Below are 41,589 nucleotides of genomic sequence, written 5' to 3'. Positions count from 1 at the left end.
TGAGTCTCTGTAAGAGCTCCTTCAGCTGTCTGGATAAGTCCGATAGCGTCGTTTGCGTTTGCTTCTGCCTGATCAAGAGCGTTGATCTTGTTTCTCATTGACTCGGAGATGGCAAGTCCTGCAGCGTCGTCGCCGGCCTTGTTGATTTTGTATCCAGATGACAGCTTCTCTAAGTTCTTATTGAGAGCTGTGGTGTTCTTGGACATGTTTCTGTAAGAATCGATTGCTGAAATATTGTGCTGTATAACCATAAATTCCTCCTATTGTCGGCCCGTGTAAGAACTTCCTTGTCCAAACCGGTACTCAATCTCTTGAGCACCAAGCCTTTTATTATGATTTTTTACACTTTTATTATCGCACGGTTTCTCAAAAATATAAACGATTTTACAAAAAATTTATATTTTTCTGATTTCGAAGAATGGAAATCTGATCTCAATCATAACCAATTGGACTTTCGGATATTCCGTTTTCGGTTTCCGGCTCATTTTTCTTTGGTTTTACTCGCCTTCTTACCTCTCCGAATAATCTGAAGGGAGATTCCTTTGTTAATGTTTCCTTTATGATGTTTGTTATGGACACCCTGTAACCCGGATCGTTTATTGACGGGATCTCCGAAAGAAGACCGATCTGGGCTTCAGCATCAAGGCCTATATCGCTGTATTTAAGCACCACTTCCTTTACATACTTATAAGAAGCAGTAGCGGATCGTCTTTCATTTGCCACCAGAACCTGATTCATCTCGGATATATACCTTGCCCTGATGGTTGTTTCCGAAGCCTGCTTTTCATAAATCCTCATGCTTACCCTTGAGGCATCATGACCGGCCCTGCCATAACCCATATCTATCCATCCATATTCATCCACCAGTATCTTTGCTGCGGAATCAAAGCCATAATAGATGATCTGCTCCTCCCTTATCTCCGCAAGAAGTCCGGATGAGGCTTCCGGGATCAGATTCATGATGAGATTTGGGTCATTGAAGGGTACCCTTATAAGCTTCATCTTAGTTTCTGTATAATATATATTAAGAATGGATCTCAGGAATTCATGGATCCTCACATCATCATATCTGTATTTGGCCTCCGCTACCGCAAGCTCCAGTATGACCTTATTCTTTATCTCCTCAGACATGCTCCTTGATTTTGCTACCTCTTCGATACCGGAAGCATGTCTCATGAACTGGGCATTTAACATTTCCTCCCTTACATTCATGGTATGATCTGTAAGAAATGACACCTTCCTGATAACACTTGATTCCCTGTCATTTCTGATGGAGATTGCATGCATGGGCTTTTCGCCTGCAAGTCCTATGCCTATGATCACCGCCTCAGGTGATCTCTTTATGTTTTTAAGTATTACCTCATCATTCCAGAAAATCATGTGATCATAGTTTTCCTTTAAGTCATAGAACTTGATATTGGAATACTTCTGATATTCGCTTTTTAAAATGTTTGAAGCCTCAACATTATAGATATTATTACATGCAGTGTATATATCCACCCTTTTATTCTGGTGAAGATCACTGATGAAATCCGACAGAACCTCATGCCTCTGACGATAATTGATGGCTTCCTCCAAGCGGTCCAGGTCGATCTCTATTGACGGACGGTTTTGTATATAAGCCACCAGCTCATATTCATTTATAGGAACTGTCAGTCCCTCCACGCCGTTTCTTCTGGCTCTTGATATATTCTGCACCAATATTTTCAGCATCTGATCGATTTCATTAAGATCGTTTTGATCATCCGCTGCTTCACAGGTTGTTATGACTGATCTCACTCCCTGACCGTTGACAGCTTCAACAATTATCTGATTACTGCCTTCATTTTTCTTTATATTCACTTTGGATTCCGGAGTAAGCTCCACTATCTCCTCCCCGGAAATATTGTAAAGTGATAAAGGCTTATTGCTGTATTGATATTCAACAGGTTTCTCCTGACCTTTGTCATTACCATTAAGTAGTCTGGTGAATGCACTTAATGGATGGTCTTGATTGATCCTGTCAAAGAATTCGTTGATCTTACCCATGCAAGCATCCCCTTTTTGTCACATAACCTTTATCCTCATTTGCAAGGTCTCACCCACAAATACCTGTTTGCCGATTTTTGCCTGACCTACAGATGTACCCCCTGATAAGTCTATAAAGCCTTTAGTCGCTCAGAAGCCTTTTTATACCCTTGCTCCGAAGCCTGTTTGTAATAGTAAAGTGCCTTTTCCTTCTGCCCTGATACTTCATACCAGGTTCCCAGATTATATGCCGCCTTAAAGGAGCCTGTGCCTATAACCCCTTCCGGTCTCTCAACCTCCCCAAGGCTTAAACACTTAAGATAGCTTTTTTCTATATATGGGAGCAAATGCTGATATTTCTCAGTATTTTTAAGTACCAGTTTCATATAGAAAAGACCTGAGTAGAAATAAAAATCCGGGTTTCTTGTGAAATCGTACTGGACCTTTCCCATGATATCTCCGGCTTCTTCAAGGCTTTCCACGGTATCCATATCATAAAGAGTATAAAGATATCTCATGATCCCGTCGGTCCAGTACGGTGCCTGGCGTATCTCCTTTTTGCCGGAAAACCTGAAAAAGGTTCTGAAGTAGGGGAGGCTTTCCTCTTCTCTTCCTAAATTCCGGAGTGTTATAGCCATCTGATAATTGTAGTAAGGATAATTTGGTTCCTTCTTCAAGGCCTCGATAAGATACTCAAGGTTCCTCTGACCCTTACCCTCCTGAAGATAACCGTCATGCTCCGCATATAGGGGAGACACCTTATTAAGCACCTTGGCATTGATCTGCTCATGAATGCTTCCTTTATATCTCATCCCGGCAGGAATTATCCTGGGTATCTGGGTAATGCTTCTGTCTATCTCCGTACCGTTAGGATACGAATCCTCTCTTTTTATAAGACCCAGCCATCTCATGCCCTGACGATCATACATCATGTCGATAAAGTCTCTCAGCGCTTTCGGATTACTTACTTCATCATTTCTCAGATATTCATCTGCATCCAAAACCAGGTGAATCTCTCCGCCATGATCTCTTTCTGAATGACCAAGGGCAAAGTTTCTTGCTTCCGAGAAATCATTGACCCAGGGAAAATCGTAAACATGGGCACCGAATTTCTTTGCTATTTCGATGGTACCATCCGTAGAACCGCTGTCCGCTATGACTATATTGTCCACAAAGGGCGCAGCTGCACTTAAGCATTTTTCCAGACAACGTTCTTCATTTTTTACGATCATCACTAAGTTTACGATCATTGTTCCCCGCTCTCCTCAGCCTCATTTCTGCGTTGCGTTGCTCTCTAAGTACATTAAAGACATAACCGCGGATGGCCGTCTCGCCGCCCTCGTTAAGTTCAACAAATCTTAAGCCATAGCCGTTATTCCCCGAATCATCCAGCTGCCCCCAGACCACCATGCATCTAAAGGGTCTTTCAGTATTTTTAAAGGCATAATGAAAACCGATGACCTCACCGATAGTCAGGGACTGGGATGTAACGATATATATACCGCCGGCGCTTATATTTGTGATAACTCCGAAAAAGCTATTTCCATCGTTTTCCGAGGTAAACTGGACAGTTATATCCACTGAAGCTCTTATATCCTGCTGCCTCTGTATGATCTCTATAACCTCAAGGATCTCACATTCACCCATCCAGAACTCGCTCATCCTGGGATATACCGGATTTTTATGAACCACCACTTCACATTTTGCTTTGATGCAACCCTTTATATTATCATTGAAAATGACCTCTGTTTTGCCCATTCGCATATCCTGAAGATCAGGATCTCTAAAATACAAGGCAGGCTTATTGTCAATTCCGCTTACAACTCTGACCTTGTAATCCTTATCCTCATATCTAACGACACCGCTGTGACAATCCTTAAGTATCATCTGTTACCTCTTATTATTACGGTTACACTCATTCTATAGTATCAGTCATCATCAAAATCCAGATCGCCGATACTGTTCGTGGTATTCATAAGCATCTGAAGCCTGAGAATCTCGATGAAATTTGCAAACATATTTTTATCCACCTTGCCGGTCTCATCGATTTCCTGATTAAGAAGGCTTGTGAACATGGAGCTTATGCCCAGCATTCCGCTGTTTTGGGAAGAACCGAGCCCAAGAGTGGATATCAGGGATTTCAGCTCCGAAATGCTGCTGCCTTCACCTATGAAGCCTGACGCTGCCTCTCCGGCAGCTCCAAGTACAGAGTTAATGTCTATTGCGGAGTCGCTTTCCAGATCCGCCATTATCTTTTTGACATAATTCTGAGTCTCATTATAAGGAGGTATACCGTCATATTTTCTTACAGCTCCGGAACCTGCATTATAGGCCGCAAGGGCAAGCTTCAGATCACCGCCGAATTCCTTAAGGTTGGATGCCAGAAGCTTGGCTCCACCCATGATATTCTGTTCCGGATTAAAGGGATCGCTGACTCCCAGCTCCTTCGCAGTTGCCGGCATAAGCTGCATTATACCCATGGCACCTGCCTTGGAGACCGCAGTTACCTGAAAATCAGATTCGGTCTTCGCAACCGCTTTAAGTATCTTCTCCGGGATCCCGTAAGTACTGGCGGCTTTTTTGAAGATCGAATCAAGAGTGTTTGCTGTCCCGGAAACCGTTTTCTCGGCTGTTCCCGCTGCCTTCACGCCATCCAGAACATTCTTGAAGGTTTTTGCATTCTTCGAAAGAATGGTGGTTCCCTCAGGTCTTCCCTTTCCTGTATTATTGATCTCAGAGATCGACTCCATAAGTGGCATAAAACACATCCCCCTTTATACGGTAAAAATATATTTAAATCATTGCTGGGCCATCATCCGGCCGTAGTCATCAAGATAATAGACCTTACCCCCATCATATAGGTATCCTGTCTGCATCCGTCCACTGCTGTTGAAATAATACCAGAAGCCGTTTATAAACACCCATCCTGTGTGCATCCTTCCGTAGGTAGGATCCAGATAATAGGTGCTTCCGTCACCGTCCACCAGGAATCCTGTCATCATCTGACCCTTATTATCAAAGTAATACCAGCTGTCTCCTATAAGCTGCCAGCCGGTGGCTGCTCTTCCGTAGTCATCATAGTAAAACCACGCTCCTCCGGGATAGTACCAGCCGGTGGTACTTCCTTTGGCACTGTTATATACGGTAGCAGTTCCTTCACTAGTAGTGGTATTGTACCCTATAGGCGTAACACCCTTAGTACCTGTATGGGAATTGACCACATCCTCCTCCGAGGTAACCGCTTCACCATCCTTAAGGTATTTTTTTTCATCAGAAGTCATGGCTATGGCTTTTACTTCATAATAGTAAGTATCCTTAGTATATTCAGGTATCTTATCGGAAAGATCCAACGAGGTGCCCCTGACCTTCTTTGTCAGAATGGACTTGTCATTTTCATACAGGGTAACCTCGTACCCCGGTGCGTACTCAACCTCTTTCCACACTGCTTTTTTAAAATTATAGTCCCATCCTGCAGACGTCGTGGATTCCAGAACTGTACAGGGCATATAATACACCTTTAGTCTCAGAATATCTCCGTCATCCACTCTGCCGCAATGACTGAACTCGGCTCCATTTAAGGCTACCGCTGATCTGTTCCAGTTTTTTGCGAAATAGTAGCCCTCATCTGCGTGCAGATCTATAGTGATGAGGATCTTATTTCCCGGTCTCCACTTATCAGGCTTCTTTGAATAATCGATCTCTCCGACACTGACATTTCCTGTACTAACTGTGACTGTCGGTTCCAGGATCTCGCCGGGCTCCCCATAATTCTGTTCCACCTTTACATTGATCTTCTCCAGGATGCTTCCATCAGCCTTGGCAGTTTTTTTATGGGTAATGACAAAATATGCCACAAGAAGTAAAAAGAAAAATATCTTTGCTGCCTTATTGATTCTCCTGGCATCTCTTTCAAGCTTTTCCAGTCTTTCTTCTCTTTTCTCCCGTATACGGTCTCTAAATGAAGATCTGTTTCTGTTATATGGCTCAGGCATATTTCACCTCATCTTTGATGCATTTTTCGCTGTTTACTGCATGATCCCGTCATTGTTGACATAATACTCACCGATATAAGCATTGGCAGCCATCTGTCCGCTGCCCGGGTAGAAATAATAGTAGTTTCCGTTCACATTGTGCCAGCCTTCCACCATGGTACCGTCATAGTCACAATAGTAGGTCTTACCATTCCTGTGAATCCATCCCGTGAACATGACTCCCAGAAGCGAATTATCGATATCATTAAGGAAATAGTATTTTCCGTTCTCGTAAAGCCAGCCTGTATACATGGCACCGTTACTCTTAAAATAATAGTAATGGCCGTTAATCATGCGCCAGCCGTTATTGGCGGTCTGCCCGTAGACCTCACCGTTTCTCAGCTCATCTCTTGGGATCAGGTAATACCAGTCTGAACCATTCTTCATCCAACCGGTATACATGGCGCCGCTCTTTAAAAGGAAATAGGTCCTTCCGTCAACTATCTGCCAGCCGGTCTGCATCTGCCCGTACTGATTAAAGAGATACCAGTCATTATCTATGTATGCCCAGCCGGCTCCCTGAAGTGTGTTATCCGAAACATATCTGTAATACCAGAAGCCATTGTCTTTATACCATCCGAACTGATATAGAGCCTTTGCCTGACCGCCGCTTCCCCCCTGGCCTTTTCCGTCAGATACATCTCTGTCTGTGATCACCAGCTCTGTAGATTCCACCCATTCACTGTTACCGGTATATTTCTTCAACTTACTGTCTGTAACTATGGACCTTATCTCTACCGAATATTTTCCTGCCTGGGTCATGTAGGGATAAAAATTATAGAGAAGACTGGTACTTGTGACGGTGGTCACATTCTTTTTATCCCTCAGAAGCTTCAGTTCATATGTGCCCGAGGTATTGTCAGGTCTTGTCCACCTTATCTCACCAAGTTTATTATCATTCCAGAATACATCCGTAGGAGCTTCATAATTTCCCTTTATGGGATCGATCTTAAGGGTGATAATGAGATCGTCCTTACTTTTCGTGGCATTCACAAAGGTACCGCCGGTTATGGTTACGTTGGAGCTTCTGTAGCTGCTGAGAAAGTAGTTTTTTGCTATATCCTCAGGCTTTAGAGTAACTCTCATAGAGGGAGTCTCTCCACTCTTGGCTCTCGTATCTCCCCCGCTTGTCCACTCGGCTTTTGTAATTGAGTACTTATTACCGCCGGTAGACACGGCTATCTCATTGTCATCTACGGATGACTTTTCAACCTGGATATCCTCAGGGATCTTTCTGCCTGCCTCAAGCTTTGATTTAACCTTGATGGTCACATTGTTGATGGGCTGTGTAGCGGCAAGGGAAGATATTCCGGAAAGGCACAGAAGTATCAGTATCAACGGAAAAAGCTTCCGCCAAAAATTTTTGTATTCTTTTGCCTTTACTACGGCTTCCTTATTCATTTTTTCACGACTGAATGATATCTTCATCTCCTGTTACATCCTTAGGCGGTTCTGGCTCAGTTACCTTGTTTTTTTCTTTTTCTGCAAATCTCAGGAAATAAACATAGATTTCCACAACTGCACTGAAAAGCTCCGGGGGAATCTCGGCTCCAAGCTTTAATTGTGTAAGGAGTGACGCAAGAGAATCATCCTCATATACAGGCACTCCTGCCTTCATGGCCGTTTCCGTGATCTTTTCTGCTGTATATCCCATTCCCGAAGCAACTATCACCGGTGCTCCGTTTTTATCGGGATCATATTTTAAGGCTGCTGCCCTTTTCTTTCTGATAGGTTCAGACGGCGACATTTATTCCTTTCTCCTTTTCCTTTATCTCAGGAAATACTTCGTCAACTCTGTGGCTTCTTGTAAGAACCCCCAGCTCCACGGTGCTTACCCTGAGACCGTTTCTTGTGATGATGTCCTGGATACTTCTGGAAACGTTTTCCTGCGGTTCGGTAAATGTGGAAGGAACAAAAATCTGCATATTGACATTACCGTTATTCACCAGGGATATCAGCTCAAAATTGCCCACATTCTGAATGCTGAATTTTATAAACAGCTTCTGCTTTTTTGCGGCATCAGGCCTTTCTCTCTCCGCGTCAGGATCTATCCACATTTCCGACATGACATTCTTATCCTGGTATCTGAAAGGAACCAGCAAATGAAGAAGCGGCATATAGACACTCTCATTCATCAAAAGATGATTCAGCACCTTATAATATTTTTCTACACTTTCCGCTCCCGCGCTTCCTTCCGTCCCCTTCTGTATAAGCTTTGTAAGCATCTCCGGAAAATTTTTGGCCTTCTCTGACTGTGGTCTCAGATTCTCCATAGCCTTTTCAAGGGCCTCCTCAGGATCTCCTTTAAAGAACATACGGAAGTCACCGTTTCTGATCATCTTGTTAAACAGCTGCTGAAGCACGTTCTTGTCTCCTGCCTCATATTTTACGGCATAAAGGGAGAACAGGACACTGGCAGTTCTGACAGCACCATAGTTATGGGTCTTTGAGACATACTTTGAAAGAAACGGTATGATTTCCTTGTTGATGATCTCTGTATTTTTTTCTATATCTCCGGGAGCTGCGTTTTTATCCAACTGTTCCATCAGTTTAGAAAAACTCTCTCTTGAAGAAGGAAGGAGCAGGCTCTCAATGTCTTTACCGAGAGACTCCATTTGATTGAGCAGATGCTCACTAGACGCATAATTGTTATAAGTTTTGACAAAATCGAGAATCGTTTCTCTGAAGGAGGGTGAAATCTTCTCGTTCAGGATATCCCGTAATCCATCGAAAAGCTCTCCGGAAAATTTTACCTGCGCCTGCTGCTGGGATTCCATAAGAGTCATCAGCTCCTTCGGATCCGCAGTCTCCATCTCTGCGAAAAGCCGGGTAAGGACTTCCTGGATCTCGGTATCTCCCATTGTCTGCAATGCAGCTCCATCCGTAAAAAGAAGCTGTTCCATCTCCAGGGTGAGCTGCATGCCTTCATGCATTCTCTGAACAAAATTCGTATAATTCGATTCAAAGTTTACATTGCCTCCCCCTACTTCGGGACCTATCTGTTCCCCATTTTCCCCGGGAGGAGAAGAGATCACTCGATCGGGAGACTGTATCTGCGGACTTTGCGGCGTATGGGGATATATCCCGGGGGAGCCGATACCCTGACTGTTCAAGGTAGGATTCTGAACCTGTAATATATTGGCCATATTGTTTATCTCCTTAAAGCGACCGATATCGCGTGATAAGTATCTCAATAACATTATATCGACTTCTTGATAATGAACTATTAGAAAAAAATATAAAAATACACTTATATTTTTTAGAAAATTTGCCGTTTAACATATGCAATTTAAAATTTTTATAGCATTATCAATTTCTTGATGTTATATTGTCCGGGCAAGGGACGATAATATGATTAAATAAAAACAGGAAGCACAATTTTTTAATGAAAAGAATTTTAAATATGGGTTATTTTTTTGATACTACTGTCGATAATATAAGCAGAAGGAACTCATTGATTTAATTGTGCGTTTATGCAAGGAGGCAATTTATGGACGTCAATTTACGTACTGCTCTGTTTGGTAAGGTAGGATATACCAATACAGACAAGAATGTAAACAAAAAAACAAAATCCTCTTCCGCATCATCCGCATCTTATGTGAGCAGTTTTGATAAGGCATCTTTCTCAACTAACTCTGTCAGTGATGACAGCTTCGCATCGATGCTTGCTTCAAAAACCGCCGCTTCTATGAAATCAGGCGTGAGCGCCAGCAGAGTTGCGGAGCTCAAAGCACAGGTTCAGTCCGGCACATATAATGTGGATTCAACAAGGATTGCGGAACGTATGCTTGGATACAGAGGATGATATACCCTTTAAGGAGTAAGTATGACAGACTCTGCAGCATTTAACGATTTTACAAAGGCACTCACAGGACAGGTGTCCGTTGTAAAAAAACTCATCAGGCTGGAGCGGGAATTAACCGCGGCCGCCTCACATGATGACCCCAAAAAACTTGATGTCCTTGTCAAGGAGGCTCAACCGGATCTTTACAATTTTCGGAGTCTCGAAAAGAAACGTATCCAGCTTGCCGAAAGGCTCGGCTGGAAGGGTCTTCGGTTCAGCCAGATACTGGCCCTGGTGTCTGAAGAAGAAAAATCGGTATTAAGCCCCTTATTTGAAGATCTGAAGGAAGCTCTTGAAATCCTGAAGGAAAGTCAGGAGTCTGCCGAAAGGATCATGCATATCAGACTAAATGATGTTAATGCTGCGATATCCACCAATAAAATACCAAAAGCATTTCAGGATACTTTAGCTTGATTTTACCCTTTAAAATCATAATTGAGTTGCAGGGCAGCTGTATACTTTCGTGTGCGGCTGTCTTTTTATGCGCACATTTCCTTCTTTGCGTCTATTCAAACGACGAACCACTAAATCCATCCCCAGGGTCCACCGCCCGAATGGTATCTTTATATTAATTTTACCCCTTTTATCTAATGTTTTCAGAAAAACCGACGATATATATAGAAGAAATAAGATGATTATGCGTCAGCATGCTTATAGACAGGAGGTAAATTTATGGTTCGCCCAACATTCGGAGGTTTCCAGACTGCTCTCACATCTCTGCAGTCGAACTCAAAAAAGCTTGATGTAACCTCACAGAACCTTGCCAATATGAACGTAGAAGGCTATACCAGGCAGCAATTAAAGACCTCCAGCCTTAACTACAACAACCCCACATCCTTTTACATGAATGAAAATGATGTTAATGTTGGCTTCGGTGTTTCCATGGATGAGGTTGTCCAGCTTCGCGACCAGTTTCTGGATATACAGTACCGGGATCAGAACACAAAATATTCTTACAACAAAACAACAGAATATTCTCTAAACACTCTCGGAAGCTTTATGGATGAGTCCAATATGGATGGCATAAGAGCTTCTCTTGACGATGTCCAGACAGCCCTCACCACCATGCAGGATACCTCCAAGGTTCAGGATCCGGTATATGAAGGGCAGCTTCAGTCTACACTGAATGCAACCTCCGTGCTCCTGAATTCGGCAGCCAGCAAGATAAAAACCGCCGAAGATAATGAATTTGAAAAGCTCTATGGTGAGGGAACCTCTGAAGGTGGTGCCGTTGAGAAAATCAACTACCTTCTCCAGGAAATAGGTGAGCTCAATAAGCAAATCAAACATAACCAGATTATGGGAAACAAAGCTCTGGAGCTTCAGGACGAAAGAAACATGAAGATAGATGAGCTTTCTTCCTACATCCCCATAACTGTTGAGAGCTTCTCTGAAACCTATACGGTTGATGGCAAGGAAAGGATGAAAATCTATCGATACAACCAGACCGGCGAGATTGCCGGAAAATCTGACTGGCCATCGGATCTTCGTATATCCCTTGATTACACCACCACCGATGCTAACGGTGCTGTCAAAAAGGAAAGTATCATCCTTGTAAACGGTACTTATGATGATGGCTATGGTAAAAACTACGGACAGGTTAAGCTTACCACAAATGACGATGGTTCTCCCAAATATACCAAATGGAATTCTACCATAGAAGATGCACCCGGTCCTTTGGACGTACAGCTTGATTTTATTTCAACAGCAACCGACAAAAAAGGAGACCCTGCAACAGCCAAATCCATTACAACCGCCAACAGCACATCTAAAAAAGAAGTTGAAGAAGGCAGCACTACAACATTTGCTACTTTCTCAGGTGGTTCGGTTCAGGCAGGCCTCGATATGCTTGCAAAGTCAGATCCAAGCAAACAAGCAACTACGGGCTTAAAGCAAGGTACCTACTACGGTTATGACTACTACATGGATCAACTTGACAATTTGGCACAGACTCTTGCTCAAGAGTTTAATAAGTATAACTATAAAGGAAATACCGGCATTGATCCCACCTCTACTACCAATTTAGATCAATATGCTATGCTTGTTAACAGAGATTCTGGAACCACAGCAGGAATCACAGCAGAAAATGTTGCCCTCAATAAAAACTGGATAAACGGCGATGTACATATAGGTCTCATGGGATCAGATTCTAACGAAACCATCCTTAATATGCTGAGATCCATGACACAACCACATTCAGAGCTCGGAGACAAAACCTTTGCAAACTACATGAATACTCTTTCTACAAGACTTGCAAATGACCAGGCCAACAATAAGGATGCTCTCGACACCAACAAGATCGTTCTTGACAGCATTACAAGTTCCAAGGATCAGTTATCCGGTGTCAGCCTGGATGAAGAGGCAGCTAATATGATGATTTATGTTTCCTCATACAATGCTGCCGCAAAGGTCATGAGTGCCTTTGACGAAACCTTACAGACTCTTCTTGGAATCGTCTGATATCATAGAAAGGAGATAATCCTATGCGTGTCACAGCTTCAACCTTTTACAAGGACTACGCGAAATCTGTTCAGGATCTGAAATCCATATACAACAAAAGTATGCAGCAGGTTTCCAGTGGAAAAAAATATGAGAATGCCTACGAGAATCCTCTTGACTACTACGCCGGAAAAAAGATAGATAATCTCTATAACGATGTAGTCACAAAGGATACTATGATTAAGGACGTTATCAATCGTCTGGAACAGCAGGAAACCACATCCAGAACATTCCATTCTCAGATGAGTGACCTTAATATAAAATATGAGCAAATGGCTTCTGCATCCTACCAGGGCAGCGTAGAAACTGTAGATACCATGTACACTTATGTACTGAACAAACAGCAGACCCTGACTCAGGATCTTAATGCAACCTATGAAAATTACTATGTCATGGGAGGCAATGACCAGACAACTATTCCCTTCACAATGTCAGCAGATGGTATGGAACTGACTTATCATCATAAGTTTCCGGGAGATAGCTACGAAACCACCATGACCATGAAATATGATCCGGATAATAAAAGCTTTAATTATAGCGGAACATACTATGAAACAACGACTGATCCAACAACAGGCAGAGTTATCGCAACCCAAAAGTCATTTAATACAGAAGATGAAGTACTTGATAAAGTACTTCAAGCAATGAAAGAACAAGGCAGAATGTCCTTGGGCTATGGAGATATCAATACTTTAGAAACCCTTCCGGACACCTACTATGGCGGTCTCAACATGGTCACAGGACTTACCTCAGACAAGCTTCGTGCCATGGACCCCAAAAAAGCAAAAATCGCTATTCAGGACGCCATGAACACCTCTGCTTTTGGATTAAATGCACAGGTTATTGATTCTACAAAAAAATATAGGGATTCTTTTTATGAAACTATGACCACAGATACAACGACAACAACTAGTATCACATCTAATACTACATATGCCAGTTTAAATACAGTATGGAGTGAAACAGCCTTAGCATTGGGTAATTATGTTAGTCCTTATATCCAATTTAGTAATGGGTCTCAAATGTCAATACCATTTAGCGATACAATTGGAAATTTCATTAATGATTACAACAGTAATCATGACCCTGAAACTGATTTCCTTTCTTATGATGAAAATACTGGCATAATGACTCATTTTTATTATGGTGAATCGTCCACCTCTCCACCTATTATTACAAATAGCGTTCCAGTTATAACGACAACAACCCAAACGGTAGAACGCCCCATGACCGAAGAAGAAAAGGAAATATCCAAGGAGTCAGCCCTTCAAAAACTGAACGAGGATCTTAACTACGCTCTCGGCAAATGGGATAATGCCATGATCAGCGTCAGCAACACCTTCCGTCGTATCGGTGTTGCGACTGCCACTCTTGATGAAGTAGACAATCAGCTCCAGACTGCTCAAGACACCTACATCAAGGAATATAACGATCATATGGCTATAGATACCTACGATGCCATAGTCCAGATGTACCAGCATATGTACTCCTACAATGCGGCGATGCAGGTGGGTTCAAAGATAATGCAGAATTCTCTTTTTGATTTTGTACAGTAAGAACAATAATTCTATTAAAGACATAGAAAAATTTAATATTATAAGATATACTTAATGGAGGTTGTCATTCATGTTGACATTAGAAACCAAAGACTACGGAACGATCGAGTATGAGGAGTCTGATCTTATCCATTTCACAGACGGACTTTTTGGATTCAATGATTTAAAGGATTACATCCCTCTCGTGCTAGATGAAAATGAGGACAGTACCATACTCCTGCTGCAGTCCATAGAGAACACGGACATTGCTTTTGTGATTATCAATCCATTCACCCTGGATCCGGATTACAATCCGGTCTTAAGCCCGGAGGAATTGTCTTATCTCAATGTCAAATCAGAGAATGATCTTTCATATTATGTTATCTGTGTATTAAAGAACAATCATAAAGAAAATACTGTTAATATGAAAGCACCGATCGTTATAAATCCTGATAAACGCATAGGCATGCAGGTGATCTTAAGTCAGTCCGAATATGGCTTCAGGCATAAATTAAGCTCTTTTGCCACTGTTCAGGAAGGACTTGAGGTAAAGGCTTCTGAGGAATAACGATCGATCGTACCGGTAAATCAAGTACAGGACAGGTGATCAAATGCTGATATTAAGACGCAAAAAAAATGAAAGTATACTTATAGGGGACAATATCAGGATAACTGTGGTGGAAAGTGCTTCAGACGGCGTAAGACTTGCCATAGATGCTCCCAAACAGATTTCCATTCTCCGTGAGGAGCTTTCCATAGCAGAGCAGGAGAACAAAAGTGCTTCCTCACCTCATCTTGCTGCCATCACAGGGTTTCAGGATTCTCTTAAGCATATCACCTTCAAAAAAAATAAACCGGCTGAAGCCGAGGCTGCTAAGGAGCCAAAGGATACTGCTGAAACGGGTATCGAGGCAGGTATCGATAATGAAGCTAAGGTTGAAACCAAAGCAGAAGCAAAATCTGACACTGAGGCTGAAAATGATGCCAAAGACGAAGCTAAAACGGTCACTGAAGTTGAAAATGAAACCAAATCCGGGACTAAAGCTGAAAATGTCGTACCTTAAGTTTAAACCCCAAAAAATAAAATCAAAATATAATAAAACCTTCGCCCTGCTAAGGCGAAGGTTTTTTAGTGACAGTTTATATAAGGGCTATGAATTCTTTTCCTTCTCTTCCACTTCCTCCAACGTAGGAAAGTGCCACTTCTGAACACCTATGGAATTGTGATTCTCATCCTGAGCCACAACTATCTCCGGCTCCTGCGGTCTTTCAGTTTTTGATGATGCTCCCTCTTTTGTAAAACTGTACTCAAGCTTTCCTGAATCCGTATACTCCGGAACTATGGTCACCCTATCGGAGGTTCTGTTTTTTTCGTTGGATAAAATGTTGTTGAATAGTGACACATCCATGCCCAGAAGATCGTTTCCCTCGTATTCTTCAGGTTTTTCATTCCGGGATTTTTCTGTCACAGTATTCTGCTTCTGTATAGGCGCTGCATCCTCCTGAACATTCTTAAGTTTAGGGAACTCCCAGAGACCTATAGAGCTTTCTGCATTTTCGTCCATCCTGAAGTCATCTTCAGTAACATTATCACCTGCACTTTTTTTGATCTCTTCTTCAAGCCTTGACTTCTGCTCTCTGTCAGCCTGAACAGAATCATAAATCCTTCCTGACCTGCTGTTGTCTTCATAAGAGACCGCCATGCCACCCATATTCTCTTCCTTGAGAGCCTTGGTGGTTTTGGTTTCCCTCGGAAGATACGATATACCTCCCTTTGAAGCAGCTTTCCCGGAGGATGTTTTGGAAGCTTCCTTATTAAGCTCCTTAGAAGCGTCCCTTTTTCTGGATGATCCAAAGCCCATCATCTCTTTTATCATCCTGAAGCCTCTAATGATCCAGAAAACCGGAAGCAATACAGGCACCTTTTCGAGTGTTGGATACAGGGAACTCATATACTTATATTCAGGGAATATCCAAAGAATCTCCTGCTTTAATCTATGCCAGAATTCTCCCTTTTCCTGTTTGCGGAGTTCCTTTTCCTCCTGGCGCTTTTCTTTATCAAGCTCCCTTTGTATATCATTTCTCAAAGCGCTTGACTGATTAACCATGTCTGAACCGATGACACCGTTGCTCAGGATCCTGCTCTCTATATTGTCATAAATATCCGCATCCTCAATGGTAAGCTCCGGCATATCATCGGCTCTTGTGCCAAACCATATTGAGGAAATATGTATCATGCATTCGGCTATGACATCGATCTTAAACTCTTTAAATCTTGCCCAGATGAAATCCTGATTCATCTTGGACCTAAACTGATGATAAAAGAGAAAAACATCAAGAAGCTTACGAATGGTAAGTGCATCCTCACAATAATTGTAACAGACCTCAGCCATACGGAACACAAAGCTTGATTCCAGAGAAAAGGTATGCATGGACTCGAAGGTTTTGTCTATATAGGCTCTCTCCATAAGAGAGGTCATGCACTTCTGATAATTCTTTGTAATGAAAGGAAGCTTATAGTAAATTTCTACCGTAAATCCGTTGCCCGCTCTCATATGCTCCCCGAACTTCGGATAAAAGTGATCTGTGAGGTAACCGAGATCGATGAGAAAACCCTTGGCAAGGCTGTAATCCTTTTCACCCATAAGGAGTCTCAGGGGGCTGTTGCTGGCGCTCTCCGGAATCCTGTAAAGGCGTCTCGTAGCTGAGGACTCAAGAACAGTTGCGGATATTTTATGCATATTAAGCATTGTAAGGATCTCAAGCTCGGAATTCTCATAGCTTGTGGAATACATAAGACTTTCCTGATATCGTTCATAAAGCCTTGCTCCCCACTTCTCCGGGATCTGTCCTGAAGCCCCAAGCATACCGATATATACGATATTGGCGATCTTATGATAGTCGGCAAGATGGAATAACCTCTCCCAATCCATCCTCATGGATTTTTTTGTAAAATCCTTCTGTTTAATCAACGCCCCCACAAGATCTACAAGGTACCGTCCTTCAAATACTGTACGATTCATACTACTTTCCTTCCTGAAAATCCTTGAATAATTCATGGATTTCTGACGGGATTTCTTTTTATAACATTGTACCATAAATAAATCACAGAGAAAATCTCTGTGATTCGTAAAATGCATATAAAACCTTTGATTTATATACCGGTTCAGCCGATGACTCCGTTCCTCATGATCATCGGCTAAACCGGTACCGGTACTTATTATCAACTTATGTTACTCGTAACTCAACTCGTGTAATAGGACTTTTCTCCGGAAAGCCGCATGTTTAAACGCCTGTCCTGATCCTGGAGTTCTCTTATGAGGGTCCTTGTTTTGATCCTTATTTCTTTAACAAGCTTTTCATCAGGGGTTTCCGGCTTGATATCCTCCGGCTCTGAAAATATAAGTCGGTGCGCCGCAAAAGCTGACTTAGGTCCCACTTCACCCAGAAGCTCTATACGTTCTGTCGTATCCTGAACCTTTTTTAGCTTGTCCATCCTTTCATCGAGAAGGAGCTCTGCCGTATATCCGTCTTCTCCTGACAGGATTTCGGTAAGCTCATCTGTAATACTCTTCAAATCCTTTAGATATGTATATTTTCTCTGACAAAGAATCGCAAGGTTCTCAACATCCAAAACATCTTCCATACCTATCACCGTAAAGCATCAACCCACAACGCCTGCCTGTCTGACCTCATGTGTATCCTGAACCACCTTGCTGGCACCATCAAAGCCTTCGCGCAGATCCATAATGATCTCAATAAGCCTCGGAATCTCACCGGACATACGCTTTCCGGCGGCCCTTACCTTAGAAAGATCGTAGATTATATAATCATAGAGTCTTCTTAAGTCGTTACTTACAGGGATAGACATATCAAGAGTATTTATGAGATATCTTATGATCTTAAGAGCTTTACCCACATACTCTTCAAATATCGTCATATCTCCATCCTCAAGAGCAATCTGCGCCTTTCGGAGATCCTTCATGCATTCATCATACAAAAGCACCAGGAGTTCTACCGGAGACATAGTAAAAAGCGTATCTTCTTTATAATTTTTATAAGCCATGCTCAACACCTTCTCTAAAATATGTATCAAAAAACCTTCTTCTACTACATATTGTATATCGGCAATATTTTCAATAAGATAAGCTGGAAAGATAACTTGACTGGGTATTCATGCTGTTTATAAGGGTTTCCAGATTAGAGAACTGCTTTATGTACCTGTCTCTTTCCATCTGAAGCTTATCCTTCCACTTATCAAGCTCAGAGTTATATTCCTTTATCTTATCGTATATCTGATTTTTCTGCTTTGTAGCAGAAAGCTTTTCGGATCCCGCAACCTCTACAAGACGTCCGTAGGAGTTGCCGTTTCTTGATGCATACCTTGTGGCATAAGGCGTTACCTGCTTGTTGATGACTGCTCCGAAGCCTGTATTATCCTCATATCCGCTCATTATCCTTTCAACCTTTTCGGCATCCGTTTCCATAGCCTTACGGAATTTATCCTCATCAAAGCTAAGCTGGCCGCCATCTGCATGATCTGAGCTTAGAGTTATGCCTATGCTTTCGAGGTCACTGTACTTGATCCCGGCATTCATGATATCATTCATCATGCCATGGAATTCAAAGGCAAGGTCACGAACCTCATTATCATTATACAGAATTCCCTGTTTAGCCTTCTCGTTCCACTTTTCGATTTCCTTTTCGGTCATCTCATCTTCCTGCTCAGTAGTAAGAGGATCATAACCCTTGGCAGGTTTGGTGGTCACATGGGTGTTAACCTCATCCACAAGCTTGTTATAGGCTTCTATAAACTTTTTAACCTGCTCCGTAGCCTTATCAGCATTGGCTGAGGCTGTAAAGCTTACACTTGCATTGGCATCATAGGAGGTGACCTTTCCGTCATAGCCCACCTTAATATCGCCGAAGGTTCCGTTGGCGGTTATCTTAAGTCCGTCCACATTAAAGGTATTGGTATGGCTTGTTATCTTAACAGGATCGGAACCACCGTAGCTTACATACATCTCGGCATCCTTACCGTTCGTAGAGTTTGAGCCATCTCCTCCGAACAGCCTTTGCGCCGTCTCGTTAAGCTCTATCTTACTCTCTTCTCCAGTTTGCTTATCGAAGAACATGAGCTGTCCTGTACTCTCAACATAGGTAGCCTTTACGCCTGCGTCACTTTTGTTGATCTCCTTGACAAGATCATTGATGGTGGAATCAGCAGTAACATCAAAGGATTTTCCATTGATAGTCATGGAGGAAATATCCTCCCCAGAGAATCCGGTAAGGTCACCAAGCTTTGAAGAGGCCGAAGCTTTTCCTGCTTCTGTAGTCAGCTGGTGTGATGTAAAGCTTGCCGATGATGCCAGCTGGCTTACACCCTTTACAGATACATAATCAAGAAGATTAGAACCCCCTGAGGCTGTGAGAAGGGCTGCTGACGAGCTGTTACCCTGTGTAGTGATAACAGACTTCGCGTAAAGATCGTTGTTTACAATACTCGTCTTTCCGGAATAGCTCAGAAAATCATCCTCCATATCCATCAGCTGGTTGGTGATGCTGTTATAGGCCTCCTGACGCCATTCCTGCTTGGTTATATTCTGCTTTGTCTTGGTTATCTTATTGTTGGTATTTAATGTAAGCTGTTCGATCAACGCATCACGGTCAAGGCCGGATGCAAGTCCTCCAAAACCTTTTAAGGAGGTATTTCCCAATGAGCTCGTGCTTGAGCTGCTGCTTGATACGTTCATAAAAATGCTCCTTCATAATAAAAACAAAGACCTTCCCTGGCCTGTAAACAATATTCCTCACTACATTTATCGACATAATATTTGATTTTATAACTTAAACTCAAAAAAGTATTGAAATAAAAAGTCCAGCCGAGACATAAACAGACTGGAGCCGGAGGGCATCCATTTAAAACCTGGATGCCCTCCGGCTTTATCACTGTATACGGTCATTGCCGTGGTGAGGATGCTCACTAACGTCCCGGATAGCTCTCATTATGGCAGAAAGGATATCCATCCTATAGTTCGCATGATAGAAACTTATTCTCGCAGAAGTGGACTTCTTATACATAACTACGTACATGGAAGGAAGGTGAGATAATGTTGCAGCCAGCACGTCTGCCTGACATCTCTCGCAGGTACAGCAGTTATTCTTCTTCATGTATGCAAGTATATCCTCGCTCTTCAGGCACTCCTGCATGATATTTACGATATGAAAGCCCTCATGTTCCTTTGCCTCGCCAAAAACCCGCTCCTCAAGTCTTCTCTGGATGGCATCAGAAAGAATATCTCTGTCCTCTGAGGATTCGACTCTTATGGCTCTCTTCTTTTCCTGGACGACCTCATTTCTCAGATTGATATCATCAATTCCGTAGGGGCGGTAATCAAGTGAAGTACCTCTTAAATCTTCATCCACGGCTTTCTCCGTATCCGTCCGGTCTTTATCTTTTGCACTACCGGATTCGGTGATATCTGAAACCTCCCTGCTGTCGGGAACAAAGATCTTCGGAGCCTGTTTAAGTCCGTTTTTGATGGTACCCGCTATATTTTCCGCAAACTCCTGAGCCTGGTCGACTGATTCAAACCCATCCTTCTCCGGTCTTTCTTCGTTTAATGGTTCTGTACTCACAATTTCCTCCTTTTGGCAGGAGTGGCATCCTATATTCTATAGACTAATCCGTGTCTGCCTCCTGGAACAGATAAAGCTCTGCATCCAGAGGGTATGCATCCACCTGCGCGTTGATGGAAGCTTCATTCAGGTCGTAATAATCTGTAAATATACCTGATCCGGCCTGTCGTGTCATCTCCATAAGTGAGGTATTCCAATAGCCGGCCTCCACTTCACCATCATCAATATAATAAATTACGTCTCCATATTCATTATAACCGAAATGGTAGTGTTCTACATCATTAAAATTATATTCATGAAGCTTTAACTGCCAAAAAGAAATATCATTTACACCCCTGGTTACGATAGCCCAGGCATTTCCATATTGAGGTTCTCTTTTTAGCACTGCACTTTCATCCGAAATGAAATCCAGCTCCATGATGGCATAAAATTCTCTTTCATCCGGATTCCAGAGAAGTATATCCAATACCTGATTATCTGAGGATTCTTTATTTATTACGATTATATCTCTGAATCCGTCTCCATTTAGATCATAAAGTGTAAATGCCGCGTTAGAGGCATTGTACTGAGCCAGTAAGGCCTTCTGATCGGAGGTAACGGTTTGTTTCTTGTTTAAGGCTTTGATCACCTCTTTAAGCTTCTTTTTTGCATCCTTTCTCCAGTCATCGAAGGTGACAAGTTCGGTTCCGTCATCACCCACAAACTTGTCTCCTTTTGCAGTGTAGACATTTCTTTGTTTGATTCCGTTGGTCCCCACATAATATGTTTTACCGGTATCCGGATCCTTTTCCCATTTATCCGTAGACATGAGACCTTGTGAACCGATATAGTACTCATTTCCGCCATAGGTTATCCACTGCTTTTCCACAGGTTCATCATAGGTATAATAGTACCATTTTCCCTTTTCATAAACCCAGCTTTCGGCTGATGCCCTATGGGAGTACACAGATACCATCAAAAGAATTAATATGATGATGAGCATCCCATTCTCCAAAGTTATCCTGTTCTGTTTCATAGTCCTCCCCCTATTAGTCCAGTACCACCGGGGACGGTTCTTGCCGGGAGGGACGGTTCTCTCCGGAGAGAACCGTCCCTCCCGGCAAGAACCGTCCCCGGTGGTACAACGTCTGCGTGACAGCCTTATCGCGAAAAAAGGGCAGGTTCCTGACCAGACCTGCCCCAACAAATATAGACGATTATACGCCCTTAAAATCATTCTTTCTCTGCTCTTCATATCTGCTGATAAGAGTATCCATGATATGAACCAGATGTCCGATCTCAGGCTTGGAAAGCTGTTCATCGGCGCCAAGCTCCTTACCCTTTGCACGCATCTGCTCATCAATAAGCGATGAGAAGATAACAACCGGAATATGACGAAGATGCGGATCTGTCTTAATAAGCTTCGTAAGCCTGTGTCCATCCATCATAGGCATCTCAAGGTCAGTGATAACGATGCTGACCTGTTCATAAACATGTGGATCCTCCCTGATCTCATCCAGATAATTCCAGCATTCCTGTCCATTGTTGAACATATGGATATCCGTAAAGCCCGCTCTCTGGAGAGAATCAAGTATCATCTTCTGAAGAAGGACAGAATCCTCTGCAATAACAACAGGTGCCTCATTGATAGGCCGGTCACCCATCTCATCAATCTCTGAAACCTGAATAGTTGTTTCAGGGGCAATCTCAGCTACGATCTTTTCAAAATCCAGAACTGTTACAAGCTGATCGTCACACTGCGCGATACCTGTGGCTACGGATTGGTCACCGGAACCCAAGGTCTTATCCGGCTTCTGTATACTCTTCCAGGATATGCGGCTGATGCCTTCAATGCTGTCAACACGGAAAGCCACCATCATTTTATTGAAGCCTGTAATGATAAACAGGTCTCTTTCGCCATATTCTTTACGTTCGCCTGTGAGATACTGTCCCAGGTTGATAACTGTGATGAGAACATCTCTTGGTTTGAAGAAACCTTCAACTGCCGGATGTGAATGAGGCATAGGCTTAACCTTCTCCGTCATCATGATCTCTACAACCTTGGCAACATTGATGCCATAGTACTCATTCATGACCTTGAACTTCATGATCTCAATTTCGTTCGTACCGGACTCAAGCAAGATTCCGTCTTTTTTGTTCTTCTTCAATTCAGGTTTCCTCCTAACGGATAAATTTATAAATGTTTCTCCGGACGCCCCGAGGACCTTATCACCACATCCCCCGTAGCCACATCCAGGCTCATTGTTCTTGCATAATTCGCTCCACAGTCCTCTGCAGCGATACGAAAACCTTCCCTTTTCAGTATCTCACGGACAGTAGCCGCGTTTCTTTCACCGATATTACCGAAACTGGCATTGCCGCTGATTTCGAACATCTTTGCTCCCCCGGCGATCTTAACGACCGCCCTGGACTTTAACATCCCAAAAGCTGTCATTTTACGGATAGTCTCAGCAAGGCCTGTATCTGCATATTTCATTAAATTGGGATCATCCTTGTTCTGCCTCACAGGAAGCATGATATGAAGCAGGGCCCCTAACTTCAGAAAAGGATCATAAAATACGATTCCGATACATGAACCAAGGGCATAAGTGATTATCTCTCCCTGTCCACGGGTCAGCTTCATGTCTCCGATCCCGACCTTTAGTTGTCTGTCCATATATTAATCAACCCCAAGCTTTTTCAGTATGTTATTCAGGGATGCGATATCCGGCAGCATCAAAAGCCAGTCTCTGTAGGTTTTACCTTCTATCACAAAATCAGCGGTACAATACATAAGCTTATCAGTCTCATACCCATATTCTGCTATGGGTACCTCGAGTATCGCTCCAAGCATGCTGACGCAGGAGCTTGGAACCGAAAGACTGATATTCAGATCTACAAATTCCGTAAAAGCATTGACATAGGAGCATATGATGATGTTTCCGATTTCAGTCATGGCAGAATATGCCATCTCATCAAACTGCTCAAAGCTCGGATATGTCATGCCCATCATTTTTTCAAAAACGGTATTGGCAAGTTCAAGATTAAACAGGAATAACATTATACCGTTGATGTCATCATCCATCTTAACAAGAGTCGCACCAACAATCTCTTCCACGTTTCCGCCGATGGATTCGACAGCTTCATCATATCCAAGTATCTTAATCTGCGGAAAAGTAATGCGGACCTCCTTTTGGAGCATCTGTGACAGCGACGTTGCCGCATGTCCGGTACCTATACTTCCGATCTCCCTCATGACATCCAGGTCGTGAAGGTTCATTTCCCCATAATCATGTATCCTCATTACCCATTCCCCACTAAATTAATCATCCTCTTAGCTGATTGATGGTACCTTCTATCTCATCCGAAGTTGTCACCATCTTTAAGGCATAGGTAAATGCTCTCTGACTCTCTATGATCTTTGTCATTTCCAATGCCATGTCCGTACCGGAGCTTTCCAAAACTCCACTCTCCAAATGTGGATAGCTCACAAGAGCCGGAGTATTCTGATTGTCACCTTCCCGGACTGCAAGTTCATTGTCCCCTTGACTTATTAATCGGCTGGGATGCGGAAAAGTATAAACGCCAATTCTCGGTTTTTCTTCATTTTCTTGTGTTTCTTCGGTTTCTGTGGTTTCAGCGGTGGTTTCACCATTCTCTTCTTCACTTTTTCCGCGAAGTGTTTCGAAATCGATGACATCCGCCTTCAGCCTTTCTCCGTTCTGATCAAGAACATACTTCCCGGATTCGGTCATTAGATAAAACTCTCCATCCGGCATCAGGCCCCTGTGAAAATGTCCGTTTCTTGTATAAGTTATGGAATTGTCGTTCGGATCCTGAATCATAAAAAATGTATTGTCATCCATGAGACAGAAATCTGTTTCCGAATTGGTGATATTCATACTGCTGAATTTAAAGTTGGTCGGAGTCTCATTAATGATGGCCCCTGCTCCTGCCTGAAGCTCTGTGACTGCTTCTCTCGAATCATTAATGTTATAATTAATAAGCTCTCTGAAATGAGAGTTTTTAGGTTTATAGCCTACTGTATTGATATTGGCAAGGTTATTGGAAACCACGTCAAGACTGTTTTTGAAATGATCAGCCCCAACCGCGCCGGTCCAAAATGACATATTCATATTCTATACTCCTCATCTATTAACGCTGTTTTTGGAGCCTTAATATCTGACACACAGAGGCACAGCTAACCGGCTCTGTTAATACACGTTTCCAAATGTTTATTTATGACATGCGAATGCGGATCTTAATGTCTCCTTATCGATCAATAATTCTTTAGAGTCTTCCAACATCCGAGGAAGATTTTGCCATAACCGAATCGTACATCTTGAGCATCTGTGCTGCACTCTGCAGCGCTCTCTGGGATGAGATCATGGTAGTCATCTCATCCACCATATCAACATTGGCCCTTTCAAGCATTCCCCACATGAGAGAGGTACCATCCTGTCCGTTAACAACATTGGCTGCCTGATTGGTGGAGTACAAACCGTTATCTTCCTTATGTAGCTGTCCATAATCCTGAAAATCCACCAGCTTGATCTGTCCGTAGGATTCACGCTGTTCCGGTTCCTGAGCTTCGGGAGCTTCATTGGAGGGAACTTCGGGTTTTCCCGTGGTTAATGCTGCCTGAGTCTTGTCCACCCAGATGGTTCCGTCTTCAGCAACAGTGAAATTCTCTGTAGGAATACGTATAGGCTGATCATTGGAACCAAGCACACGTCCGAGACCGCTAAGCTCCAGATAACCTTCCTGATCTACGGAAAACGCACCGTCTCTTGTATAACGTACTCCCTGTTCCGTTTGTATGGAGAACCATCCGTTTCCGCCTACGGCAAAATCATATATACCGTCTGTCGGATTGAATGCACCCTGTTCAAAATTCGTATAGGTCTGCTGTGCAGTAACTATCTTCGAAGTTGTGGCAAGATCCGTAGGATTATCCTTGTTATATCTTCCGGTCCGGACAAGCATTTCTTCCTGAAATGTAGTGGAAGTCATAGTATCCTTTTTATAACCTGCCGTCTCTATATTGACCATATTGTTACTGACAACATTGAGTCTTCTCTGCTGTGTAAGCATTCCGGATGTCAGATTGTAAAATCCCTGATACATTCTCGCTCCTTTAAGGGTCCCACCCTTTAAATGACCCACTTAATATTTTAAATAGCGGATCCAAAAAAATACTGAAGTACTCTGTTATGACATCTTTGACATATAGCCCTTAAGCTTCTCTATGGCTATGGAATGAAGCTGGGAAACTCTCGGCTGGCTGATATTCATAACCTCAGCAATCTGATTCATATTTAATTCGTCAACATAGTAAAGAGAAATAACCTTTTTCTCACTATCCTTTAATGAATCAATGGCTTTTGCCAATATTGCTACTGTTTCGTTCTGCAAGAAACTACCCTCCGGCTGTGTGTTTATGTCCTCTGAAGCCACCTGAAACAGAGTCTCATCATTGTCATCATAGGTCATGTCCAGGGACAGAACATTCACCATAGTGCGCATTCTGTCCACCTTTTTGATCTTCTTGACATCCATCTTGTAATACTTGGATATCTCTTCGTCACTGGGCGCGTGTCCCAACTTCCGCTGAAGTTCATCTCTGGCATCCTCGATATTCTTCCGGTCTCTGTGATAGTTTCTCGGCATCCAGTCATTCTTACGTATCAGGTCGATAACCATACCCCTGATACGTCTGGATATGAAGGTTTCGAACTTATTGTCCTTTTCGATATCATATCTGTCGATGGCCTTCATGATTTCAATCACGCCTTCGTTAATGATATCCTCAGCCTGCATGGAATCACTGTAAACATCCCTCATCTGATACGCTACGCTTTTTACTATATAAACGTAGCGCATGGTGAGCTCCTGTTTGATACGGTTATCATGCCGTTTCTGATACAGCCCGAAAAGCTCTTCATTGGTCATCGCTTCGAGATCATCAACTGCTCCCCTGTAAATAGTGTCGATCATATCTCATCCCCTCTAACTTTCGTATATCTATTTCTGTTTCCCTACTTTTCCTCCAGCTTCAGGCTCCCTATCGCCTGGATCTGGACATTGTTTGCAACTTCGTTGAAGGAAAGAACTCTTACCTGAGGATAGAACTGTTCTATAAGGTGATAGAAATGTGCTCTCATAACCTCTGAAGTCAGTATGATGGGAGTCTGTGAGAGTTCTTTGAATTTCTTGACCTCTTCGGATACCTGTCTTACAAGGCTCTGTAAAACATCAGGGCTTAATGCAAGATAATATCCATTTTCACCTTTAGACAGTGAACCTACCATGGATCTTTCCAGATCCGCATCAAGAGTCACTACCTTCATGCTTCCGTCTTCACAATACATTCTTGTGATAGTACGTTTTAATGAGATTCTAACCTGTTCCACCAGCGCGTCGATATCCTTTACCGGTAGTCCCGTCTCTGTGATCACGTCCACCATAGTCTCCACTATGGTCTCAAGATCCTTTATGGATACTCCTTCCTTAAGAAGCATCGTAAGAACCTTTTGTAAGAGATTGTAGGATACCAGTGTCGGGAATGCTTCATTAACAAGCTCCGGCGCTGATTTCTTCAGATTTTCCACAAGACGGAAAACCTCCTGCCTTGTGATAAGTTCGTAACTATGCTGCCTGATAACCTCACTCATGTGGGAAACAAGTACCGATAACGGGTCAATGACGGTATATCCGTACATTTCCGCTCTTTCCCTTTGTTCAGGCTTTATCCATTTACTCGGGATACCGTAGGCCGGTTCGATGGTATCGATACCATCGATCTCCTTTTCAAGATGATCAGGCTCCAGTGCCAGGTAGAAATCCGTAAGAACCTCTCCCACTGCAACTGACTCGCCCTTGATCTTGATCGTATACTCATTAGTTCCAAGCTTGGCACTGTCTCTGAGTCTTACCGACGGAATGACAAATCCCATCTCCTGGGCATATTGTCTTCTGAATACTACAATACGGCTTATAAGTCTTCCTCCCACGGATTCGTCCGCAAGAGGTATGAGACTGTAACCAAAATTCAGTTCGATAGGCTCGACCTGAAGCAAATGATATACGTTGTTAACATCTTTAAAAAATTCTTCCTGTGTTTGCTGAGGTGGTTTCTGTGTCTGCTCTTCCTCCGCAGCTTCAGGCTCCCCGATTCCGACATTTCCGATTCTCTGTCTCGCTCCCTGACTAGCTGACCTGTAGGCCTCTGCCCTGACTGCTTCAGGTGCCTCGAGTATCCTCTGCTGCATTACATATCCCGCTGCGATGAATCCGATACCTACCATAAGGATCTGGAGCAGGGGCATACCCGGAATAATGCAGAGAACACAAATAACACCGCCTGCGATCATAAATGATCTTGGCTGTGCCAAAAACTCCTTTGATATGTCCTCGTTAAGTGATCCCTCTGCCACGGCACGGGTTACGATCATGCCGGTTGCGGTAGAAATAAGAAGTGATGGGATTTGTCCCACAAGACCATCACCAACGGTTGCAATTGTGTATGTGTTTAATACGGTACCTATGTCCTGTCCGGACTGAACGATACCAATGATACTGCCTCCCACTAAGTTTATCGCAGTGGTTATCAGCGACATGACTCCGTCACCTTTAACAATTTTCGTAGCACCGTCCATGGAGCCGTAAAAATCGGATTCTCTTTGAACATTCATTCTACGACGTGCAGCTTCCTGCTCATCGATGAGACCTGCGTTAAGGTCTGAGTCAATGGCCATCTGTTTACCGGGCATAGCATCGAGGTTGAATCTTGCAGAAACCTCTGCTACACGCTCAGCACCCTTTGTGATAACCGTGAAGTTCATGAGAACAATGACGATATAGATTACAAGACCGACAACAACATTTCCCTGCAGAACGAAGTCACCAAAAGCTGCGATGACCTGTCCGGAGGAACCGCCGTTAGACAGGATGTTTCTGGTTGTTGAAACATTGATGCCAAGACGGAACAGTGTAGTCAACAGAAGCAATGAAGGATAAATCGAAAATTCCAACGGACTGTGGATCGTCATCGTGATTACGAGGATCATCATAGATATAGCCATGTTGAGGACTATACAAAGATCCGCCATAAATGGAGGAAGTGGGATGATCAGCAACAGGATGATTACCAGAGCCATAACAACTATGGAATTATCCGCTACAAATTTAGTCCATTTCATAGTCTGTGATCTGTTTCTTTTCTTCTCGTTATTCTATTCTCTATACCTTACGAACAAAACTAAGATATAGTTTCATTATAATATTTTTTTAATAACTTGTCTCGAAAAAGTTATAAAATCTCTTAATTTTTTTCAAAAAATGTTTAATTTGAGCCAAAAAATGCTCAAAATTAATATTTTTAGCCAAGAATTACTTTTGCATCTTGCACAAATCATGATGATTTCCATGCAAAAACAGTAAAAAACCGGGGTATTCCGTCATTATCAGGCCGGCACTTCACCATTATTCTTCTGTTTATAAATATAAACCAGAAGTTCCGCAACAGCACTGTAATAATCAATGGGAATCTCCTGTCCTATTTCGCAGGAAGCATAAAGCGCTCTTGCAAGAGGCCTGTTCTCTATCCAGGGAACATCATTATGTTCTCCTACATCTACGATACGAAGAGCTATAAGGTCAAGGCCCTTTGCCACCACATAGGGTGCGCCCCGTTTTTCGGGATCATATTTGAGTGCCACCGCCACGTGTGTCGGGTTACGGATGATTACATCAGCCTGGGGAACTTCCTGCATCATACGGCGATTGGTCATTTCCCTGTGTTTCTGTTTCATCTTGTTCTTTACTTCAGGATTACCCTCCATCATCTTCATCTCATCCTTGACTTCCTGTTTAGTCATCATGAGATCTTTATGATACTTATATCTCTGATACATATAATCGGCAAATGCTATAACAGAGAATGCAATCACAACCCGGAGTATAAGATCCCAGATGAAGCTCAGCAGTATCAAGGCGGAATTGAAAGGAGTCATATCCAGCATTCTTGCTATGGGTAGCAGCTTATCCTTTATGATCACATACAAAAGAATCAACAGGATTGAGATCTTCAGGATGCTTTTTATTGTCTCTACAACCTTACTGAGAGAAAACAGCTTCTTCATCCCGGATATGGGGTTTAATCTGCTGAATTTAACCTTTGTTGCTTTTTTTGAATAATTAAACCTTGTCTGTACTCCGTGTGCCAGTATGGCAAGTATCACGGAAACCAGCAGTATAGGCATACTGCATACCAGAGCATACAGTATAAATCTGTAGAAAAGTGGCGGTCCTAAGGGGTCATACTTAGTGTACCCTATACACTCTATAACAAATCTGAACATACTGCTTATGAACCTGTAAATAGTTGGCATCATAATCCGGATCATAACAAAAACGCCCAGCAGCATAACCACTGTTGCAACATCTCTGCTCTGACAGACGTTACCTTCTTTTCTTGCCTCGCTTATCTTATGCCCGGTAGGCTCCTCGGTTTTGTCAGCGCCATCATCACCCATTGGTTGTCCTCCTGTTAATGCTACTTATGCTTACAGGTTTGTCCTGTAAAGCAGGAACTACGGGTTACAAACGTTTAGGATACTCACCTGCTATCCGGCAAGGATTCTAACTATTTCATCAAGATGTGTAAACATACCTTCCATTATCCGTATGATCATTTCCGACATCGGAGTAAAAAGCGCCAGAAGCATCATCATACCGGCAATGATCTTCAACTGAAAGTTTACTGAAAAAATATTAAGCTGAGGATTGATCCTCATAAGAATTCCCAGGGATATCTCCGACAAAAGCTCAATTGCAAGTATGGGAAATGCTATCTGAAGCCCCAATACCATGCAGTCAAAAAACAGTTCAAACATGTATCTTGCGATACCGAAATTCAATTGTACTTGTCCAAATGGAATATATTTAACGGAATTAAACAATATGCCAATATATCTTATATGCCCTCCGGAAGTGAAGAACACCATGCTCATAAACATAGCAAGAAGATTGGAGGTTGGTGTGGACTGCTGATTGGAAGAAGGGTCAAATACCTGAGCCATGTTGAGGCCCATCAAAAAGTCAATAACAGTTCCGCCGAAGCGTACAACAGCAAAGGTGATATCCATTCCGAAGCCGATACAGGCACCTATGGCAAGCTCTTTAACCAGTAGTACCCCATATTCAAGAAGTGTTTCCGGTTCCGTATAAAGAAGTCCTTCATTCCAGATGAACATCATGGCAGAAAGCATGAATACAAACATACCCTTTATAGAGGGTGAAAACTCATTTCTGGAGATAACATGGTTAAAGGTGATGACTCCCGAAACACGCATTACTATGTAGCTGAAAAGAATGATCATATCAGCCTCCGGTAGCTATCATATTCAGAATCTTAACAAAAAATTCCTGGATCTTTACAAGTATGGTACTGCCAAGAAGAGAAAGCACTATAAGAATGGACAAAAGCTTCGGCACAAAGGTGAGAGTCTGTTCATTTATGGAGGTGGCAGCACTGAAAATAGCCAGTACTATGCCGACAATCATACTTATCAGCAAAAGAGGCAAAGCTATCTCCAGAGCCAGCATAAAGGTCTCTCTCAATGTGTCAAGTGCAAGTCCGGTGGTCATAATATATCTCCTGTATTTGTATGACAGTTCGGCCTCCGTCCCCATGGTCCAAAGGCCGAACTGTTTACTTATTTCCTATCTGAAACTCCTGATGATGGTGGAAAACATCAATTCCCATCCATTCACGGATATAAACAGCAAAAGCTTGAAAGGCATGGAAACCATTGCAGGCGGCAGCATTACCATACCCATGGCCATAAGGGTCGTGGAAACAACGATATCTATCAGAAGAAACGGCAGATAGATAAGAAAACCTGCAGTAAAGCCTCTTTTAAGCTCTGAGGTCATAAAAGCAGGCGTTATGATGGTAATGGGATAATCTCTCACATCATCCTGAACCGCTACTTCAGCCATCTCCACAAATCTGTCGAGGGTTTCCTTTTCCGTATTTCTGAGCATGAATTCCTTAGCGGGAACCACCATACGTCTGATGCACTCTTCCTGGTTGATCCTTCCAGCTCTGTAAGGCTGATATGCCTGTTCGTTTATCTGGGCAATGGTGGGACTCATGATAAAGAGCGTAAGAAACAGGGCCATACCTGCTATGACCATGTTAGGCGGTGTCTGCTGAACACCCATTGCTGTTCTTGTAAAAGACAGGATAATGATTGTTCGAGTGAACGAAGTCATCATGACGACAATGGATGGCACCAGGGCCACCATCGTCAGCATAAAAATCAAATCCAAGGTCGGAACGTTTCCGCCATTTAATCCGGTCAGTAAATCCCCCATTATTTACTGCTATCCTTTCCGTCTCTGAACTGCTTCCAATATCTGTTCAGATACTGAGAAAAATCGCCGGTCGTATGAGGACCTGTACTCTCTTCCGACAAGAAATCGCCATCGAGCTCCGTGAGGATAGAAACCCCTTGAGAAGAAGAGCTCATAAGATAATTTTTATCATTTATCTTAACGATCAGAAGCAGGCGATCCTGTCCAACTGCAAGCTGATCTATGACTTCCATATATTTTGCGGTTCCGTGGAACTGCCAGGTCTTACCTAAATATCTGCTGCAGACGTAAGCCAGCAGCAGAATAATAACAAATACCAAAAAGCCGGATAAGAGTGAAATAGTACTATACATAATTATCACAAACCTTCCGGACTTATTTCTTTATTGATGATCTCGGTGATACGGATACCAAAGTTATCTTCAACAACAACTATGTCTCCCCGGGCTATGCATTCACCGTTTACATAAAGATCTGCCTGCTCACCGGCCATCTTATCAAGAACCACCAGGGAACCCTGGGTGAATTCAAGTATATCCTTGACAAGCTTCTTGGTTCTTCCGATCTCTACAGAGATATCCAGAGGAACCTTCATAAGCATCTCTCTGTTCTCTTCCTGCTCTTCGCCTTCAACAGAATCGGCATATTCAGGTGAGTTGAGAGACTGAACCTTGACTCCGGGTCTCGGTTCTTTTCTTGCATTCTTTCTGTCTTCCTCCATGTCCTTTATAAGCTGCATCATCTGGGTCTGTGACTGCTGCATCTGGTTAAGAAGCTGCAAGGTCATAGGGTCCGGAGCTGCTGCTACAGTCTGAACGTATTGAGGCTGAGGTATAGGCTGTGTCGCTGCCGCTGCAGGTGCTGGTATAGGCTGTGGTGTGGGTACCGGCTGTGGTGCCGCTGCCGCAGGAGCAGGTACAGGCTGTGGCACCGGGGCTGCGGGTGCAGGCTCGGAGGCTGCTGCTCCACCATGAAGAAGGGCATCCACCGCTGACTGATCCAAAGGTCCTGAAGATGCTGCGGGTGCAGGCTCGGAGGCTGCTGCTTCACCGTGAAGAAGGGCATCCACTGCTGACTGATCCAAAGGCCCTGAGGATGCTGCCGCTGCCGGTGCAGACTCAGGTTCTGAAACCGCCTCCGGGACATCTGCTTCTACTGCCTGTATATCTTCATCATCGTCAGAACTCAGCTCCAGGCCAAACTGCTCGGCAAAGGGCTGAAGCAGTCGCCTCATGAGAGGAACAGGCATGATATTAAGGAATTCACTTTCCAGCTGCTTATCTTCTATTTCAAGGGTGAAGCTAACTACAACCTCGTCATTGTCACCGGGAAAATATTTATCCTTAAATTCTTTTTCGTTTGGAATCTCAAACGATACCGGTGTGGAAATATCTACAGTTGTCCCCAGAAACTCTGAAAGCGCTGTTGCTGAAGAGCCCATCATCTGGTTCATGACTTCACGGATTGCAGACGCATTCATCTCGTCCATCACGAACTCTTCCTCCGGAATATCCATGCCCATCATCATGCTGACGATGACGCGGACATCGTTCCGGCTGAACATCATGACATTTCTTCCGTCAAGACCCTTTACATAAGAAATCTCAACACCGATGGCCGGTTCAAGCTCCCTGAACTCAAACTCATTTCGATTCTGTACCTTTACCTTAGGCGTAGTGATATTGACCTTCGTGCCGAGCATCGTTGATAATGCTGTTGCCGAAGAGCCAAGGCTGATATTCATTATCTCGCCTATGGCGTCGATTTCCATATCATTAAAGCGACCAGCACCCATTCCTACTCTCCTTTACCCCTCAAAATCTAGTAGTTAAGTCTTTATTTCAAGTGCCTTCTGTGCCATCGCCTTCATAGCATTAAGGGCAGTAACGTTCGCTTCATAAGATCTGGTAGCGGACATACTGTCTACTGTTTCCTTCAGTACATCAACATTGGGCATTTCCACATATCCATCCGCATCCGCGTCGGGATGTGAAGGATTGTATACTCGTTTCATCTCACGGGTGTCAGTAATGATCTCCGATACTCTGACTCCCGATCTTGTTTGTGCACGAAAGCCTCTGCCTCGCTGGGCATTCCTGAATGCATCCGCGAAAGATCCCTCTCCGAAGCTCTCAAACACAACATCCTTACGCTGATACGCGCCGCCTGCTTCAGTGCGGGTAGTATCAACATTAGCTATATTCTCAGCAGCTATATCCATCCTGAGACGCTGGGCACTCATTCCGGAGGCTGCTATATCGAACGAACTCAAAAATGACATATCATTCCCTCTCTTCCAGGAAAGTACAAAGAAATATGTCGTTCAGGTTCATTTAAGCACCAAGAATATTCTTTACTGTAGAAGTGATTCTTTCTGCATTAAATGGCTTTACAACGAAATCCTTTGCACCGGACTTTATAGCATCAACAACCATTGATTCCTGTCCCATTGCGGTACACATAACGATCTTTGCATCCGGATGAGCTTCTCTGATCTTCTTAAGCGCCTGAAGACCATCCATATTGGGCATGGTGATATCCATGATAACAAGGTCAGGATTCTCCTCATCATACTTCTTTACTGCTTCGGCACCATCCTGTGCCTCAACATATTCACAATCAGCAAAGCCGCCCTTTGTAAGGGAATTCTTAACCATCATACGCATGAATGCAGCATCATCAACAAGCATAATCTTAGCCATACTTTTTTCTCCTAGCTTTTAATAAAATGTACGTAATATATCATGAACTGTTAGAGCGACATCATCCTGTCTTCTGCTCAACAGACTCACTTAAAAGATCCGCGATAATCTCCTCCGTGGGTTTATCTTTACCCATCGGTCTTATTCTGTCTTCAATACGTACCGCGATGTTTTTCTTATGGACTCCCATAGTTCCCGTGAACCAGGGTTGTCTGCCCACATACAGCTTGACCTGGCTTTTGGTGGATTTGTTCAGATCTATAACATCCCCAACCTGTAAATGATAAATATCACTTATATCAAGCTTTATAACTCCAAGCTGACCTGTGATAGGGAACTTGGTATCCTTTATATGATTCATGATAACATCGGAATTGTTCTCGTAAGAGAAACCTCTTGCGATATGCTTACGGTTATCTATGATCTTAAAGATATGTTCAAGCAGAGTACCCGGTATGCAGAGTCTTATCTTCTCTGCCGCTATTCCGGAAACGTCTACATTGAGAACCAGGATAACAACCGTCTCATCAAGACCTATTTCCTGAGTCATGGAGGGATTTTCCTCCACTCTCTGCATCTTGAATTCAATGTTTATGTAGTTGGAGAATCCATCGTCCATGGAATGTATAACATAGTCAAGCACCCTCTTGTAAAGCGCCATCTCTACGTCGGAATAACGATAATTATCCTCTACACGAATAACCGAATCTCCTCCTCCCAACATATGGTTTATAAGGGTAATGATAAGACCCGGTGTGCAATATATCATGAGAGGCACATTGCTCTTGCCCTTTTCGTCGATATAAGCATCAACGATGGTCATGCAGTCATTCTCATGGAACATGTTTACATACTCATAGTAACGGCTCTCTCTGAGCTCTATAACAGTGATATCCGTAAGTACGCGGAATACACCGTTTACCTGAGATGTAAGGATTCTCGCATAGTTCTCATAAATACTTCTAAGGAGCTTGATCTTATCCTTTGTAAACTTACGAGGACTGTAGAAATCATACTTATTAAAGTTTTCTTCTTTCTTTTCCGGCTCTGCTGCTTTGGTTACCTCTGCTTTTTCCTCTTTGGGAGAGGAACCGCCGCCACCGGCCATTGATTTCAGAAGTTCATCAATCTGACTCTGGGATAATACGTCTGCCATATGTTAAACACCCCTCTGTTTATCATACCAGGTTAATACACCTCTTTACGCGGCAGACGTAATAAAAAACTACGGTCCGGCCTGTAAAGCGGCATCCAGTGAATTTAGATCATTCACTGCGTTTGCTGCATAACTTTCTAAATCAGCCTGACCCGACACTCCCTCGGCGGATGAGGTAACAGACGATGTATCACTTCCTCCGGCAGGAGTCAGCATCACCGTATTTTCACTTATACCGGCAGACAATCCATCATCTGCCGTTGCTACGCTTTCACCGGTTGTAATGATAGTGGTGTCAGCGTTAATGCCTTCATTCAATTCCTTATAATACTCATCCAGATCCCTGACATCACCGTCCTTATCTATGATCAGTATCTCAACCCTTCGATTGGCAGCTCTTCCCTCAGCCGTGTTATTGTCTTCAAGGGGTCTGAACTGTCCGTATCCAATGCTTACCAGCTTATCCGGATCCAGGAATTCCTTATTCTGTATGTAGATACAAACCTCTGCGGCTCTCATGGAGCTAAGCATGCGGTCATTTCTTGCATTGTTTATCTTATTAGGATCAGCCTGTGCGGTATGACCCATTACATTCAGCTGTGATATCAATTCATTATCGTTTCTTATTGTATCACATAATATATCCAGTGTCTTCTGTCCTTGTTCTGATAATACAGAGCTGTCACCGGCAAAAAAGGCTTTGTCCTTAAAAACCACGAAGGTGTAGTCTTCACCCCGGGTTACGGTTACCCCTTCGATGCCTGCCTCGTTAAGCTTTTGGGCTATCTGAAGATAAATCTCGGACAGATCCGACTCCTTCAGAAGATTCTCATCTATCTCGGGATTTCCTACGATACCCTCCGGCGGAACTCCTTCTTCCACCACCTGTGCGTTGACAAGGGCATTATCCTGAGCTTCAGCGGCTCTCTCACTTGGGGTTTTGCCGTCAGGGTATATGCTTCGCACAAAAAGATCCCATTTCTGGCTGTCTACACTTGACATGGAGTACAAAAGAACGAAAAAGCACAGAAGCAAGGTTACGAGGTCACCATATGTGTCCATCCAGCTTCCGCCTTCGTCACCTCCTCCGCCTTTCTTTTTCATCTGTTATTTACCTCCTCCGTCGGCCTTCTTGAGCAGCTTGGTCTGCTGTCCTCTCTGCAGTGATGCAAGAAGATGCTCTCTTATGTACTTGGGGTTCTCACCTGACTGAATGGATATAACTCCTTCGATAACCGTAGAGCAGTAAAGAACCTCCTCACCCTCTCTCACCGCAAGCTTCTGGGCGATAGGGTGGAATATTACGTTGGATAATGCAGATCCATAGAAGGTTGTGATAAGCGCAACACCCATGTCCTGTCCGAGGGAGCTTGCTCCACCGGATCCGGAAAGATCCATGCCCTTAAGCATGTTTACAAGTCCAACCAGTGTGCCGATCATTCCGAAGGCCGGTGCAAGAGCCGATCCCTTAATATACATGCCTCTTGCTTCATCATGGCGGGACATCATATCCTCAACCTGCCTTTCAAGTACAAATCTGACTTTATCCGGATCGTTTGCATCTACTATCATAAGTACTGCAGCTTTGAAAAACGGTTCCTTTATCTCTCCGGCCTTCTCTTCCAGTGCCAGCAGTCCGCTCTGTCTTGCTATCATCGCCAGATCTACTATCTGCTCCACAGTCTTCGGAACATCATACTTTTTACTGCCTCTCAGGCAGGTTCCTATGTGCTTGGGAACATCCTTAAGCATCCTGAAGGGATAACATGCTATAAGACTTGCAATAGTACCTCCAACAACGATGACGAAAGACGGCTGATCCCAAAAGTTCCCCAGCTTTTCCACGGTGATACCGTTTACAATTAGAGCTGCTGCCAAAAACCAGCCGATCAAAAGCGTTAAATCCATCTACCTAAGCCTCCTGTAAACCCACCTGTTTTATCCGGCATGGATACTCTTTTCCCTGAAAATCACTACCTCATGCAGGAATCTCATGATCTGTTCTTCGATGTCCTCCAATGTATTCTTAACCAGATAATAATCACCTGTTGTGAGCTTCACCTTGGTTTCAGGTATCTTTTCTATCGACAATATCTGGAGATAATTTACGTACAGCGGTTCACCGTTTAATCGGATGAGTTCTATCATAAAATAGTATTCCTTCTCAAATTATCGGCTATAGCGGCGTTATATATAACGCCACTATCAAGATTTTTATGCTATTTAAGTGATATTATAAGTTTATCCTATTTATTATAAGTTTATCTCTTCATATTTACAAGCTCCTGCAGAATTTCGTCAGAAACCGTAATAACTTTGGAATTAGCCTGGAAACCTCTCTGAGAGGTGATCATATCGGTAAATTCCTTTGCGAGATCAACATTGGAGTTCTCAAGGTAGCCTGCCATAAGAGTAGGTGTAGCACCAACGCCCGGCTCGGTTGCTGTTACATTACCGGTATTGTCACTTGCCGCAGTTGTGAAGGTATTGTTTCCGGCCTTCATGAGACCCTCCTGGTTCTGGAAGGAAGCGATGGCAACTTTTCCTATAACTATGGAGATTTCTTTAGTAATCTCATCTTCAGCTCCGCTTGTTTTAACCTTCTGTTCGACTATCGCCTTGATTACACCATCATTTCCTATCTCAATGCTCTTGATTGGCATTGAAGGAAGAGTTGCAAAATCAGCGTCAGATGTCGCTTTACGAGTATAAGAAATATCGCCTGTAGAATCATCTTTTTCCACCGTAATAACTGTTTTACCTGCACTAGGTGCCCTCAGAGGAACAAGATTTCTATAATCAGCTGAAGTACCCGAGTCTCCATCACCTGAGTTATTACCTCCTGAGTTATTACCTCCTGAGTTATTACCTCCTGCGTTATTACCTCCTGAGTTCTCATTAACTGTTTTTCCATAAGTCTCAGCATCTGTATAGTAATCCGGTCTGAATCCATATACAAAATTTCCATTGGAATCAACGATCATACCATTACTATCAACATTGAACTGACCTACTCTTGTATAATAAAAATTGGTTGCTTTCATTGTGGTTGTAGTTTTAGTAACACCTTCATTGGAGCTGTTTATATCCACCTGAATTCCGCTTACATCATTCTGCGGACTCGTAATGAAAAATCCGGGTCCATTTATGGAAGCATTAAAGCCACCTATATAGGAAGGTGTTGAAGATGTGAAATCCGTGGCTATACTTCCTGTCAGTGAACCATAACCATATTGAGCAGCATTTTTACCGCCTGTAACGGCTACATTTCCATTATTATTTCCATTATTAACAGTTTTTTGTGTTCCTGATGCTGAAGCATTGGTCGTATGATACAGAGTATCCTTAAAGGAGTAACTCTGAGCTTTGAAGCCAAAGGTATTGACATTGGCAATATTGTTGGATAATACATCCATCTTGCCCTGATGTGCTCTTAATCCTGCAACTGCTGCATCCATTGCTCTTAACATAATTCTAAATCCTTTCTGTAACCGGAACAGGTTTTTGCGGCATCCCAACCGCATGATCACTGTTCACCTTATTCATCCTGATAAGTTTCTCGATAGAACGGCGCGATTCCGGAGCCGTCACTTCGGGACGGGCTCCCGGCATCCTGAAAAGGTCCTGCCTACATAAATACCGCGCTGTCTATATTTGTAAGTGTTTTGTTTCTCATATCGTCCTCTGCCATGGTAGTCACCACAACATTGTTTGGAACATTTACTATGAAAATGCCCTGACGGCCGATAACCGCTACATCCCTGGCGCCTTTCTTTTTCGCCTCCGAAACTGCATTCCTGAGATCATCCATAAGACCGTCATTCATCTCTATGTTTCTCTCCGAAAGACGTCTCACAGCGTGCTTACTGAAGCTTAAATCTTCCGTTGTCTCTTTCTGCAGTTTAGTCAATTGTTCCTGAAAGGAAGTACCGGTATCTTCTGTGCTGACTGCGGAAGTCTTTTTTGTGAGATTACTGTACTCTACCGACTGCAGTCTCCTAGAAGTTAGATCAAAATCCATATCTTTCCTTTCTTCAATATTCTTTTTTACCCATCCGGCTGTTTTATGGTTCTTCAGAAGATGGTCCTGCAGGTGATGTGTCTACAGGTGATGGTCCTGCAGCTGAACTGCCGCTGCTGTTTTTGATACTTGCGATATCAGACAGCTTATAATCTGTGGTATCGTTCTGTAACCTGATAATAGGTTCATCATCTGTAAGATGTACAGATTCCACAATGCCTGTTTTGGTTGTGGTCTGCTGTCCCGATCCGGCTTCACCTTCCACAAGTACCGTTACCTCTTTACCAATCATCCCGACGGAGTAACTCTGCTGTGCAAAATCGATCTGACTGTCAACTGCTTTCGTCATGGATGTAAGTGACTGTACCATGGCCATCTGTGACATCTGTGCAAGAAGCTCACTGTTATCCATTGGGTTTGTCATATCCTGGCTTGCCAGCTGTGCTGACAAAAGCTTAAAGTAACTGGTTATGTTCAGAGTATTCTTATCGGTGGTTTCTGCGGTATAGCTTCCGGTATTGTAAGGACTGGTACTTCCGGATACTCCCGAAACATCTGCCATATACTTCTCCTTTCTGATTCACATCTTCATGAATCGGCTTTTAATAATGTTTTTTAGTTAACCTCACACAAGTCCGAGTCTCATCTGATGAAGAAATGCTGTATTGCTTGTCTCATCGGTCCTTGACTGCTGCTCATTCTGGCGTGATCTCTGCTGTTCTCTGTTCTCATTTGACTCTCTTCCCTCAGCCATGTCATGCTTTGTGTTGCTCTGCTGTGTATTTGGCACAAACACATCAGTCTGCTGTCCTGTCTTCTGCTGAATGATATTTGCCATCTGAGGAGCACTCTGGGTAAGCATCTCCAGGGTCTTACTGTTTGTGGCACTTATAGATACCGCTGCATGTCCGCTGTCGTAATTCACATTGATGGTGATCTTACCGAGATTTTCAGGATCAAGCTCTATGGTAAGCTGACCGTTCTTTGATGGGAATCTTGAAGAAACAAGATTTGTAAGGTCATCTGTAAGAGTTGATTCTGTTGTACGCATCATCATGGTCTCGTTTGTGCCTACAGGTAATTCCTGCTGTGCTGTGGTTTTCTGAGTCTGAGTAGCAAATCCTACCGGAACTGCTGCTGTCGGATCCTGAGCTGTCTCAGTATTTGCTTCTGTATTTGTTTCCTTATTTGTGTCAGTCTTTGAAGCACCGGGACCCTTCTCAGCTTTTAATGTCTTTTCGATAGTGGTGTCACCCGGTCTTCCCGTAGGTCCGTTGGTGTCGTTGGAAGGTTCTCCTTTAGGATAACTGCCGCTGCTTGATACGATGTGTCCCTGGCCTTCAAGGCTCTTTAGTATTTCCTCGGGGCTCTTTCCTGTGTCATCAACGTTTCCTTTTCTGTTAAACGCTGTAGCACTGTTTCCCTTTGTGTCACTAACGTCACTGTCTACTTTTGTGTCACTGACCTTGTTCTCGGTTTTGGAATCTGTGACAGCAGCGCCGTTTCTTTCAGTCTCAAGTGCTGTCTTCTTTACTGCTTCCGTATCTTCGCCGTTTTTATTATCCAATGTGATGGACCTTCCATCCTCGGTGGGAACGGCATTCTGCAGTACCGGCACAGGTCCTGTGGAATCATCGGAAACTTTTGATGAAGCAATTACTGTAGGTGCTTTCGCCTCTGTAACAAGCTTCTCGGTTACCAGTTCAACCTTGCCATCCGAAACAGGACTTATCTTATCGGCTTCCATAGAATTCACCAGCGCCTGAAGCGAAGCTATGTTCTCCCCGGCTGCCG

43 protein-coding genes and 1 pseudogene are annotated in these 41,589 nt (G+C 43.3%); 6 read left to right on the top strand and 38 right to left on the bottom strand.

Features of this window, described 5'->3' with window-relative positions; genetic code table 11:
- From G625_RS20760 to G625_RS0117355, 9 genes are all read right to left on the bottom strand, one after another.
- A partial coding sequence (locus tag G625_RS20760; RefSeq protein WP_044933454.1) for a flagellin N-terminal helical domain-containing protein occupies positions 1–251 on the bottom strand: 251 nt, incomplete at its 3' end.
- 181 nt (positions 252–432) lie between these two features.
- Positions 433–2,028 (bottom strand): hypothetical protein, encoded by a 1,596-nt coding sequence (locus tag G625_RS0117390; RefSeq protein ID WP_029202111.1) that lies wholly within the window; start codon positions 2,026–2,028, stop codon positions 433–435.
- Positions 2,029–2,138: 110 nt separating this feature from the next.
- Positions 2,139–3,257 carry a glycosyltransferase gene (locus G625_RS0117385; RefSeq protein ID WP_029202110.1) on the bottom strand — a complete coding sequence of 373 codons (1,119 nt, stop codon included), beginning with the start codon at positions 3,255–3,257 and terminating at the stop codon, positions 2,139–2,141.
- Positions 3,223–3,894 (bottom strand): PilZ domain-containing protein, encoded by a 672-nt coding sequence (locus G625_RS20755; RefSeq protein WP_049896003.1) that lies wholly within the window; start codon positions 3,892–3,894, stop codon positions 3,223–3,225. Before G625_RS20755 ends, G625_RS0117385 begins: the two co-directional genes overlap by 35 nt.
- Positions 3,895–3,935: 41 nt before the next feature.
- On the bottom strand, positions 3,936–4,766 hold the full coding sequence (locus G625_RS20750) for a lytic transglycosylase domain-containing protein (RefSeq protein WP_044933451.1): 831 nt from the start codon (positions 4,764–4,766) through the stop codon (positions 3,936–3,938).
- A gap of 39 nt (positions 4,767–4,805) precedes the next feature.
- Positions 4,806–5,999: a hypothetical protein gene (locus tag G625_RS20745; protein ID WP_049896002.1), complete on the bottom strand. Its 1,194-nt coding sequence runs from the start codon at positions 5,997–5,999 to the stop codon at positions 4,806–4,808.
- Between the two features lie 33 nt (positions 6,000–6,032).
- Complete coding sequence (locus G625_RS0117365) at positions 6,033–7,466, bottom strand: N-acetylmuramoyl-L-alanine amidase family protein (RefSeq protein ID WP_049896001.1); 1,434 nt, start codon at positions 7,464–7,466, stop codon at positions 6,033–6,035.
- Positions 7,444–7,785, bottom strand: coding sequence for an EscU/YscU/HrcU family type III secretion system export apparatus switch protein (locus G625_RS0117360; RefSeq protein WP_029202108.1), 342 nt, complete (start codon positions 7,783–7,785; stop codon positions 7,444–7,446). Before G625_RS0117360 ends, G625_RS0117365 begins: the two co-directional genes overlap by 23 nt.
- On the bottom strand, positions 7,772–9,184 hold the full coding sequence (locus tag G625_RS0117355; RefSeq protein ID WP_029202107.1) for a hypothetical protein: 1,413 nt from the start codon (positions 9,182–9,184) through the stop codon (positions 7,772–7,774). The genes G625_RS0117360 and G625_RS0117355 overlap by 14 nt, the downstream gene beginning before the upstream one ends.
- 344 nt (positions 9,185–9,528) lie before the next feature.
- Between G625_RS0117355 and flgM the strand changes: the two genes are divergently transcribed.
- The 6 genes and pseudogenes from flgM to G625_RS23560 all read left to right on the top strand — a co-directional run.
- Positions 9,529–9,843, top strand: a complete 315-nt coding sequence (gene flgM, locus G625_RS21720) for a flagellar biosynthesis anti-sigma factor FlgM (RefSeq protein ID WP_049895999.1) — start codon at positions 9,529–9,531, stop codon at positions 9,841–9,843.
- Between the two features lie 21 nt (positions 9,844–9,864).
- Positions 9,865–10,296 carry a flagellar export chaperone FlgN gene (gene flgN / locus G625_RS0117345; RefSeq protein WP_029202106.1) on the top strand — a complete coding sequence of 144 codons (432 nt, stop codon included), beginning with the start codon at positions 9,865–9,867 and terminating at the stop codon, positions 10,294–10,296.
- Between the two features lie 258 nt (positions 10,297–10,554).
- Positions 10,555–12,342, top strand: coding sequence for a flagellar hook-associated protein FlgK (locus tag G625_RS0117340; protein ID WP_029202105.1), 1,788 nt, complete (start codon positions 10,555–10,557; stop codon positions 12,340–12,342).
- A gap of 23 nt (positions 12,343–12,365) precedes the next feature.
- Positions 12,366–13,937, top strand: a complete 1,572-nt coding sequence (locus tag G625_RS21715) for a hypothetical protein (RefSeq protein ID WP_049895998.1) — start codon at positions 12,366–12,368, stop codon at positions 13,935–13,937.
- A 70-nt stretch (positions 13,938–14,007) separates the two neighbouring features.
- Complete coding sequence (gene fliW / locus G625_RS0117330; protein ID WP_330365068.1) at positions 14,008–14,484, top strand: flagellar assembly protein FliW; 477 nt, start codon at positions 14,008–14,010, stop codon at positions 14,482–14,484.
- Positions 14,485–14,527: 43 nt separating this feature from the next.
- Positions 14,528–14,743, top strand: a pseudogene (locus tag G625_RS23560) (carbon storage regulator); the annotation flags it as partial.
- A gap of 324 nt (positions 14,744–15,067) precedes the next feature.
- Here the strand turns inward: G625_RS23560 and G625_RS21710 are convergent.
- The 29 genes from G625_RS21710 to G625_RS21705 all read right to left on the bottom strand — a co-directional run.
- Complete coding sequence (locus G625_RS21710) at positions 15,068–16,939, bottom strand: nucleotidyltransferase family protein (RefSeq protein ID WP_049895997.1); 1,872 nt, start codon at positions 16,937–16,939, stop codon at positions 15,068–15,070.
- 221 nt (positions 16,940–17,160) lie between these two features.
- Positions 17,161–17,562 carry a hypothetical protein gene (locus G625_RS0117315; RefSeq protein WP_029202103.1) on the bottom strand — a complete coding sequence of 134 codons (402 nt, stop codon included), beginning with the start codon at positions 17,560–17,562 and terminating at the stop codon, positions 17,161–17,163.
- Between the two features lie 18 nt (positions 17,563–17,580).
- Entirely contained in the window at positions 17,581–17,982 is a 402-nt protein-coding gene (locus G625_RS0117310) for a flagellar export chaperone FliS (RefSeq protein ID WP_044933448.1), read from the bottom strand.
- Positions 17,983–18,052: 70 nt separating this feature from the next.
- Positions 18,053–19,669, bottom strand: coding sequence for a flagellar filament capping protein FliD (gene fliD / locus G625_RS20720; RefSeq protein ID WP_049895996.1), 1,617 nt, complete (start codon positions 19,667–19,669; stop codon positions 18,053–18,055).
- 193 nt (positions 19,670–19,862) lie between these two features.
- Positions 19,863–20,555: a late competence development ComFB family protein gene (locus G625_RS0117300; RefSeq protein ID WP_029202101.1), complete on the bottom strand. Its 693-nt coding sequence runs from the start codon at positions 20,553–20,555 to the stop codon at positions 19,863–19,865.
- A gap of 43 nt (positions 20,556–20,598) precedes the next feature.
- Positions 20,599–21,570, bottom strand: coding sequence for a hypothetical protein (locus G625_RS0117295; protein WP_029202100.1), 972 nt, complete (start codon positions 21,568–21,570; stop codon positions 20,599–20,601).
- A 181-nt stretch (positions 21,571–21,751) separates the two neighbouring features.
- Entirely contained in the window at positions 21,752–22,642 is an 891-nt protein-coding gene (locus G625_RS0117290) for a chemotaxis protein (RefSeq protein ID WP_084152987.1), read from the bottom strand.
- An 86-nt stretch (positions 22,643–22,728) separates the two neighbouring features.
- A complete protein-coding gene (locus tag G625_RS0117285) occupies positions 22,729–23,211 on the bottom strand; it encodes a chemotaxis protein CheD (protein WP_029202098.1) in 483 nt (160 codons plus the stop codon).
- Between the two features lie 3 nt (positions 23,212–23,214).
- Positions 23,215–23,838 (bottom strand): chemotaxis protein CheC, encoded by a 624-nt coding sequence (locus tag G625_RS0117280; protein WP_029202097.1) that lies wholly within the window; start codon positions 23,836–23,838, stop codon positions 23,215–23,217.
- Positions 23,839–23,860: 22 nt separating this feature from the next.
- The gene (locus G625_RS0117275; RefSeq protein ID WP_029202096.1) at positions 23,861–24,670 is read right to left on the bottom strand and encodes a flagellar hook-basal body protein; all 810 of its coding nucleotides are present in this window, start codon (positions 24,668–24,670) and stop codon (positions 23,861–23,863) included.
- A 154-nt stretch (positions 24,671–24,824) separates the two neighbouring features.
- Positions 24,825–25,661 carry a flagellar hook-basal body protein gene (locus G625_RS0117270; protein ID WP_029202095.1) on the bottom strand — a complete coding sequence of 279 codons (837 nt, stop codon included), beginning with the start codon at positions 25,659–25,661 and terminating at the stop codon, positions 24,825–24,827.
- A gap of 84 nt (positions 25,662–25,745) precedes the next feature.
- Entirely contained in the window at positions 25,746–26,531 is a 786-nt protein-coding gene (locus G625_RS0117265) for a sigma-70 family RNA polymerase sigma factor (RefSeq protein ID WP_044933444.1), read from the bottom strand.
- A gap of 41 nt (positions 26,532–26,572) precedes the next feature.
- Entirely contained in the window at positions 26,573–28,735 is a 2,163-nt protein-coding gene (gene flhA / locus G625_RS0117260) for a flagellar biosynthesis protein FlhA (protein ID WP_029202093.1), read from the bottom strand.
- Between the two features lie 264 nt (positions 28,736–28,999).
- Positions 29,000–30,070, bottom strand: coding sequence for a flagellar biosynthesis protein FlhB (flhB, locus tag G625_RS0117255; RefSeq protein ID WP_029202092.1), 1,071 nt, complete (start codon positions 30,068–30,070; stop codon positions 29,000–29,002).
- 90 nt (positions 30,071–30,160) lie between these two features.
- Positions 30,161–30,916: a flagellar biosynthetic protein FliR gene (locus G625_RS0117250; RefSeq protein WP_029202091.1), complete on the bottom strand. Its 756-nt coding sequence runs from the start codon at positions 30,914–30,916 to the stop codon at positions 30,161–30,163.
- A gap of 1 nt (position 30,917) precedes the next feature.
- Positions 30,918–31,184, bottom strand: coding sequence for a flagellar biosynthetic protein FliQ (locus tag G625_RS0117245; RefSeq protein WP_029202090.1), 267 nt, complete (start codon positions 31,182–31,184; stop codon positions 30,918–30,920).
- Between the two features lie 75 nt (positions 31,185–31,259).
- On the bottom strand, positions 31,260–31,916 hold the full coding sequence (gene fliP / locus G625_RS0117240; RefSeq protein ID WP_029202089.1) for a flagellar type III secretion system pore protein FliP: 657 nt from the start codon (positions 31,914–31,916) through the stop codon (positions 31,260–31,262).
- The gene (locus G625_RS20715) at positions 31,916–32,269 is read right to left on the bottom strand and encodes a FliO/MopB family protein (protein ID WP_049895995.1); all 354 of its coding nucleotides are present in this window, start codon (positions 32,267–32,269) and stop codon (positions 31,916–31,918) included. The genes fliP and G625_RS20715 overlap by 1 nt, the downstream gene beginning before the upstream one ends.
- Before the next feature lie 5 nt (positions 32,270–32,274).
- Positions 32,275–33,711: a flagellar motor switch protein FliN gene (gene fliN, locus G625_RS0117230; RefSeq protein ID WP_029202088.1), complete on the bottom strand. Its 1,437-nt coding sequence runs from the start codon at positions 33,709–33,711 to the stop codon at positions 32,275–32,277.
- Between the two features lie 33 nt (positions 33,712–33,744).
- Positions 33,745–34,197: a flagellar basal body rod protein FlgC gene (flgC, locus tag G625_RS0117225; protein ID WP_029202087.1), complete on the bottom strand. Its 453-nt coding sequence runs from the start codon at positions 34,195–34,197 to the stop codon at positions 33,745–33,747.
- Positions 34,198–34,249: 52 nt separating this feature from the next.
- Positions 34,250–34,618: a response regulator gene (locus G625_RS0117220; RefSeq protein WP_029202086.1), complete on the bottom strand. Its 369-nt coding sequence runs from the start codon at positions 34,616–34,618 to the stop codon at positions 34,250–34,252.
- Between the two features lie 61 nt (positions 34,619–34,679).
- Positions 34,680–35,774, bottom strand: coding sequence for a flagellar motor switch protein FliM (locus G625_RS0117215; protein ID WP_029202085.1), 1,095 nt, complete (start codon positions 35,772–35,774; stop codon positions 34,680–34,682).
- A gap of 69 nt (positions 35,775–35,843) precedes the next feature.
- Positions 35,844–36,878, bottom strand: a complete 1,035-nt coding sequence (locus tag G625_RS20710; protein WP_084152983.1) for an OmpA/MotB family protein — start codon at positions 36,876–36,878, stop codon at positions 35,844–35,846.
- A gap of 3 nt (positions 36,879–36,881) precedes the next feature.
- On the bottom strand, positions 36,882–37,682 hold the full coding sequence (locus G625_RS0117205) for a motility protein A (protein ID WP_029202084.1): 801 nt from the start codon (positions 37,680–37,682) through the stop codon (positions 36,882–36,884).
- 30 nt (positions 37,683–37,712) lie between these two features.
- The gene (locus G625_RS0117200) at positions 37,713–37,922 is read right to left on the bottom strand and encodes a flagellar FlbD family protein (RefSeq protein ID WP_029202083.1); all 210 of its coding nucleotides are present in this window, start codon (positions 37,920–37,922) and stop codon (positions 37,713–37,715) included.
- 113 nt (positions 37,923–38,035) lie between these two features.
- Positions 38,036–39,244 (bottom strand): flagellar hook-basal body complex protein, encoded by a 1,209-nt coding sequence (locus G625_RS0117195; protein WP_029202082.1) that lies wholly within the window; start codon positions 39,242–39,244, stop codon positions 38,036–38,038.
- Between the two features lie 158 nt (positions 39,245–39,402).
- A complete protein-coding gene (locus G625_RS0117185; RefSeq protein ID WP_044933441.1) occupies positions 39,403–39,795 on the bottom strand; it encodes a TIGR02530 family flagellar biosynthesis protein in 393 nt (130 codons plus the stop codon).
- 43 nt (positions 39,796–39,838) lie between these two features.
- Entirely contained in the window at positions 39,839–40,357 is a 519-nt protein-coding gene (locus tag G625_RS20705; RefSeq protein WP_044933439.1) for a flagellar hook assembly protein FlgD, read from the bottom strand.
- Positions 40,358–40,420: 63 nt separating this feature from the next.
- Positions 40,421–41,589 (bottom strand): flagellar hook-length control protein FliK (locus tag G625_RS21705; RefSeq protein ID WP_029202080.1); only part of this gene is annotated, 1,169 nt, incomplete at its 5' end.

This window comes from Oribacterium sp. NK2B42 (assembly GCF_000424445.1).
Taxonomy (GTDB): Bacteria; Bacillota; Clostridia; order Lachnospirales; family Lachnospiraceae; genus Oribacterium.
The sequence above is the reverse complement of the archived record's forward strand: the minus strand, read 5'-3'. Positions and strand labels throughout refer to the sequence as shown.

Excerpts from the sequence above, each read along its gene's own strand:
- G625_RS0117295 (WP_029202100.1), bottom strand. The coding sequence starts at position 21,570 with ATGAAACAGAACAGGATAACTTTGGAGAATGGGATGCTCATCATCATA.
- G625_RS20710 (WP_084152983.1), bottom strand. The coding sequence starts at position 36,878 with ATGAAAAAGAAAGGCGGAGGAGGTGACGAAGGCGGAAGCTGGATGGAC.
- G625_RS0117290 (WP_084152987.1), bottom strand. The coding sequence starts at position 22,642 with ATGAAGTTCAAGGTCATGAATGAGTACTATGGCATCAATGTTGCCAAG.
- flgC (WP_029202087.1), bottom strand. The coding sequence starts at position 34,197 with ATGTCATTTTTGAGTTCGTTCGATATAGCAGCCTCCGGAATGAGTGCC.
- G625_RS21715 (WP_049895998.1), top strand. The coding sequence starts at position 12,366 with ATGCGTGTCACAGCTTCAACCTTTTACAAGGACTACGCGAAATCTGTT.
- flhA (WP_029202093.1), bottom strand. The coding sequence starts at position 28,735 with ATGAAATGGACTAAATTTGTAGCGGATAATTCCATAGTTGTTATGGCT.
- G625_RS0117250 (WP_029202091.1), bottom strand. The coding sequence starts at position 30,916 with ATGATCATTCTTTTCAGCTACATAGTAATGCGTGTTTCGGGAGTCATC.
- flgN (WP_029202106.1), top strand. The coding sequence starts at position 9,865 with ATGACAGACTCTGCAGCATTTAACGATTTTACAAAGGCACTCACAGGA.
- flhB (WP_029202092.1), bottom strand. The coding sequence starts at position 30,070 with ATGGGTGATGATGGCGCTGACAAAACCGAGGAGCCTACCGGGCATAAG.
- G625_RS20755 (WP_049896003.1), bottom strand. The coding sequence starts at position 3,894 with ATGATACTTAAGGATTGTCACAGCGGTGTCGTTAGATATGAGGATAAG.
- G625_RS0117220 (WP_029202086.1), bottom strand. The coding sequence starts at position 34,618 with ATGGCTAAGATTATGCTTGTTGATGATGCTGCATTCATGCGTATGATG.
- G625_RS0117315 (WP_029202103.1), bottom strand. The coding sequence starts at position 17,562 with ATGGAAGATGTTTTGGATGTTGAGAACCTTGCGATTCTTTGTCAGAGA.
- G625_RS0117215 (WP_029202085.1), bottom strand. The coding sequence starts at position 35,774 with ATGGCAGACGTATTATCCCAGAGTCAGATTGATGAACTTCTGAAATCA.
- G625_RS0117200 (WP_029202083.1), bottom strand. The coding sequence starts at position 37,922 with ATGATAGAACTCATCCGATTAAACGGTGAACCGCTGTACGTAAATTAT.
- G625_RS0117390 (WP_029202111.1), bottom strand. The coding sequence starts at position 2,028 with ATGGGTAAGATCAACGAATTCTTTGACAGGATCAATCAAGACCATCCA.
- G625_RS0117365 (WP_049896001.1), bottom strand. The coding sequence starts at position 7,466 with ATGAAGATATCATTCAGTCGTGAAAAAATGAATAAGGAAGCCGTAGTA.
- G625_RS0117185 (WP_044933441.1), bottom strand. The coding sequence starts at position 39,795 with ATGGATTTTGATCTAACTTCTAGGAGACTGCAGTCGGTAGAGTACAGT.
- G625_RS21710 (WP_049895997.1), bottom strand. The coding sequence starts at position 16,939 with ATGAATCGTACAGTATTTGAAGGACGGTACCTTGTAGATCTTGTGGGG.
- G625_RS0117285 (WP_029202098.1), bottom strand. The coding sequence starts at position 23,211 with ATGGACAGACAACTAAAGGTCGGGATCGGAGACATGAAGCTGACCCGT.
- G625_RS20705 (WP_044933439.1), bottom strand. The coding sequence starts at position 40,357 with ATGGCAGATGTTTCGGGAGTATCCGGAAGTACCAGTCCTTACAATACC.
- G625_RS20715 (WP_049895995.1), bottom strand. The coding sequence starts at position 32,269 with ATGTATAGTACTATTTCACTCTTATCCGGCTTTTTGGTATTTGTTATT.
- fliN (WP_029202088.1), bottom strand. The coding sequence starts at position 33,711 with ATGGGTGCTGGTCGCTTTAATGATATGGAAATCGACGCCATAGGCGAG.
- G625_RS0117275 (WP_029202096.1), bottom strand. The coding sequence starts at position 24,670 with ATGAATATGTCATTTTGGACCGGCGCGGTTGGGGCTGATCATTTCAAA.
- G625_RS0117385 (WP_029202110.1), bottom strand. The coding sequence starts at position 3,257 with ATGATCGTAAACTTAGTGATGATCGTAAAAAATGAAGAACGTTGTCTG.
- G625_RS0117355 (WP_029202107.1), bottom strand. The coding sequence starts at position 9,184 with ATGGCCAATATATTACAGGTTCAGAATCCTACCTTGAACAGTCAGGGT.
- G625_RS0117270 (WP_029202095.1), bottom strand. The coding sequence starts at position 25,661 with ATGTATCAGGGATTTTACAATCTGACATCCGGAATGCTTACACAGCAG.
- G625_RS20750 (WP_044933451.1), bottom strand. The coding sequence starts at position 4,766 with ATGCCACTTATGGAGTCGATCTCTGAGATCAATAATACAGGAAAGGGA.
- G625_RS0117310 (WP_044933448.1), bottom strand. The coding sequence starts at position 17,982 with ATGGCTTATAAAAATTATAAAGAAGATACGCTTTTTACTATGTCTCCG.
- G625_RS0117340 (WP_029202105.1), top strand. The coding sequence starts at position 10,555 with ATGGTTCGCCCAACATTCGGAGGTTTCCAGACTGCTCTCACATCTCTG.
- fliW (WP_330365068.1), top strand. The coding sequence starts at position 14,008 with ATGTTGACATTAGAAACCAAAGACTACGGAACGATCGAGTATGAGGAG.
- G625_RS0117280 (WP_029202097.1), bottom strand. The coding sequence starts at position 23,838 with ATGAGGATACATGATTATGGGGAAATGAACCTTCACGACCTGGATGTC.
- G625_RS20745 (WP_049896002.1), bottom strand. The coding sequence starts at position 5,999 with ATGCCTGAGCCATATAACAGAAACAGATCTTCATTTAGAGACCGTATA.
- flgM (WP_049895999.1), top strand. The coding sequence starts at position 9,529 with ATGGACGTCAATTTACGTACTGCTCTGTTTGGTAAGGTAGGATATACC.
- G625_RS0117205 (WP_029202084.1), bottom strand. The coding sequence starts at position 37,682 with ATGGATTTAACGCTTTTGATCGGCTGGTTTTTGGCAGCAGCTCTAATT.
- G625_RS0117195 (WP_029202082.1), bottom strand. The coding sequence starts at position 39,244 with ATGTTAAGAGCAATGGATGCAGCAGTTGCAGGATTAAGAGCACATCAG.
- G625_RS0117360 (WP_029202108.1), bottom strand. The coding sequence starts at position 7,785 with ATGTCGCCGTCTGAACCTATCAGAAAGAAAAGGGCAGCAGCCTTAAAA.
- G625_RS0117245 (WP_029202090.1), bottom strand. The coding sequence starts at position 31,184 with ATGACCACCGGACTTGCACTTGACACATTGAGAGAGACCTTTATGCTG.
- fliD (WP_049895996.1), bottom strand. The coding sequence starts at position 19,669 with ATGAACGTATCAAGCAGCAGCTCAAGCACGAGCTCATTGGGAAATACC.
- fliP (WP_029202089.1), bottom strand. The coding sequence starts at position 31,916 with ATGGGGGATTTACTGACCGGATTAAATGGCGGAAACGTTCCGACCTTG.
- G625_RS0117265 (WP_044933444.1), bottom strand. The coding sequence starts at position 26,531 with ATGATCGACACTATTTACAGGGGAGCAGTTGATGATCTCGAAGCGATG.